Below are 57,671 nucleotides of genomic sequence, written 5' to 3' on the forward strand. Positions count from 1 at the left end.
GGTATCGCTCTTACTCTGGGCACTAAGTCTGCCGGTGAATCGGCAGCCACTATTACATTGAAACAGACTAAGTCAGCACCAGTTGCCACTAACAAAAAAGAAAATAAATACCAAACTACAGCTCGGGAAATTGTTAAGGCAGTTGGTGGCGCTGATAATGTTAAAAGTGTTATGCACTGCTTTACTCGTCTGCGCTTTACCTTAAATGATAATAGTATTCCGCAGGATGATGAGGTTAACAACATTAAAGGAGTAATAGATGTTACCCGTGCAAATAACCAATATCAGATAGTAATTGGTCAAACGGTAGAAGACGTTTATGATGAATTAATCAAACTACTTGGACCAAAATACGCTGGGCAAGGTGAGACTACAGCTGCTGCTCCTGCTCCAGAGACTAATCAATCTATTGGTGGCAAGATTAAAAATGGTTTCTTCCAGTTAATAGGTGTAATTACCGGCTCTATGATGCCTGTAATTGGCTTGCTGGCCGCCAGTGGTATGTTAAAAGGTATTCTTAACATTTTAACTAACTTTTGCCACATGTCTACGGCGTCGCCAACTTACACTATTATCAATGCGATGGGGGATGCGTCGTTTTACTTTCTGCCTTTAATTGTTGGTTTTACAGCTGCTCAAAGATTAGGTTCTAATCCGGTAGTTGTTTCTATTATTGGCGGTTTTCTGATTTACCCTGATTTAGTAAAAATTTATGCCAGCGGCAAATTCAGTTACTACTTAGCTGGCGTTGGTATTAATGCCAACTTCTTCGGTATTCCAATTCATATTCCACAATATACTTATTCAATTTTCCCAATGATTTTTGCGGCTTGGATGGCTGCCAAAATTGAACCGTGGATTAAAAAATGGATGCCAGTCACATTAAGACAAATTTTTACTCCGCTAGTAGAAATCTTTTTGGTAGGGATGACCGTCTTAATTATTGTAGGGCCTGTAATTTCGTTTATTTCTACGGGAATTGCCAAAGTATTGCAATGGCTCTTAACTGTCAACACTGCACTTTCCGGTCTAATCATCGGTGGTCTTTACCAGATACTGGTTATCTTCGGACTGCACTGGGCAGTAGTGCCAATTATTGCCAATGATATTGCTGCAACGGGACATAGTATTTTAAACGGTATTGTTTCAGTAACTATGATTGCACAAGGTGCTGGTGCTCTGGCCGTTTGGTTTAAGACCAAGCATAATCCTGATTTAAAGGGATTATCTTTAAGTGCCGCTATTTCCGCCGCTGTTGGTATTACTGAGCCGGCAATGTACGGTGTTAACTTAAAGTATGGTCGTGTATTCATGACTTCAAGTCTTGGTGCTGCCATTGGTGGTCTGGTAAACGGTCTGCTTAAAGTTGATATGTATGGCTTTACTGGCAGTTTAATCGGATTTCCATCCTTTGTGCCTAAAGCTGGGCAAGGCAATCCTAATAACCTGCTGAACTTCTGGATTGCCTCCATTGTGACAATTGTTGCTGCATTTGCTTTGACCTACTTCTTTGGTTATAAAGAGCAGGACGCTAATAGTCCTAAGGATGCTCCTAAGAAAAAGAATTTAGCTGATTTATAATTGATAACAGTTTTATAAGTACAAAATATTAAAGGGCTCCAAAAGCATGGTCGCTTTCGGAGCCCTTTTTCTATCTCATAATTATTGTACCAACTTAATTGGCACCTTGATAACCGCCTTTTTACATGGCTTTTCATTAGCGTCTAAATCTAAGCAAGCTTCATGAGCATCTTCAGGAAATAAAATAATATAATCTCCAGGATGTAAGCAAATTGAAGTTGCCGGACCAGTGAAGCGCTGATAATGCGCTACGTCATCCGGGCTTGCAAGTGCATTATCTATTTCAGTCAGGCCGTCAGGTTTGGTTACCCTTGTTATTTCTGCACCCTTAATTAAATAATGAAAATCAAGGTGCGTTTGATGATTTTCAAAGCGACCCTTTTTTTCGTCTTTCGTATTATATTCCTGAATTTTGACAAAAATGCCATCACTGATATCGTATCTGCCAACAGTTAAATTGGTCAAATCGGTTTCTTGCAGCCATTTAAAAGCCTTATCCAGATACTGATTTTGACGAATGAAAGTAGTAGTTGAATCATTAATATTAGCGTAAATCATATCATTTTCCTTTCTTATATTCTGGGTTAATTATTTAGCATTTGCTTTGAATTAAGTTGCTGGATCTTATCCACCATTTCATCAAACGAAAGACTGCTCAATTTTTTATTGGTAGTGAACTGTGTATCTTCTAGAGTGTTGAAATCACCTATTAAGTAGTATGCGGTCAGATAACTTAACAAGAATTTTTTGGCCTCAGGTATTAAGTCTTGTTGAGAATAATTCATTTGACTGGCAACTGTCGCAAAATGATATGCGAATTTTTCTGGATCAATCTGAGTATTTTCGTTAACAGTCATAAAAAACCTTCTTTCATAAAAATACTTTTAATCCTATTCTATATTGCCCAATTAAATTGTTTTAGTGTTTATTGTTTAAAAATAAGACGATAAATATTCATTTACGAGTGATTTCTTTTTATCCAGTAAATAATGTTTAAAAATAAGACGATATTCAATGTAGTTTAGTTATGATTTTTATTAGCATAAACAATGTAAGCGATTAACCGGTATGTTTTATTTGAGAGAGGTCATTAAAATGTCACAAGCGTACATTGTTTTAATTGTAATGGCTGTAATGATCGTAGCAATGGTTTCTGATAAGTTTGATTTTGGATTTGCGCCAGTTGCCGCCTGTACAATTTTGGTTTTAACTGGAACAGCCACCGTACAACAAGCATACGGTGGCTTTATTAACAATAACACTATCTTAACTGCAGGATATGTAATTATCAGTTCACTTTTTGCGCGGACACGTGCTATTCATAAATTACAGGCATTTTTGTTAAAAATTCAAAAAGGTAAAAGTGGGCTGACACTATTTGTAGTTTTGCTATTATTCACTGTTATTCTGATGACAGTAATGGAACCGGGACCTGCAACCTTATTAATCTGTTTGGTTTTGTCAACTTTACCAGCAGGTGGCGGCATACCGTCGGGACAAATGCTGTTGCCGCTGGCTTCAATGGTCGATATTAGCGCTCGTAAAATTCCTATGGGTATGACCATGGTTTATGTATTAGCGTTAAATAATTTTATTACTAACGCTGGCTTCAGCCATACAGTAAGTATGGGCACTTGGATCATTGCCGGTGCAGTGCCACTTTTAGTTGCATTTGTTTATTCCTTAATTGCGTATCGTGTTTTACCAAAAAAGGAATTAAAAATTGATGCGGGGCAGGATCAAAAAGAACAGGAAGAAGAAGCAACTGATAACTTAAAATCATGGCAGGAAAATTTGATTTACATTTCTTTTGTTGTAACTACAATTGCCATGTTTTTTACCAATCAATTAGGAAATATTGTCTACGTTATCCCACTAGTAGGAATTGGCCTGATGTATTTTTGCAATATTATCAGTTTTAAAGAAATTCGCGAGGGCATGTCCAGTCCCATTATCTATCTTTTAGGCGGAATGTTTGGTCTTGCTGATATCATGGCTGCTAAAGGCGTAACCAAAATGATTGGTTCAGCACTACAAGGAGTTCTGGGCAATAATTCCAGCATTTGGGTCATTACCTTTGTCTTTGCTTTTGCGGCAACAATCATGGCCAACTTGACCGGGTCGAACATGGGAACAACCATGATTTTAACGCCAATCGCTATTGCAGTGGCTGTTGCTTCCGGACTTGATCCCCGTGCTGCAGGTTTAGCAACCGTAATTGCATCTAATGCTGCAATTATTATGCCAATGGATACTGCCATAGGTATTGCTGTTGCCCAGGGACACTATAAAATTGGCAGAACATTTGTCTATACTATCCCGTTAACAATAATTTATATCACCGTTGTTGCTGTGATGTGCTGTGTATTATTCCCAGCATAATTTGGCAGCAGTTTGATAATAACCCAGTTTTTACCGTTTTAAATAGCGCCATAAAGTTGCGCGACTAATGTTTAATTCTTTAGCGGTTTTGGTTTTATTGCCATTATTTTCTTTGAGCGCCTGTTTAATGTCTTGGACGATAATATCATGTAAAGAAAGTCCTCGATGTGCGGGGCTGGCTGCCTTTAAAGCCGCTTGTTCTGGCTGTGATTTTTCACTCACAGCCAGCTGAGTTAAGATCAGATCAATATCTTTGCCCTTTAAAATCGGCGCGTCAGCTACTGCTAGGGCAGTAGTCAAAACGTGAATAAATTCGCGGTAGTTGTGGGGCCACGGGTAACTCGATAGATGATCCAATGCTGTGTCAGAAATTCCTGAAAAAGTTTTACCCGTCTTTAAATTAAAATCGTTGAGAATGGAGTGTACCAACTGATTAAAAACGTCATAAGACATTGCGTTTAAAGGTTTTAAAAAGAGTTCGTTAACTGTGAGGTAATCAGGAAAAGAAATGTTCAACTTTGTTCCATAAGGCTGGGTAATTAAGAAAACCAACTTGTTTCTGCCGTCCAAATTGGATTTACGGATAAATTCAAAAAAGTCATTTTGGTCAGTACTTGGCAATTTCTCTAAGCCGGTGATCTGAATAAGATGGTGATTATCAAAGAATATCGAGTCATTATCAGCAAGAGCTTTGCTTAAGCTTTCATGATCTGACAGAGAAATCTGAATTGGAGCTGCAGCGTCTGTTTCTTTAAAGATTAGGCTGCCTAAATATTCTTTTTCAAGTCCATCCGCACCGATTATGGCAACGGGGGCTTGGAGGTGAGAATAGTGTCTGAGTAATTTGAAAAACTGGTTATCATAGCAGGTCGAATAGACTGAGGAGATATAGTCCGCATCAAAGTGTGTTTGACTGTTTGATGGCGCTTTTCCTAAATAATCCAGTGTGGCAATTGAAAAGTTGGTTGTCTGCGTTACTACTACGTGCCAGGAGGAATTAGCCCAGGTTACGATCGGTGTGGCGTCGCTGAGCGCTTTACGCACCTTTTTTGCCAAAAACGCGGCTTTTTTCTTATTAGTGCTGAATAAAACGTTAAAATAATTATTTTTTTCAAAAAAGAGTGTGTAATTATGAAATGCTGCGAGGGTTTCGGAAAGCAGATTGAAGTAATTAATATTTGTTTCCTTTTCCCTAAGTAAGAGAAAACAGGTTTTAAGTGCTTGATAGACAACTTCGTCTCCCGATTCAATCAGATAAGAATTGAGGTGGTAGATATTGTTGGAAGCGACAATTATGCCTGAATCACAAATTATATTGTGATAACCGCTTGCTGCAAGCTTTGCCATTGCATTTTTAATATCCATTTTTTTCTGTACCACATATTTGGTCATTTTAATATTAAATTGAGCCAAAGTTTGGGAGATAGCTTGATCGAAGGCCTCATAGCAGATGATAGCGGACTTACTCAAGTCGGGAATGCTTTTGATCGTCCGAATAATATCGTACTGGGAAATACCAATATCTATTACAGGTACATTGGTTTGTTTTTCCAAAAAAGCGAAAGTTCCACCACGGGAAAGTAATAAGTCAAAATCATTATTCTTAACTAAATCGGCTAAATTGTTTTTATTCGCTAAATTAGCTAGTTCAATTTGAATTTGAATGTCCAGATCAGCATTCTCTGTTGTTAATTGCTTAAAAAAGTGTTGGACTTTGTTTCTCAAACCGGGATAGGGAACGATGCAGAGAATTTTAGCAGTCATAATAACCTCCGTTTCAATTTTGAACATATTTTTAGAGTTAGTATACTTCACTTTTAATTACCTGATAAGTGTTTAAAAGTGAAACAAAAAATATTACAGCTTTGTTCTTAATCATTTTAAGATTATCTATGTAAAGAATATCTGATGGCGGGTGGAAAAATGGCTAAATTTTTGATAATTGCTGATGACTTTACTGGTGCTAATGATACCGGTGTTAAGCTTACAGAAGAAGGTATGCCAGTAAATGTTTTTTTCTCAGCAATTAATATTGTTCCCCACACTTCTTGTGTAATTGATACGGAAACACGAAATGACTCAGAAAAAACGGCTTATGAAAAAACAAAAACAATCTTAAATTCAATTGATATGAACCAGTTCGATTTTGTTTATAAAAAAGTTGATTCGACTTTGAGGGGTAATATTGTTACTGAATTGAGAGCGATTAACGACCGTTTTGCACCAGATTACGTTGTTTTTGCACCAGCCTTGCCGGCGTTAGACAGGCAGGTAATTAATAAGAAAGTTTTGGTTAGTGGTAAAGAATTGCGCAAAACGGAATTTGCCTGCGATCCCGTTAAGCCGGTATTACTGGATAATGTTGAAACAATCTTGGCCCAAAGCTTTGGCGTTAATAGCGTGCAATATTATTCTTTAAAAGATCTACGATCTAACAAGGATTTGGATTTGAGCAAAAAGTGCTTTGGCTTTGATACCGAAAATGATGAGGATTTTTGCAAAATTGTTTCTCTATTTCAGGGATTAAAAGGCAAAATCCTCTGGGTTGGCTCCTCTGGTCTAATTGAAGGAATGGTCAAAAAGAGCAGCATGGCAACGCCAGCAATTGCTTTAGTTGGCAGCGTCAGCAGTAAAACTAGAAAACAGATTCTTTATGCCAAAGAAAATGGGCTGGCTATCATTGCATTGCCGATTTATGAAATTTATAAAACAGAAAATTATTCTGAGTACGTTGACCAGGCTGTACGCATTTTAAAAAAAGGCAGAAATTTGGCCTTGGTATCTTCCGCATCACTAAAAAGGGCAGATTTAATAAAAACCAAGACCAGTTTTAATGATGCTGGCATAGTTGGTACGGAAATGGAGAACACCATTCAAATGATACTGGCAGGTATTTGCCGCCGCGTGATTAAAGCATTTCCTGTTTCTGGCTTATTTGTTACTGGCGGTACAACTGCACAAAGTATTTTAAGAATTGTGAAGGCGCAGGGAACGATAATTAGAGAAGAAGTTGCTTTGGGGATGCCGCTATTAACCGTTGTTGGTGGTGAGTTTGACGGCATTAATATGATTTCTAAAGCTGGTGCTTTTGGAGATTCGAGTTTGATTATGTTTGGTTTAAATAAATTACGTTCTTTAGGAAAGAAGGCAGAAATATCATGGAATTACAAGAAAGCTTAACTGCTAAATTTGACAGAACTATGTTGTTGCCAGATTCCGGAATTCAAAGTCATGCTTCCAACTTATTGATATTACCTAATGGTGATACCTTGTGTACTTGGTTTTCAGGTACTGAAGAAGGAACAGACGACATTACCATTTTTATGGCTGAATTGAGAGCAGGAACAGATAGCTGGTCAAAGCCGGTTCCAATGTCGAACAATCCCGGTCGTTCCGATCAAAATCCGGTTTTATTTGCGGCACCTGATGGCGATATTTGGCTACTTTACACTTCCCAAGTTGGTGGAAATGAAGATACGGCAATAATTCAATATCGTGTTTCACATGATAATGGGAAAACATGGAGCATGCAAAGTAATCTATTTCCAAGTGAAAGTGGTCTGTTTATTCGTCATCCGCTAGTTGTAACTGCTAATGGAGAGTGGCTTTTACCCTTTATCATTGTGTGGTTAAAAATGACGGCAAACCGTGGGATGGCAGTTATGATTACAGTTGCGTCCGGGTTTCGCAGGATAGCGGACAAACTTGGAAAGAATACGAAGTCCCCGATAGTCAGGGCTGCGTTCAAATGAGTATTGTCAAGCTGCAAAATAACGCGGGGTATGTAGGCTTTTTTAGAAGTCGCTGGGCTGATAATATCTACCGTTCTTTTTCTAATGACGGCAGCAGTTGGACGCCACCTAAGGCAATTGACTTGCCGAATAATAACTCATCTATTCAAGCAGCACTGCTGCCTGACGGCAACATAATTTTAGCTTTTAATAAGTCCAGTGCTGAAGATGCAACAGTGAGAAGACTATCATTATTTTCCGAAAAAACCACGGCCAAGGAAACATCCAACAAAAAAGCTGCTAAAACTGCTTTTTGGGGTGCGCCCCGGGCACCATTAACCGTGGCAATTTCAGAAGATAACGGTAAAACTTGGCCCTATGTAAGAAATGTTGCCGAAGGCAGCGGTTATGCTCTCACTAATAATTCTAAAGATAAGAAGAATAGGGAATTTTCGTATCCCTCAGTTAAACCGACAATAAACGGCAAAATTGCTTTGACGTTTACCTATTTCAGACAAAATATTGCTTTTGTCGAGTTTACAGAAGACTGGGTCAAAGAAGAAAAGGAGTAAGACTGTGATGAAAGAAGCTTTTTTAAAGTTACCCCAGAGGGTATATCTGGGTGAAAATTTACTGGACAAATTAGGTGAATTTTTGCAAACCAGAAAAAATACAAATGTTTTACTTTTCACCGATCAAGGACTGTTAAAAGCGGGTTTGGTTCAACCGCTAGAAGATTACCTGCAAGCACATGGTATTGCTTATCAAATTGAATCCGAAATTAAACCTGAACCAAGCTATACCCAAGTTGATGCTCTTTTTAAGAAGGTTAGCCAGTTTAACTTCAATACGATCGTAGCTATCGGGGGCGGCTCGGTAATGGATGCTGCCAAACTGATTTCACTATTGCTTCATACCGATTTGAGCGTTAAAGATCTGATTAATGATCCGACCAAAGCACAAAAACACTGTGCCACCGTTTTTATTCCGACTACTGCGGGTACAGGCTCAGAAGCCACAATTAATGCGATAGTCAGCATTCCGGAAAAACAGGTTAAGTTTGGTATTGTAGCGGATGCAATGCTCCCGGATTTAGTTCTGCTTGATGGCAATAATGTTAAAAACCTGCCGAAGTCAATTCTTGCCTCGTCAGCAATTGACGCTCTCAGTCACTGCGTTGAATGTTATACGGCTAAGAACGCCACTGTAATGAGTGACGGTGTGGCACTTCTTGGTGCTAAATTGATTTTTAAGAATATTATTAAGGCCTATCAAGATACAAAGGATATTCAGGCACGTGAAGCGCTGCAACTGGGTGCCTTTTATGGTGGTGTAGCAATCACCGCTTCCGGAACCAACATAGTTCATGCCTTGTCGTATCCGCTTGGTGGCAAATTCCATATTGCTCATGGCGTAGCTAATGCCATTTTATTTAAAGCATGCATGGAAACTAACAAGCCGGCGATTGAAGATCGTTTAGCAGCACTTTGCACTAATATTTGGCCGGAAGAAGGCAGTAAAAGTACTAGTGCGAAAGCCGATTTTGTAATTGCTAAGATTGCAGAAATTGTTGCAAAAACCGAAATACCAACTGATCTTAAAAAATTTGGTGTACAGGAAACAGACTTGGACTTTTTAGTTGATTCAGCACTAGAGCAAAAGCGCTTGCTCAGTCACAATCTGAAAAAATTAACGCGCTCAGAAATTGCTCAAATTTATAAAGCAGTAATGTAGTTTAGAAGGAGGAGTTTTTAAAATGTGTCAGACAAAGATTGCTCAGGGTATTATTGCAGCAATGGTGACCCCGATGGATGAAAATGGCCAAATAAATTATGCAGAGTTGAAAAATCAGGTTGAGCGGCAGATTAATTCCGGCATCAGCGGAGTTTTTACGCTAGGCACAAACGGTGAAGGATATATTCTTAGCCATGATGAAAAATTAAAAGTGATGGAAACGGTAATTAAACAGGCAAATCACCGGGTTCCAGTATATGTGGGCACAGGTTGTGTTTCTACGGCAGAAACAATTCAGTTGTCGCAGCAAGCTGAGGAGCTAGGGGCAGACGCATTATCAGTTATTACTCCGTGGTTTGCGCAAGCTTCACAGGAAGATTTATTTAAGCATTATCAGGCTTTAAATGATGCTGTTCATGTTCCAATTTTGCTTTATAACATCCCTGCAAGGACGGGCAATGCTCTCGCACCTAAAACTGTGGCTCGCCTGGCCAATTTGCCACATATTGCTGGTATTAAGGATTCAAGCGGTAATTTCGACAATATTTTACAGTACATTGAATTAACCAGAAATAAGGACTTTGCAGTCATATCAGGTAACGATTCTCTCATTTTGTGGACTTTAAAAGCCGGAGGTACCGGTGGTATTGCCGCTTGTGCGAATGTATTACCGGAAATTATGGTATCAATCTACCGCTACTATCAAGCTGGTAAATGGGAAGAAGCTAGAAAAGCGCAAGACTCTATCCGTCCGTTTAGAAACTGTTTCAAGTTAGGAAATCCTAATACCATTGTTAAGAAAGCAACTAATGTCATGGGCTATCCTGTGGGGATGCCACGCGCACCATTTAATGGTTTAACTAAAGAAGCAGTGACGACTATTCAAAATACTATAGATAAGTATTACAGTGAATATAAAAAGTAGTTGAAAAGGAGATAAAACTGATGGGTAGACCAATTGTTGGTATTACAATGGGAGATCCTGCAAGTATAGGACCGGAAATTTCTTTGAAAACTTTTCAGGATCAACGACTTTATGAAAAATGCCGACCTTTATTAATAGGTGATAGCAATGTTCTCGAAAAAGTAATGGAAATATTACCCGATCGTAAACTGCAGCTTAACCCCATTACTAACGTTAAAGATGCTAAGTTCCAATACGGGACAATGGATGTTTACGATATGCACGAAGTTGAAATCTCTGAATTGCAGTTTGGCCAAGTCAGCAAAATGGCGGGTAACGCTGCTTTTCAATATGTCAAAAAAGTGATTGAACTGGCTAATGCCCATGAAGTTGATGCTACCGTAACGAATGCCCTAAACAAAGAGGCAATGAACTTAGCAGGACACCACTATGCTGGGCATACTGAAATCTATGGTAAATTTACCCATACTCCAAACTACACGATGATGCTCGCCCACGGCAATTTAAGGGTGGTTCATGTTTCTACACACGTTTCTTTGAGAAAAGCCTGTGATTTGGTGAAAAAGCCTAGGGTTGCAGAATGTATTAAACTGGCTGACGAGGTTTGCCGTAATTTGGGCCTCAAAAATCCGCGGGTAGCAGTTGCAGGGCTAAACCCACATGCAGGAGAAAATGGCTTATTTGGTGATGAAGAAATAAAGGAAATTGCACCAGCAGTTGCAGAAATGCGGGCAAAAGGTGTTAACGTGACTGGTCCCGTTCCTGCTGATACAGTTTTTGCCAAATGTCATGGTGGGATGTACGACATTGTAGTTGCAATGTATCATGACCAAGGACATATACCGGTAAAAGTAATTGGCTTTCAATATGATGAGCAAAAGAAGAAGTGGGATAGTGTTGCAGGAATCAATGTCACTTTGGGTCTGCCAATTATCAGAACGTCGGTTGATCATGGCACCGCCTTTGATCAGGTTCTTAAAGGCACAGCTAATGAAGTCAGTTTAAAAAATGCAATTGATTATGCCGTTAAACTAGCTGAAAGCAAGTAGTGCAGGATAATACTGCCGTATTGCCTCATGAACTTAGCAGATATAAATTTAATTAGACTTTTGGCTTAAAATAGGCAAAAAAGAGCTGTCAGTGCGATAGTTCTTTTTATTTACCCTTTTTTGCAATATTTGTATTTAATGAAAGGCCAGTGCCCAGCAATTTAAACACTGCTAATAATGGTATTTATTTTACTAAAAAAAATTATTTTTATTTTGCTCTTGACATAGACGTCTATGAATGTTTATATATAACTGTAAGCGATTACAGCAATTGCACAAGACAAGCTAATCAATATGAAAGGTGGTTTATTATGTTAAATTTGTCGGATAAGGAATTGGCTTCTAAGATTCAACATACTAATGTTAATCCAGAATTAACGCCAGATGATATAAGAGGTTTGTGTGATGATTGCAAGCACTTTGGCTTTAATGGTGTCATGATTCAGCCGCAATGGGTCACACTTGCAAAGGAGGAATTAAAAGGTACCAACATTCAAGTTGCCACGTGTATGAGTTTTCCAATGGGGGCACAAAAGACAGAAGTTAAAGTGTTTGAGGCTCAAAGATGCTTTGCGGACGGGGCAGATCAACTTGACTGGATGCCCAATGTCGGCTTCCTAAAGGCTGGTATGTATGATGAATACCAAAATGAAATTGCCGCTGTGGTCAAGGCAGCAGGCGGCAAGGTTGTTAAAATTATGCTCGAATTTGGTATGTTGACACGCGAAGAAAAGATTAAGGCAGCTGAACTTGCCAGGGATGCTGGTGCCACTTATCTGAAAAACTCTAGTGGTTGGGGTAAAGGTGGTCACGCTACCATTGATGACATCCAATTATTAAAGAGAATTGCACAAGACAAATGTGAAGTGAAAGCTTCTGGTGGTATCAGAACTAGACAGCAGGCTCTATCTTTGCTTGAAGCAGGAGCATCATTGCTGGGTACGAGCGCAGGGCCACAAATTATCACTGGGATAAAGGGAAATGATGATTCTATAGCTGATTAATTTATTTAGCTATATTGCTTTTAGGGCGAATAGTATAATGCTTTATAATAAAAACAAAGATTATACTATAAATAAATAACTTTTAAAGAAGGAATGAATCCCTATGAGTAATATATCAATAGATAATAATTCTCCAATATCCATTTACCAGCAAATTGCGAACCAAATAAAGACAGACATTAATAAAAAAATATTAACACCCGGCGACAAAATTCCATCTGAAAAATGGTTTGTTGACAATCTGGGAGTAGCACGAGGGACTGTTAGAAAAGCAATCTCTTTATTAGTCAAAGAAGGTACTTTGGAAAAAGTTCAGGGTAAAGGAACTTTTGTGACGAAACCGCAGATTTCTTATCCTTTTGCGCAAGAATTAGTCTCGTATGCCGAAACGATGAAAGCCAAGAATATTAATTTTTCCACGCAAGTGATAGAAAAGAAAATTGTCGAGCCTACCAAAGAAATCCAGAAAAAGTTAAAAATAGATAAAGAGCAGAAAGTATTATATTTGGTACGTCTCAGAAGTGTTGAAGACACGCCGGCTATACTTACTTTTAATTGGATTTCTCTTGATAAGTGCCCGGAAATAGCAAAAGTAGATTTTAATAATGTTGCTTTATTTGCTGCAATAGAAAAAGATGCAGGAATAAAAATTAAATATGGTATCAGGAATTTTTCAGCACGTAATCTAAACAAAAAACAGGCAAAAATAATGGAATTGGCACCAAATGATGCTGCTTTAGAATTAAACCAAGTTACTTTTGCCGCAAATGATGAGCCGATAGAATGCTCCGACGCTTTGCTTAGAACTGATCAATATAAAGTCACTTCTATTTTATATAGGTAGGTTACAAATAATGAAGATATTAATTACAACACACGGGAATATGGCAAAAGGCATTTATAGCAGTTATCAAATGCTTGCAGGTTCAAACAATCAGATTAAATATTTAGGACTAAGTCCTGATGATACTGGTCAATTTAAAAAAGAACTTGCCCACATCATAGATCAAGAAACAGATGATTTATTAATCCTTTGCGATATTAAGGGTGGTTCGCCTTATAATGAGTGCTTTGCAAAATATCTTCAAAATCCGCAAAAGATTAGAGTTGTAGCGGGTCTTAATTTGCCTATGCTTTTAGAAGTCGGCTTGTCACTAACTAGCAAGCCAAGTTTAGATGAAATCACAGATTTAGCTGAAAAATTCGGTAAGGAAGGAGTTTGTGTAGCTAAAGAAACAGCGGACACAAATCAAGATATTGAATTTTAGCTAGAGGAAGGTGTTTCTCTATGGCAATAACATTAGCTAGAGTGGATGACCGTGTGATTCATGGTCAAACCACCACGAGATGGTCGAAGGAAAGACCCATAGATGGTTTCTTAGTAGTGGGTGATAAGATCATTCACGATAAACTCAGAACAAAAGTTTTAAAAGCAGCAGCTGGAAACTTAAAAGTAGGTATATTTAGCGATGATAAAGGTCCAGAAATAATTAAAAAGGGGGTACAGTCACACAAAAACTTTTTCTTAATATCAAATTCACCCCAAACTTTTGCTAAGCTTCTGCAAAACGGTGCTGATTGGGGTAATGAACTGAATGTAGGACCAATGAATACGCGTGAAGGGGCAATAGTCGTTGAAAGAACTTTAGCCCTTGATGATAAAGATTATGAAGCATTTGACTACATGTATAACCATGGCATAAATATTTCTTTTCAACTGATTCCGGATGAAAAGAAAAAAACGTGGCCTGAGGTTAGAAAACATTACGATGAGTTGAAAGCCAAGGAGGGATAAAAATGAATATGGCTCTTTTTTGGCAAGCTGCTTTAGTTGGTATTTTCGGATACTTAGGAGCAGTTGATAGTATCGTTATGGGTGGCGTTGCCTACGGGTTCTATATTTTAGGCAGACCTTTAATTGCAGGCTTCATTTGTGGTTTGATTTTTGGAGATGTTAAGGCAGGTATACTTTGCGGGTTAGCTGTACAAGCGGTTTTCATTGCGACAATGCATACTGGCGGAACTTCAAGTACGGAAATCACTTATGCTTCTTATGGCGGCATTGGTTTAGCAATGGCTACAACCAAAGACCCTGCAATTGCAGTTACCCTTGCTATTTTTATTGGTCAAACATTTGGCTTAATTTTTTATAACTTAAGAATGGCAGGTTTTTCCTATTTTAATCATAGAGCGGATCGTGATATTGACCGTTTTAATAAACATGCCCTTATTATGGACCAAGTCGTTTGGCCGCAAATTATTACTTTCTTAGTACGTGCAGTGCCAATATGGGCGGCAATTTACTTTGGCAGGGGGGCAGTTGAGGCTTTACTCAAAGTAATTCCAACGCAAATAACCAGCATTATCACGGTGCTGGGTGGCTTACTGCCTGCTCTTGGTATTGCAATGTTAATGAATATGCTGATTAAAAATAAGCTACAATTAATCTACTTTCTATTTGGTTTTGCAATGATTGCTTTTGCCAAAATGAGTACTATTGGCTTAGTATTTATTGCCGTTTTAATTGCTTATATTGTCTACCAGATATCCGGTAAAACTGGTAGCAATAATAGTAGTAATTCATCTGGCACAGCAAAAGCGATTCAAACCGAAGATGAATACGAAGATGCAGATTTATTCTAAGGAGGCAAAATAATGGCTAATCAAGATGATAAACAAACGCCAGTAGCCCAACAGGCTAAGCCGGAGCGTTTAACTAAAAAAGAATTACGGTCAATTTTTTTAAGATATATGTTCCTGCCTGAATCTGCAATGAGCTATGAAAAGATGCACGGCGCTGCATGGGCAGTTTCATATATGCCTTTAGGTAATAAATATTATAAAAATAATGATCAAGCCTATCAGCGCCTGCTTAAGCGGCATTCGCCTTTTTACAATACGGAACCACAAACCGGACAACTAGTTAATGGTATTGTAGCGTCACTTGAAGAACAAATTGGTATGGGCAACACTAACGTCAGTGAGGAGATGCCCGTCGATGTTAAGGCTTCCTTAATGGGCCCCTTAGCTGGTATCGGTGATTCATTGATGCAAGGTATTCTAATTCCTACACTCTTATCAATTGCGATGGGACTATCTAAGGGTGGCAGTCCCTTAGGTCCGTTATTTTACATTGTAACTTATGCGGTGATTATTACTATTGTAGAGGTAATTTGCTTTAAAGGTGGCTACAAGTTGGGCGTATCTGCTGTGGATAAAATTGTTGGTGAAAGTGCTAAACGTCTGACCAACATGTTTACAGTTTTAGGTACAATTGTTATCGGTGGTCTGGCTGCTTCGACAATTGCTTTAAAAACAACCGTCAAGATTCCTTTTGGTTCACAAACCAAACCACTTGAAACTATTATTGATGGGTTCTTCCCGGGACTATTACCTCTAATTGCAGTTTTGTTTACTTTTTGGCTGATTTCATCTAAAAGGATGAGTGCTAACAAAGTAATCTTAATATTAACAGTGGTAGCTACGGTGGGCGTACTGATAAAATTTTTGTAATAGTTAATTGTAAGCAAAATAATGTAAATGATAAGCTTCAACGCTAAGCAAACGTTGGAGCTTTTTTATTTAAGATATGCGGTATAACCAAAATAGAGGGCTTGACACAAGGAGCGCAGAGCATAATCAGCAGTTATTAGGTTTTCTAGTGACTGCAAGCTAAAATTAGTTGGCAAAAAATGCTCAGTGCAGTCAATCAATTAGACAGTTGCAACTGAGCATTTTTGCTTGTATAAAACTATTTAGCTTTAATTTAAGTATTTTGCGGCCGTTTTGATACATTGGTCTATGTCTTGTGAAAACCCGAAAAAGCCGCTGCTGCCGAGAACTAAAATATCAGAACCGGCTGTTTTGAGCTCTGAATAAGTTTCGGCATTACAGGAGCCGTCAATTTGAATTTCAAAATGAAGACTATTTTGCTTACGGTAATCTTTTAGCTGGCTAATGGTTAATAATGCTTCCTTAATGAACTTTTGCCCAGCATAGCCGGGGTCTACGGTCATTACGGTAACCATATCAACCAAGTTAAGATACTGGGAAATATCTGCAATATTTTCTTCAGGATTGATAACGACGCCAACTTGCCTGTCACTTTGCTTAATGAGATCAATCAAGCGAAAGGCTTGTCCGTCGAGCTTTTCCGCATGGATATTTATTAAGTCGGTTCCAGCAGCAATTAAGTCATTGATGTAGTCTTCAGGATTGTCTACCATTAAGTGTGCATCAATAGTTTTATTAGTTAAAGGCCTGATAGCTTTGATAAAATCAACTGATAAAGCGAGATTTCTGACGTAATGTCCATCCATAATATCAATATGATAATTATCGGTAAAAGAATTAAGTTTTTTTATTTGCTCTGCGACTGTTGTCAAATTCATGCACATTAAAGATAATGATACTTTCATTGATTAAATTGGTCCTTTCTTATCCTTTATGCTTTATTACCATCATTGATTTACATGAGAAGATTTTTTTATTGTGGATATGCTCAAATAAATCAGTTACTTCATCAATTGCTACCCTCTGGGTGATTAGATCATGGACTTTTAACTCTTTGCTATCAAGTGCGTTTCGGGTGGTTGACCATTCATCTGTAGGATATCTCTTATAAACATCATTATACACTGAAATTATTTTACCTTCTTTTCTCATTAGTTGATCGTAGGTAGCACGTTTTAAAGTCATATCTGAGTGGGGATTTCCCAGCAATACCACAGTACCGAATTTTGTGATAGATTGAACGCAGTTGTTGAAGGAATGCGTGTTACCGGTTGCTTCAACCACAATGTCAGCTAGCTCTCCGCCGAAGGCTTGTTGAATATTTTCTAAATTGTTTTGACCATCATTGAAGAAGGTATTGGTAAAACCTAATTTTTGTGCAAAGTTAATGGCGTCGTTATCAATATCAAATAAAGCAATATGATTTGCGCCTGCCAGCTTTGCCCATCTGGCGACCATGATGCCAATAGGGCCAGCTCCATAAACAACCACATTATCACCCAATTTTAGACCAGATTTTTGAATTGCATGTTGAGCAACAGTTGCAGGCTCAATCATTGCCCCTTCTTCATAAGAAATATTGTCTGTTAAGGGCACCAAGTTGAATACTGGTACTGCCAAGTATTCTTCAAACCCGCCGTCATTGCGTGAACCAAAGTATCTGTAATTATCGCATTGGGCATAGTCACCCGATAAGCAGGAACGGCAATGAAAGCAAGGCAAAATCGGAAAGACTGCCACTCTTTGATTTAATAATTTTTGATCAACGTTTTCGCCTAGTTCTACTACTTTTCCGGCAAATTCATGACCTATAACGGTGGGAAAATGGTAAGTGCCATTTTGGTAAACGCGGGGTAAATCCGAGCCGCAGATGCCACAGGCTTTAATTTTAACTAAAACCTCGTCTTTTTTCGGACGTGGCTTTTCTTTTTCAACTAACTCTAATTTTCCAATTGATTTAAGTTCTATAGCCTTCATATTAAGCTCCTACTTGACAATTCCAAAGATATTTAAATAACTAAACGCGATACCAATGATAAAGATAAAGACAATTATCCAATTAACATTAATCTTTTTTCTGATTAGCCAATATACGAATAATGTTAAAGCTAGCGGAACGAGCCCAGGCATCAAAGCATCCAAAACCTGACTTTGAATGTTCATGTGGACATTACCAATGTTTAACTTTAATGGCACTCTGATTGCCACCCGTGAGGCAGTCATACATCCGACTACCATTAAGCCGATCATGCCAAAAACATCGGTTAGCTTGTTAATTGTCCCTTCACGCATTATTTGTAAAATGAAGGATTTTCCCCGACTATAACCTAACTTATACATATTCCAGCCGATAACAATAAGTAAAGTTTTGTAAACTACCTCAAAGAATAGTGGTCCTAAATAGTTGCCGGCGATTGCCAATGAACAGCCAATTCCGGCTAATATCGGATAAATTATCCCTTGGCTTAAAGTATCGCCAATTCCAGCTATTGGTCCCATTAAACCTGTTCTTAGGGAATTAATAGTTTCATCCGTTATTTCTTCCGCACCGTTGGCCCTTTGTTCTTCCATAGCTGTGGCTATTCCGGGAATAACAGTTCCTATAAAAGACGGTTCAGTATTGTAAAAGATCATGTATTTTTTAAGCTCTTGTGCCTGCTTTTTGGTATCGTTGGGATAGAGCTTTCTCATTATAGGTACCATTGCGTTGGTTTGACCGAGAGCTTGCAGCCTTTCATAGTTATAAGCTGCTTCATTAGAGTATATTAAGGCCCAGTTTTTTAGCAGGTCTTTTTTAGATAATTTAGGCATTTAATTAACCTCCTTCGGGGTTTCGTTATTCTTTTTATCTTCCAGAAATCCTGTTTGATAGAATACAACTCCCATTACTACAGCCAGTGCAGTTACGCCGATAATGTCGAGCTTTAAATAAATAGTTAATAGAAAGCCTAAGAAGTAAAAAGGCATTAACTTTTTAGTTCCCATGAAATTAAGCAGCATTGCAATACCAAGAGCAGGCATGATCGCACCTACGACCTGCATAGCTTGAACTAACGAATTAGGGATGCTGGCTAGAAGATTTCTCATAGTCCCAGCGCCAAAATAAACTAAAATAAATGCAGGAACCCCAGTTACCAGGAAATTTAAAATTCCTGAAGGGACAAAATTCATGATTCTCATTGCCCTGATATTATTTTGATCTAAGTATTTTTCGGCACGATGAACCCAAATAGAGTTCAATGACATGGTAATTTGAAAGGTTAATATCCCGAAAAGACTAAATGGTACTGCAAAAGACACCCCCAAACTGGGTTTAGCATTTGCCAAAATAGTCATAGTGGGACCGAAAACGGCTGCAACTGGAAGGTTGCCCGGCATTGTTCCGCCTGCAGTGATCCAACCTAAATATGCCAAATTAATGTACGCACCTGCCTGCATTCCCAGCATTGGTTTTCCTAAAGCCAGACCAACTAGTAATCCCGTCCATAAAGGATAAAACCAAGTCCTAGTTAATAACTGACTGGGCCACCAATTTGCGATGGTTGCAATTAAGCACACCAAAATTGCTGATACTAACATTTTTTGCCTCCTTTAAATCCCATCAATGCAGATATTTTTCAGCATCAACTTCTTTTTGATCAGGGATAATATGAATGGTTACTTTGACACCTCTGTCAATAATATTTTGCAAAGACTTTTTTTCTTCGTCGTTCATTGCAATATTGCGATAAAATGGCTGCCGGTCTTTTCTTGCACCCATTCCTCCTATAATTAACTTGCTAATATTGATGCCGCTGACAATAACTTTTTCAATTACAAGTGGTTCTTTGACTAAAATAATGATTTTATCGTCATTAAAATTGTCTAAGTCTTGCAGCTTTGTGATAGCAGTATCAGAATCAAAAACATCTACTTTAATGCCCGTAGGAGCAGACATTTTAAGTACTTCAATCATAAAATCATCTTTGGCGACTTTATCGTCAATGACAATAATGTGATTGGCGTGGGTCTTTTTGACCCAGGCGGTCATTACTTGACCATGAATTAAGCGATCATCAATTCTCGTTAAAACTATTTCTGCCATTCTTGTTACCCCTTTTTATAAAAATCAAAGTTTTGAATTTTAATGGTTTCTGCTGCCATTTGTTGCAAATGCTTGGTGAAATCATCCAGACTTTGATATTGGTTTCTGCTCAATAGTGCTTCAATCAAAATGGGCAAGTTTACGCCGCAAAAAACCTGATATTCGATATCTTTATTTAGTTGTGGGTAATTTTGCACCAAAACGTTATAAGGACTGGCTCCGAACATATCACAGAAAGCCAAGACTTTTGCTCCTTTACCAAAAGATTTTAAGCTTTGATACACTCTGTCCTTAAAACCATCAATACTATCCGTTTCCGCAAATTCAACGAAACTCACTTGAGATTGCTGACCGACAATCATTTTTGCAGCTGACAGAATGCCTTCAGCGAACTTTCCGTGAGTAGCGACTAATATCCCAATCATTAAAATCTCCTCTAAAGCAAATAGCTTATTATTTATTATTTATTAAAAATAGAAACGTTTCCATTAATTAGTATAAATTTAGTGTTGTATTTTTGTCAAGTATGCGTTTACAGGGTAAATATTAGATAAAAAACCAAAAATTAAAGGAAACGTTTCTATTGAAAAATTGCTTGAAACCCTGCAACATTAGTATTTGCCACACGTTGTGTTAAAATAAAAGTTACTGAGACAAGTAATTCTAATTCCTTAAATTTTCAATATATTGGTAAACAAAAAAGATGACGGATAAAAACATATCAATTCGAGAAATCGCCAAATTAAGCGGAGTATCAATCTCAACTGTTTCTCGTGTAATTAATAATAGTGGCAGTTATTCTCAAAAGACAGCCAAAAAAGTGATGGACGTAGTCAATGAATATGATTATCACGCTAATAGCATTGCCAAGGGTTTAAGGCAGAAAAGAACCAATTCAATTGGTATTATTGTGCCTAATTTAGGCAATTCTTTTTTTTCTAATTTAGTTGAATTGATTGAAAATCAATTAGCAAATCAAAATTATTCCACTATAATTTGTGATACTTCCAACAATCAAGTTAAAGAACGCAAAAGTATTGATATGCTAAATGCCCGTCTCGTTGATGGTATTATTGTCATATCTGGGCGTACTAAGTTCCAATCTGAAAGTCTTAATTATTCTGTTCCGCTAGTATATATAGATCGTGAAGCTCAGAATGATACGGATTACTATTTTATCGGTTCAGATCATTATAAAGGTGCAGCTTTAGCAACCAATAAATTGATTTCAGCACACACTAAACCTTTTTTATTTAAAAATGAGAAGGAATATCCTTCTATTAAAGAACGCATCAAAGGTTATGTTGATACCTACAAAAAAGAATTTAACACTTTTGATGCAGACCGAATTTTGGTTGTTCCGAAAAGGGCAAGTTTACAGGAGGAAAGGGCAATTATCCGTTCGCGTTTACGTGGGATTTTCTCCCGGTATTCTGCGCCAATTGGAATATTTGCGACCAATGATTCACTAGCTGTGAATATTATTCTAGCAGCACGTGATATTAACGTTAACGTGCCTAAGGATTTAAAAGTAATTGGTTTTGACGACGCGCCGATAGCCCAATATAGTGTCCCTGAATTAACCACTATTCATCAAGATGTGCAAACTATAGCTAAAATTGCCTGTACCAAGTTAATTGAACAAGTTACAAAGCCTAAAGCGGTAAAAAGGCCGCAGAAAATCATTGTAGATGTTTCTTTAATAGAGAGAGGGTCAGCTTAAGCTGAAACTCTAGCTTTTTGCTTAATTAAATAATTCACAAGTTCTTTTAAAACCGTATTTTTATTATGCCTGCTAATTCAGGATATTTCCTCTGCAGAAATATTCTTAGAAAATGGAGAAAAAGTTTTTTCGTTACGGGTTTTTCCTGACCAAAAGCAAAATTATATATTTGTTAATAGTTTAAATGCTAAAACTGTAATAAAATATGAAATAAATGAATTAAGAATAATGAAAGTAGAAGGTAAGAAGAATGTTTAAGTGGTTTGGCAAAAAGCAGGAGAAAAAAGAAGATTTGACGGTCACTGCACCAATTAGTGGCAAACTTGAAAAAATTGAAGAAGTAAATGACCCGGCATTCGCCCAAAAGATGTTGGGGGATGGCTTTGCTATTGTCCCTGAAGAAGATAAAGTAACAGTTTATGCACCTGTAAGTGGTAAAATTGAGGCACTTCCCAAAACGAAACATGCTATAGGTATTCAAACGGCACAGGGCGTCGAGGTACTTATTCACATTGGTATTGATACTGTAAACCTAAATGGAAAGGGCTTTGAAGTAGTGGTGAACCAAGATGATGAGGTAAAGCAGGGACAAAAACTAGAAGTGTTTGATAAGAACGTAGTAACTGAAAATAAACTAGATCCAACTGTTATTGTTGTATTCACCAGCGGCTATGAAAAAGAAGTCAAATTGAATCAGGATAATGGTGCAGCAGTTAAAGCCAACGATTTATTAATAGGATAAACATTTTTGCTATACAAAAAACAGGTTTAATTTCTAAAATAGGGAATTAAACCTGTTTTTAAGTATTGTCAACATGTGCATTATATATAATTAGGTATGACTTAAATTCAACTATGGTTTAATTTTTTGATTATTTTAATATATTATATTCTGTAGTAAACTTAAAACAAAGTTATTATTAGAATAAAAAGGAGGGGGCAATGCTAAAGGTAGAACATTTAAGTAAAAAGTTTGATACTTTCCCAGCGCTTCAAGATGTCAACTTTACAATTCACCCCGGTGAAATTATGGGTTTGATTGGTCAAAACGGCGCGGGGAAAACCACGACTTTTCATAGTATTTTAAACTTTCTACACTATGAAGGAAAAATTACTTGGGAGCAGCAACCAATTACTGAGAAAACTTTTGATACTATCGGCTATTTGCCGGAAGAACGCAGTTTATTACCCAAAATGACTATTGAACAACAAATTGTTTATTTGGCGGAGCTAAAAAGCCGTCCGGCGAAAGAGATAAAACCGCAAATCGATGATTGGTTGAAACGCTTTGATGTTCAGGGCAAGAAAAGCGACAAAATAAAAACACTTTCGAAAGGTAATCAGCAGAAAGTGCAATTAATTTGTACTTTGATTCACCAGCCAAAATTAATTATTTTGGATGAACCATTTAGTGGTTTGGATCCGGTAAATGCAGATTTGCTTAAAAACGCAGTTTTAGATGCTAAAAAGAATAATGCAGCAATTATCTTCTCCAGTCATGATATGTCAAATGTTGAAGAAATCTGCGATAGTTTGATCATGCTAAAAAAGGGACAAGTTGTTTTAAGTGGTACAGTTGACGCTGTTCGCGACTCATTTGGTAAAACGGAAATTTACTGCAAAACTACCAAGTCGCTTGCAGAATTACAGCAGCTTCCTCACGTTGAAAAAGTGGAAAAGAAGTTGCATGGTCAATATCTCTTGCGGATTGACGATGAAAGCAGCGGCCTGGGAGTCTTTGACGCTTTGACCAACGGCGAATATGTTGAGGAGTTCCGGCAACAACCACCAACACTTGACGAAATATTTAGAATGGAAGCTGGTGAACAACATGAATAAATTATGGACTGTAACGCTGCAAACTTATTGGCATCAAGTTAAGTCTTGGTCTTTTCTGCTTTTGATTCTGGGTCCATTTTTCATAATTGGTTGTGGTGCTTTAGGAGGAGCTATCGGTGCTAGTTCTGATCCAGACAGTCAGATTGCAGTTATCAGTTCCAATGAGCAAGTTCGCCAAAACTTTATTAAAAATAATGATAAATACGTTGATGCTAAAATTAAAACCGCTGAATCTGCTAAAAAAGCCGTCAAAAAAGAAAAGATTGATGGCTACTTGGTATTTGAAACGCAAAAAAATCAGGTTAAGGCGGTTTATCACGGAGCGTCACCCATTGATGATGAATTGAAACCCAAAGTAAAAAGCTATTTACAAGTCTTGCAGAGTCAACTGAATTTGCAAAAGGCGCAATTAGCACCACACCAGCTCAAAGCCTTACAGCAGCAACCGCAATATAGTGAGATACTCCAGAAAAATCATCAGGGAGATAAATTGGTTAAAATGGTGTCTTTAATTATTGTGATTATGGTCGTTTATATGGTTTTGATGTCCTACAGTAGTATTACAGCTCAAGAAATAGCCTCTGAAAAGGGCACGAAGATTATGGAAATCATTTTTTCCAGTACAACTGCGGCAAAATATTTTTTAGGCAAAATTTTGGGTATTTTCGGCGTAATTATTACGCAACTCGTAATCTATATTGTAGGCGGCTGGGCAACTTACCGCTGGGCATTGCATGCAAAAATTACGGCCTCGTTTATGCATAACAACCAGGTAGTAATAAATAAAATTCTGGGCAATTTGGTAAATGTCAATCTCGTTTTCCTGATTCTCGGTGTAATTATTTATACGATATTAGCAGCTTTTTCAGGAGCTTTAGTAGCCAAGCCTGAAGATTCTTCAAAAGCTGCTCAAGGTACTACAATGCTTTCCCTCATTGCATTTTTCCTGTCGTTTGCGCTTATTACTAACCCAGAACAAATTCTGCCGCAAATATTATCTTACGTGCCATTCTTTTCTTCATTCATGATGCCAATTCGTATAATTAATGGTCATGTGGGTAATGTAGAAGTTATTCTGTCGCTGGCGATTTTAATAGTAAGTATTATTGGCTTGACAATATACATTAGTAAAATCTATCAAGGCGTAATTTTACAAACAGAAGATACCAGCTTTTGGCAGAGATTAAAACGAGGACTGGCATATAGCAAAGCGTAAATAATATAAAAAAGACTAGGATGAAAAAATCCTAGTCTTTTTTAGCATATTGCTTTTAATGTTTAAACAGATTGTAGCTGGCATTTATAAACCTTAATTAGAATTCACAGCTACTTTTTTGAATTTTTAACTTGGTGTATAATAAAATAATATTCAAACCAAATACTGTATTTTTATGATTAGTCTTTACTGGATATCATTTGAATATATTTAAACTTTGTATGTCCAATGGCTGGATTTTAGTAACTGCACAATGTCTAGTTACTGGTAATAACTATTTCTCTGACTTTTTAATTGTGGCTGCAAAGACCAAAATATTAATAATAGTTTTAAACAAAATTTGTCATTCGGAGGAACCATGATTATCAGTAATATTTGGTTGATTATTTTTGCCACTATTTCTTCATTTTCCAGGGGAATAATATCAGTTATTGACCGTTACCAAATGGGGTATCGGAAGCAAAGCTCAATTGATGTGAACTTTTTAAACAATATTTGTAGTTCGGTTTTAGTAACTTTCTTTCTAATTTACGTCCTGCACAGTTTTCCTAGTCCTAGGATAACCAATAACTATATTATTAAAGTCCTTTTATATGCTTTTTTGGCTCAGGTCGTCGCTTATGGCTATAGTTATGTGTTCAAAAAAGTTTCAATTATGCAGTCTGTGCTTTTGAGTAAAGTGACCGATCTTTTTATTCCTTGGGCTATCTTGCTGACTATGGGTTACTTTAGCAAATCCTCATATTTAGTTTCTATTATTTCCACGGTGATCGTGGTTATTTATATTGTTTTCGAACAGCGTCACAATAATTTAAATTTGAAAAACCTGTTGACGACTTTTGCCGTAATTGCGCCCTTATTGATTATTCAAGCAGCACTTTCACCGTTATTAACCAAAGGCCTAATCAAACCGATTGATCTGGTCTTTTTTACTATCATGACAATTTATGTGCGCTGCTTAATTACCTTAATTACTTTTATTTATAAAAACAAAACTCTCAAAATCAGCGCTGAAAATCTTAAAGGCAAGGTTTACCTGATTTATGGCTCCCGGGCGGTTCTAACGCTTTTAGCGCAAGTAACTTATACTTTGGCAACATCTTCTCCCAATTCAAGCATTGCCTGGATCTTTTTAAACATGACCTCTTTATACAGCGTCATCTTTGGCGATATTTTCCTTAAAGAAAAGATGAAATTTGCAGATATCTTGGTAATTGTGGCCATTTTTATCTTGGCTTTGTTTTCAAAGTAACTGCAAGAGTTTGGAAAAATAAAAATTAAGCGCTATAATGGCGCTATGATTTGGAAACGCCGGTTCAAGGTGAGTGCTGGTTTTTATTTGGGGATGAAACCTGCACTCTGAATTAAGTATTGGGGAATAATTAATGATAATTGAAACCAAGAACCTGGCGAAACGGTATCGTAAGGTGAAAGCAGCTAAGCTGTTTCACAAAGAATATCGCATTTTTGACGCAGTAAAAAATGTTTCTCTAGAGATTTATCAAGGAGATCATGTTGGCTTAGTGGGGTTAAATGGTTCCGGCAAGTCAACCTTGATCAAAATGATTTTAGGTATTTTGCAGCCTGATGGCGGCAGTATCAAAACTTTTGACAGAGATCCGCTTAATAACAGACAAAAAAATGCGACCAAAATAGGGGTTGTGTTTGGGCAAAGAAGTCAATTACGCTGGGATTTGCCCGCAATAGACACCTTCAAACTCAACCGTGAAATATATCAAGTACCGGAGGATATTTTTACCAAACGGGTAACAAAGTTAGCGCGGATGTTGCAGGCTACCGAGTTTTTAACGCAACCGGTGCGCACCCTTAGTTTGGGTCAAAGGATGAAAGCTGAATTTATTGCAGCTCTTATTCACGATCCTGAACTGCTTATTTTAGATGAACCCACAATTGGACTTGACGTTCTGACTAAAAATAGCATCACGCAATTTTTACAACAATTAACTGATAAAACGATCATTTTCACTTCGCACGATCTCGATGAAGTAGCTAAAGTATGCTCACGCATTTTAATTTTGAATAAAGGTCAGTTGGTATTAGATCAAAGTAGTCTACAACTAGCAGAATTAGATGTGCCCACAACGGTCACTTTTACTAGTGCGGATAAATTGAGCGCCACTTTAATAAAGCAATGGCCCAACATGATGCAGCTTAAAAACGGTTCATACCAGATTGCAGGCATTAAGCAAGAAAATCTGAAAGAAGTGTTAAGTACAATTACTGCCCGCATCCCAGTTGCCAATATTGAAGTTAAGAGCAATAAATTGGCATATTTATTGGCGCACCTCAAACAGCAGGAGGTGCAGCAATGAAATATAGGCTAATGCTCATTAAAATAGGAATAAAAAAAGGTCTAGCCTCAAAATATGCTTTGATTTTCTGGCTGTTTTCATCTTTAATTTCGCTTACCGTGCAGTATTTTTTGTGGCAAGCTGTTCTAACTGGCAAGCCAAACGGTGAATTTAAACAAACAATTAGTTATTTGGTATTAATGCAGCTTTTGACCGTGCTTTTTCCTAAAACCAGCTACGATGTGAATGATAAAGTTCGTTCTGGTGATATTGCACTTGACCTGTTAAAACCAGTAGCATTTGCAACGCAGCTACTGTGGGAAAGCATCGGCTATTCAATTGTCAAATTTGCAGTGATTGGTACAGTGGATTTATTAGTTTGTTTATGGATTCTGCATTTTCAAATTGCAGTGAGCACAATTTTAATGGTCTTAGTAACAACCACTTTGGCGTATTTATTGTATTTTGAACTGGAACTGCTTTTAGGGACATTTTCTTTTTACACTTATAGTATTTGGGGCATCTCCACCTTTAAAGAGGCAATATTACTTGTTTTAGCTGGCAACATTTTCCCAACCAATTTTTATCCTGCCGTAATTAAAAAGGTGGCCGCTTATTTGCCATTTCAATATTCATTTGGTGCAGTAGGAATGCTGGCGCAAAAGCCATCGTGGAGTTTATTTATTCAAGTAGTTTTGATCCAGCTTTTCTACATTATCCTGTTCAACGTGCTTTTTAAATTCTTGTTTAAGCGCTCCGTTGTTTCAACTGTGATTCAAGGAGGGTAATAATGAGATATTTAAAATTGTTAGCCACTTATTTAAAAGTAAATTTAAAAGCGCTTGCTGTTTATGACCTGGACTTTTATTTTGCACTAGCAGGGATGATTATTCAAAATGTGCTTAATATTGTGGCCTTGAGATTTATTTTCAATATAGTGCCCCACATCAAAGGCTATAATTTTGCACAATTGCTTTTAACTTACGCCTTGGCAACTTTAGCTTTTGCTATTTTTCGCTGCTTTTTTATCAATGCACTCAACATTTCTGATTATATTCATGACGGGCGCTTAGATACAATCTTAATTAAACCCGTCAATCCTTTATTTCAGCTTGTTAATGAACGAGTCGATGAAGATGCGTGGGGCGATTTAATTGTTGCGCTTTTGTTGTTGATAATTGTGGATATGCAGTTGCATAATCCGTGGTATATCACGGTCATGTTTATTTTTATCTCACTTTTTACTTCGCTCATCTTTTTGGGATTGGCCGTATTAGGTAATATAGTTGCACTACTTTCTAATGGTTTAGCCAACTTGGCAGAAACAACATTTGACTTTTTTGACATGAGTAAATACCCGTTAGCGATCTATTCGTCGGCTTTAAGGCTAATTATGACCTTTATCTTGCCAATAGGCTGGGTTGCTTCAATTCCACAAGAAAAAATTGCAGTTAAGCATGAGTGGATATGGCTGTTACTAATACCTGGCGCCTGTGTATTCTTTTTTATCCTAATTTATCAGTTATGGCGGGTATTTTTACAAAAATACCAAAGTACTGGCAGTTAACACTAAAAAGCTCTGTAGCTTATGGCTCCCGGGCTTTTTAAGTCTCTTAAACTCTTTTTCTTTTATTGCATTAAATCCTATTACTCAAAAATTGATTCCCGCAGTAATTTTAAAAATAATTCTGCAACTGGTGATAAGTTAACTTCACGTTTCCAAACTACTTTGATAGCTTGCTGCAGCTCTGGCTGCAATTTTCTAAACGTAATGCCCGAATTTTTCGAAGTATCAGCTAATTTATCTAGAGTAAGCATTAATGCGGCATGATTCTTAACCATCAAAGTACCGTTAAAATTTAAATTATAACTGCCAATAAAATTGACTGAATCATAATAATTTCCTAGCCAGTTTTGAAAAAGGTGCATTTTTTGCGCTTGCTGAGAATTTAATAAAGAGCGTCCTTGTAAATCTCCTGGTTTGATCACTGCTTTTTGCGCTAAAGGATCATTAGCAGGCATTAAAATTCCCCAAGTATCTCTTTCGGGTAAAGTTAAAGAGGCGTAATTAGCTAAAGGAACGTTTCCGATAATGACTGCAAAGTCAACCATCCCGTTATCTAACTTGCGTTCGGCATAACTGTAGTCCCCACTTAATAAGTGAATTTTAACAGAAGGATGCTCTTTAATAATTGCGCTGACCACATTCATGACCCGCTGCATCCCGAGGCTTTCTCCCGCAGCGATGGTTAAATCGCCACTAATAAAAGAAGCTTTTGTCAAGTTTCTTTTCGTTTTAGCAGTTAAATCTAAAATTTCCTGTGCCTGTTCAAGTAAATAATGACCTGCTGGAGTTAAAGCTAAATGCCGCGACTTACGGCTAAACAATTTAACGCCAAGTTCAGCTTCCAGTTCAGCAATTTGTCTTGATAAAGCTGGCTGGGAGATAAGCAGCTTTCTGGCAGCACGGGTCATATTGCCTTCTTGGGCCACGGCTACAAAGTAATTTAAAACTCTTAGTTCCATATTATCTTCTCCTTGCTAAATTGTTTTTGCCTCTAAAAAGTCCCTTTAATGCAAACAAGTTATACTAGATCATGTTTAAAAAGTATTTTACATAAAAAAGTAGTATGACTAAAATTTTAACTAATCGGTAAAATTGAAATATAAAAAGCGCCTATAACTATTAACTATAGGTTACTTTTCAATCAATATTAGGTAAAACAAGCAAGAACAATCGCTGTGTTTAACTCAATATATTTTTTTAGCTAATGCTTAAACTTAGATTTAAGTTTAGGTCTATCAGAAAGAGGAACAATAATGAAAATATCGGAAGTGGCTGAAAAAGTAGATTTGACTCCTGTAACTCTCAGATACTATGAAAAGATGGGCTTAATACCTGCGATAAAGAAGGAACATGGTGTCAGAAACTACGAAGAAAAAGATCTTAATTGGATTAGTTTTATTAAGTGCATGCGTCAAGTGAAAATTCCGGTAAATGATTTGCTGGAATATACTCAATTGATGCAGCAGGGCAGTGATACTAAGAAACCCAGACGGCAAATTTTAGTCAAAGAATTGCATAGGCTAGAAAAGCAAGACCAAAATATTCAAGTTACCATTGCGCGGTTAAAAAACAAAATAAGCTTATACGATCAAGGTAAAATACAGTAAGCTAATTACCAGAGAAAGTTAACTAGCAAACGGTCAACTTGTGTGTTTTCATGTAATTTACTATGTTGGGCGCGAGGACCTCTGATTTCTTTTTCCTGATATGAACGGGCGCGTTTACTGACTAAGTAACGGTAAGAACGGGCAGAGTTAACGGTGACATCACCATCACTGCCAGACCCCGTGTCACCGTAAATATTTAAAACTGCAGCTTTTTGAGGAAATTTTTTTCTCAAACTTAGAAGTCCGCGGTAGCCTGCACTCATTTTTTGCGGCTTGCCTGCCCGGTTTAAGACGGTTTTATTTGGTGCCCCTTGTTCTCCAATATAACCGTTATAATGGCCGGCAATCGAAACCTGTTTATTTAGATGAGGCATGTGCGAATTAGTCGCATTATTGTGTAAGTAATAGGCAATTTGTAGATTGCCCATCGAATGCCCTACTAAGTTAATTCGCTTAAAGTGATACCTTTTTTGCAGTGCAATGATCACGTCTTTAATATAATTGCTGCTTTTGTTCATGGTAGCAATTTGATTATTTGTTCCAGCAAAAATGCTCTTATTATTTTGGAGGTTGACTTCAACTATCGGGTTCTTGGCTCGTTTTTTTATTGTCCCTATTAAGGTGACTTTACCTGTAGAGCTAACATCGGCACGAATAACAGAATTAGTAGCATGATGTTTTTGCGCATAAGCCACCATACTTTCTTCAGCGTGGTAACTGCTGCCCCAGCCATGTACAAAAAGTGTTGGCGTATCAATGCGAATGCTGGCACCATTTTCTTCCTGGTAGTTGTTTTTAAATATGTAAACGGCAAGTAGCAATAACGCTAATAGCAATGTGCCTATTATGATAGATTTTCTTTTTTTAGTCATTATTAATCAGCTCCTAAAGAATCATTAGTTGCAATTATAAAATTTGCTGCACATCTGCCACAATTTGATCAGCAGTTAAATGATTTTGGCGGTAAATTTCTGACAATGGAGTTTGATCGGTATAAACGCGGTTTTGGCCGTAATTGAGTATTTTAACTTTTGTTTTTCCAAGGTAGGATGCCACTTTTTGTCCAAAACCACCATCTAGAGAATTATCTTCAAGAGTCACAATTACTTCATGACTAGCAGCTAACTGATTAAGTGTTTGTTCATCCAAGATATTGGCAGAGAGTGGGTTGACTAAGGTAGCATCCAATTTAGTAGCTACTTCTTTTCCTAATTGATAAAAATCTCCTAGTGCCAAAATAGCTACATCTTTGCCTGGAATAATTGAATACTTGATTTCTGAGTAATTTGTATAATCTGTAATTATATTTTGTTCGTCTGAGTCTGGCACATTAGCCGGCATTTTAATAGCAACGGGGTGGCATCTTTGTCTAATTGCCCACTTGATCATTGCTTTTTCTTCTTCTAGCGTAGTAGGAGCAAGATAAATCCAGTTAGGCAAGTTAGAAATCATTACTTGATCAAAGATTCCCAAGTGAGTTTTTGATTGATTAGAAATTCTCCCTCCCGCAACTAACATTACAACTGGCAGGTCATTGGCAGCTGTATCGTGAGAGAGTTGGTCAAAAGCACGCTGTAGGAAAGTAGAATTTTCCATTAAAACTGGAATGCCACCTTCTTTAGCAAAACCAGTGGCGAAAGCAACAGATTCTTGTTCAGCAATACCAACATCAGTGTAATGATCTGGAAATTCGTTTTTAAAATCATCAAGGTCAAAGACACCCGGAATGGCGGCATCTATGGCCATTATATTCTTTCCTGCTTTAATCTCATTTTTAATCACATCAAGAGCAACTGAATTGGGAGTAGAACCCTGACTTTCTGGAGCAAGTGGCTGATCATCTTGCAAATTAAAGGGTGATACCCAGTGGTGAGCTTCTTCATCAAGAACTGCAGGCTCATAGCCTTTGCCTTTAAGCGTATTAATGTGTAATAAAATTGGGTGGTTAACATCTTTAACTGCCTTAAAAGCGGCAATCATATCAGCAAGGTTATTACCGTCTGCGACATAGCGGTAATCAAAGCCCATTGCCGTAAACGGATTTTCAGCAGTCTGGCCATTTGTGTCTCGTAATTTTTTCAAAGCAGTTACTAAGCCGCCAACATTTTCATCAATTGACCACTGATTATCATTAACTACGACTACCAAGTTATTCTTTTCAATTGCGGCATTGTTTAAACCTTCAAAGGCCAGTCCGCCAGTCATGGAACCATCACCAATTAAAGCCATAATGTTTTCATGGTTGCCCATTAAGTCTCGCGCTTTAGCCATTCCTGTTGCTAGAGCAATAGATGTTGAAGTGTGACCGATTGAGTAATAATCATAAGGACTTTCATCAGGGTTGGTATATGGGGTAACGTCTTCATAGTGATCAGGATCAAGCCAAGCCTGTGCCCGTCCTGTTAACATTTTATGTGGGTATGTTTGGTGTGAAACGTCCCAAATAATTTTATCTTGTGGAGCATTAAAGACGTAATGATAGGCAATTGTAGCCTCCACAATCCCTAAATCGGGACCAAGGTGTCCGCCTTCAGCTGCATCTTTTTCTAAGATTAATGTTCTGATTTCCTGGGCTAATTTTTTCATTTCAGGGATACTTAATTTTTTTAAATCCTTAGGTCCGGCAATTTGGTTTAGTAAAAAATCTTCATGTTTGTTCATTATCAAGTGCCCCCCTGCACTAATTTATTCAATGTTTATTAATAATTATAAAATACTTTCCTGTAAGAGTGAGCTAGCAATTGGGTAAATTACTCTCACCAGCAACATAAATTTTATAATTGTAAAAATTGTAGTACTTAAAGTTAAGGTTAAGTCAAATAGTAAACAGATTTTTTAGTTAAATATCGTTTACACTATAGTTACTAAGTAAATTTGAACATTGTGAAACCGAAAGTAAACATAATGACAATTGGAGAATTATTGAAGCAATTTCGTATTAAAAATTTAAAAACACAGAAAGAATGGGCGTCTGGCATAGTTAGTCCTTCATACTATGCCAAAGTAGAAAAAGGGCTTCACCGTATTACCGCCGAAGACTTATTAGCGATTTTAACTGCTAACCAGATTAAACCGGAAGATTTTTTTAACAAATTAAGTGCTAATCAGGAGCATGACAATGCAGCCAGCTTTATTGATCGTGAAGTAAACAGGGCATATTATCAGAATAATCCTGCTAAAATCAGAAAAATCAGGCAGTATGTAGCAGATAGTGATTTTAAAGATAAAGAAAAGATACTATTGCTGATTGATTTCGAATTGGCCGATGTGGAAAATAAGCTGGCAGATTTGAGTGAAACTAAAAAAAGCAAATTGAAAAGCTGGCTCTTTGACCAAAATGATTTTGACGAGAGAGCGTTGCGAATTTACATTAATTTAATCCCAATTTATGATTTAAAGAGCAATTTGCTAATAGGTAAAAAGATAGTTGAAAAGTTAAAGAACGTTTCAAAACCGCGCCAGCAAGAAGAATTGTTAGATGTCATCTGCAATATCTTGATCATGTGCATTGAGCAAAAGTCATATACTGAAGCACAATACTTTATTACTGCTGCTGAAAAGGTGAAGATGATTCCTGAACTCTTTTTCTGCAAAAATATGCTGGTTTTATTGGAAAACATGGTCAATTATCATTTTGTGCATAAACCTGAATATATATCTAAGTGCAAGTGGGCAATTAAGAATTTTACTTTATTAGGGATGCCGGAATATGGTGAGCAGGCAGAACTTTTTGTTAACGAAAACCTAAATAAATAAAAAATCCACTTATTAAAGATAAGTTAGTGGTATGATTAAATTATTAAGAAAACGTTTTATTTAATAGAGGAGAATTGATTATGAAAATAGGTTTTATTGGAACTGGAGTTATGGGAAATGCCATTTGCCTTAACTTGTTAAAAGCTGGTCATCAATTGTGGGTTTATAATCGCACTAAGAGTAAGACTGATAATCTGGTTGCAAAAGGTGCTACTTGGTGTGATAATCCTAAAGCTGTAGTTGAACAGACTGAGATAATTTTCACTATTGTGGGGTTTCCCGCTGACGTTGAACAAGTTTATTTCGGCGATAACGGTATTTTGCAAGCCGAAGTTAAGGGCAAAAATCTGGTAGACATGACCACTTCCAAGCCTGCTTTAGCACAAAAAATTTTTGCTGCAGGTGAAAAGCAGGGCGCTAAAGTATTGGATGCCCCTGTTTCTGGCGGTGATTTAGGTGCTAAAAACGGTACGCTGACCATTATGGTTGGCGGCGATGAATCTGCTTATCAAAACTTGGAACCTGTTTTTAAGGATTTCGGAAAGCAAGTTCACTTTTTTGGACCAGCTGGTGCAGGTCAGAATACTAAAATGGCTAATCAGATCATGATTGCAGGCACCATGACCGGTATGACAGAAATGCTGGTTTATGCAAAAAAGGCGGGGCTTGACCTTGAAGCAGTCCTTAAAACGGTCGGAGCAGGCAGTGCAGCTAACTGGAGCTTGAGTAATTATGGTCCGCGAGTCTTAAAGGGTGACTATACCCCGGGCTTTTTCAGCAAACACTTTTTGAAGGATTTGCGCATTGCTCTAGAGACTGCTAAAGAAATGAAAATTGAGCTGCCAGCAACCGAAGAAGCTAAAAAGTTATACGAAACATTAGTTGATGAAAAGCACTTGGGTGACTTGGGGACTCAAGGACTAATTAAATTGTGGTGGCAGTAAAATATTAATTTTAAACAAAATAAAAACGGGGTAGTTTCAATTACGAAACTACCTCGTTTTTTGAGCTTGCTTACTTAATTTTACTTTTGACTTCTGGCACACCGTCTAGCACATTAGCATAACGAGCTAAGGTAAAGAGGTAGTCTGACAAGCGGTTGATGTATTCCAAACAAGCGGGAGCAAGTTTTTGTTCTTCAGCGTTTAGTTTTACCATGGAACGCTCGGCTCGTCTGGCAACTGTACGGGCATAGTGTAAGTGAGTGGCAGTGATCGAACCGCCAGGTAAAATGAAATGGGTTGTTTGAGGAATTTGTTTATTAAGTTCGTCGATCTGTTTTTCAAGTTCTGCTACTTTTTCAGCCGTAATTTCTTCGTGTCTTTTGACAACAATGTCACTTTCCAGTTCATATAAGTCTCGTTGCAAATTTTGTAAAGGAGTATGCAGCTTCTGACATTTGGCAGACAAGTTGGCAATCACAACGCCTAGGTAAGAATCAAGTTCATCAATATCACCGACAGCGATAATCTGCAGGTCGTATTTGGGAACCATTTTGCCGGTTACCTGTTTGGTAAAGCCTTGATCGCCCACCTTAGTGTAGATTTTAATTGTCATAATAGCCTCCGTTTATAATGATCAAGTGCAATGTTTAACGGCTTGTATAAAATTGGGTAAAACACTAGGTTGCCGACAGCATGATAAGTATCAAAGACCAGACTGCCTGCCCAATAAGCTAGGAACGCATTGAAACCGCCAAATATAGACATGCCGAAGTCGACAAAGCAGCCATATTCCCAGCCGAGAAAAACAGCAAGAATAAGTTGCAGTGTAAAATGTTTTTTAAGTGGCGTAAATTTACTGAGCAAAGCCACAGTTAAAACACAGCCGCCATAGGCTAAGACTTGTGATACTGTCCAAATGCCAAAGCCTAAGTAAATGTTGGAAACTACCATAGTTAAAAGGGCTAAAGCAAAGCCGAAGCCAAAGCCAATATTTAAAGTTACAATCATCAAAATATCGGTTACTGGTTGAACATTGGGCACAGGAATAATTTCAAATATTCTTAGTGCCACACACATGGCTGTTAAAATTGCTAATAACGCTATTTTCTTAGTTGAACTGCGGACCATAGCAATTTTAGAAGTTAACTTTTGCTAAAGTAAATTTAATTTTATCTTTGTTAGCAAGCTTCTGTATTGCCGCACCTTTTTGTGCAAACTTGCCGTTAATGGTGTAAGTCCAATAAATCTTCTTGCTCTTATTTTGGCTCTTACCAGCTATTGAAGTAATAAGACCGTGATCACTCTTTATTTTCCAGCACTTTTTCAAACCGCGCATTACGGTTGAGTTCTTAGGCAATTTAATAGTCTTTTTCTTGTAATTCTTGTTATGTACTTTAAGGGTGTAAGTAACTTTGATTTTGCTGCTGGCGTCTACCTGTTGGACATTTTGGGTTGTTTCGTAGCCAGCAAAAGTAAAGGTAAAAATAGTGGCTATTCCGGTTAAAACTGATAATTTGCTTTTCTTCATAATATACTCCTAATCTATAGATTTTTGTGCAAGCACTAAAAACTTCGTACTTAGCTGCTTGCACGGCACTAGTTTAATTTAAAAAACTTATTTAACTGGACATGCACCAGATTCACAGTCTGTTTGGTCAACTAATTCCAAATCTTTTTGATCATCATTTTGTTCTGCAAATACTTGGGCTACATCACCGGTAATTTCAGCTTTTCTTTCCTCATATTTAACTTTATCGATTGGTTCTTTTGGCGCTTGTTTAAGTGAACCACCATAGTATGGCAATAAGGAAGTTGACTTAATTACATGCCGGTATTGTTCAAAGAGTGGGGTAATCTTGTCACCTTCATTGCTTTGGAAAGTAACGGTACAGCTAACTGCATTATCTGACCAATAAGTTTGCAAAAAGGCTTGTGTTGCAAATTGTTCTTCAATTGAAACTGTACCGGCAGAAGCAAAGTTCTTGCTGTCGGCGTGAGCAGCACGCAATGGAAATTCAACACAAGTTGTGTTTGGTGAATAAATATCAGGTTCTGAATAGTAACCACATGCGTCTAATGCTTTAAGCAATGGATCAGAAGCTTGGAACCTAATTCTTTGAATTAAGTAGCCGGCATAGTGGAAGTGCATTCCTTCAGAGGCCCCAGCCAATTTGGCAACAGTACCAGAAGGCTTAACAGTTGTGTGCTTGATTGACTCATTGCAGTTTAAAGTTTTGCTGTATTCTTTATCAGCATCAATGACAGCTTGGTAAGCTTCAGTAACCATTTTAATTCCCTGAGGGTCGTAAATTGGCTTTTTAATCTTTGCGCCGGTTTCTTCATCAGTGCTGTCTTCAAAGCCGGTGACAACCCGGTGACCCAAATCATTTAACAGCCAGTCTTGAATACCTGACATTGAAACACCGATTCTACGATTCTTGGAAATGATGTTGCGGGAAATTTCCCAGTCGTAGTCACTAAACGTTACCCGTTTGGCGTAGCGAGTGGCCAACCTGAAAACGTCCTTTAGTTTCCAACCTTGTTGTTCTGCAATGTATGGGAATACTTCAAACAGGTTGCATGGCTCACCGTTAGCCAAGGAAATCTCTCCGCAAGGATTGGTGCCTTCAACGTCGCCGTCAATATCTTTTTGATAGCCGTCAATGATACGACCATAGTTACGAGATAAGTCAAGGTTAACTATTCCTGGTTCACCGTTTTCTCTAATACCGTTAGCGATTGGTTCGTATTCATCAAAGTTAGAATCAATTGCTACACTGTTGTTTGATGCCCAACGGTGGTGGTAGAGTTTGTCTTTATCCTGTTTCATCGTGATGAAGTCTTGGTCGGTACTTGTACCTAAAGCCAGTTCAGCTGATCTTCTCACATTGCCGGCAACGACTGTTTTACCAATCAAGTTGCAAATATCCGTACAATCAACAGAAGTTAAATTGCCGCCAACCCGATTGTTAATAATGTTGTTGATATCAAAAAGCATTTCCACTAACGGCATAGGTCCAGAAGCAGTACCGCCAAAACCGTGAATTTTAGCCCCGTAAGGACGAATTCTGCTGATGTCCAGTACCAATTTGGTCTTGTTTTCAGCATTGGTTTGATTAAAATGCATGTCAACTAAACGAGCATTGGCCAAAACCCAACCTTCACGGGTATCAGGCAAGTTGTAGTATACGTAGTCAGACTTGCCGTCATTTTGCTTTGCCCATTCGTCTTTGTCCGTTGCACCCAATTTAACCGAATCCGCGTATGAGGCACTCTTTTTGTCGATCACGATTGTTAAATCGATTTTGTTATCAACTGTTGGGATCTTTTGAATGTTGTCTTGGACAACAGAAAAGCCAACGCCGCCGCCTTTCATTAGTTGGTCAAAAAGAAATGAAAATGGCATTGAAACTGCTTCTTGCGTTTGCCCTAAATAGTCTGGCACTATATGGCTGTCACCATATTTTTGGGGACGAATAGCTATAAACCAGCAATTATTCAACGAATCACCATTACGCTTTTGGTAATCTGTCCCGGAGACCCAGAGGTTACGACCAGAAGGCGTTGCGCCTAAACCGTAAACCAATTTAAATAGGCTCTTGGCCTCATCAGTTAGTTCATCAACTACTTCATTTGCAGGAGAATCTTTGAGACGAGGATCAAGATTAATATTGCCTTCGATTACGCGTTTAACCGTCTCATCCCAATTTTCGGAACGATTTTTTTCAGGAAGCCATCTGGCGTAGGTCCGTTTGTAAGTAACCCAGCCAAGCTCTCCCCAGTGGGGAGTGACAGTTTGTTTCACTTGATCAATGTAACCCTGATCTAAGGTTATGCTCGTATTTTTCATATTCAAAGTTACTCCTTCAACTAGCAAATTGTTCCACAGACACATCATCTATGGCTACAAGTAGAACTATACCACAATATCTTGTATTTACTAGAGGAAAGTTTGCTCTTAAACACAAGTAAAAGTCACAACTTGATGTGCGAGTAAGTTGTCGGGGATAATAAAAAAACATATAGAATTCGAAGATATAAAAAAAGCATAATAAGCTAAAAATAGCGTTTATTATGCTTGAATATATTTTTGTTTTTAAACTAAAAATTAGTGCCTAGCTAACGTGAAGAAAAGGAAAATTAAGCCAAGAATAACGACTATTGGCACTAATAAATGAATAAAGAAAATAAAGGCAAGTGTGCAAGTTAAAATGAAAAATAAGATTTTAAATATACCAACGCCCAGTTTTATAAATAACCAAATTAACAAGAATGCTAGTAATAGTCCAACCATGCTTAATCACCCCTTTTATCAGAATTAAGTGATATTATAGCTGATTTTTAAGAAGAGTAATAGTAATGCAAGCAAAATTTAAAAATAGTTAATTTTGTTCCCAATGTGTGAAATATTGTTATAATAGACCTCCACACTAATTTTTAGTGAATACGCATTTTATTCTGCGGAATAATTGGAGAGGAAGAAATTGCTTGCGTTATAAACAAATAATTTTTGATGTTGATGATACTTTGATTGATTTTGCTGCTACAGAAAATTTTGCTCTGCATAGTCTTTTTCAGGCACATCATTGGCAGTTAACAGACAACATGCAGCGTGATTATCATGCATATAATCAAGGACTTTGGCGTAAGCTGGAACAAGGTAAAATCGATTATAATCAACTCAGCAAGACTGTCTTTAGCGAATTTATCAAAGAAAATTTAGGCATTGATATTGACGGAATTGCAATTATGAACGAATACCGTTCTTATTTTAGTGAAGCTCATAAGTTGCTGCCCGGTGTGACTGATACTTTGCGTTTTGCTAAAAAGCACAATTACGTTTTAACTATTTTAAGTAACGGTGAAGCCTTTATGCAGAGGCACCGTTTGCAGTTAGCGGGCATTGATAAATATTTTTCGCTGATTGTGACATCAGAAGAAGCCGGCTTTGCTAAACCGGATACCCGTATCTTTGATTACTTTTTTGCTCATACTGAAATCGGCCCTGAAGAAACTGTCTTCTTTGGAGATGGGCTGCAGTCCGACATACTGGGTGCAGAAAATTACGGTTTTGACAGCATCTGGTATAACCACCGTAAACGGAAGAATAATATGAATCTGCATCCCTTATATGAGGTAGCAACATATCCGGAATTTGTGGCTTTGCTCAAGGGTGATTTGCAAAAGCAACCGCAATAATTGCTATCTTTTCCTGTAGAAGTATAGTTCAATCCTGTATAATAATTATTAGAGGTGAGAATAATGACTTTAAATATTCATTCTTTTAATGATACTTATGAATTAAATAATGGCGTTAAAATACCAGTCATTGGTTTAGGAACTTGGCAAACACCCGATGGTGAAGTAGCCAAGAACACTGTGAAGGACGCACTGGATCTGGGCTATCGCTTAATTGATACGGCTGCAGCTTACGGCAATGAGGAGAGCATCGGACAAGGAATTAAACAAAGCGGGGTCAATAGACACGACTTATTTGTAACCACTAAATTATGGAACGATCATCACGGCTATCAGGCAACTAAGGCTGCGATTGATGAAAGCTTGACTAAATTAGATTTAGATTACCTTGACTTGTATTTGATCCACTGGCCTAATCCAGCACCTGTGCGTGATCACTGGGCTGAATTAAACGCAGAAAGCTGGCAGGCAATGGAAGAAGCTGTTCAGGCAGGTAAAATTCGCGCAATCGGAGTATCGAATTTCAGACGTAAACACTTGGATGAGTTGCTGAAGACCGCCAAAATTCGTCCTGCTGTCAATCAAATTTACCTTAACCCAAGTGATATGGAAGAAGATGTGACTTCTTATAATAAAGAACTCGGTATCTTGAGCGAAGCATATTCACCACTTGGCAGGGGCGGTTTATTTGCTAATGAAACTGTCGTTTCTGTTGCGCAACACTATGACAAGTCTCCAGCGCAAGTCTTATTACGGTGGTCTTTGCAACACGGCTTTGTCCCATTACCAAAATCTGTCCACCGCGATCGGCTTGAATCTAATTTACAAGTTTTTGACTTTACAATTAGTGATGCTGATATGGCTAAACTTGATGGTTTGCATGGAGCAGCTAAATTAGCAAATGATCCAGATCACACGGACTTTTAAAAAAGGTGGTAGCTGATGAAAATTGGTTTTATTGGAACTGGTAAGATTGGTTCCGCTATCATTAAGGGCTTGTTAAATGCTAAAAATTCAAGCCAAGATATTTATGTTTATGACGGTGGTCATAAGTCCGCTCAAAAAATTGCTGCTGAATTTAATCTGCATTTAGTTAATAGCTACACTGAATTTAACGCTTGCCAGGCAGTTATAGTTGCTGTGAATGGCTCCAGTGCTGAAGCTATACTGAAGCAGCTGGGGCAAAAATATCACGGTATCATGTTATCAACGGGTGGGGGCGATTTAACTCAGATTAATAGTGGACTTGCGCAAGATACCACATTTGCCAAGATTGTTCCTAATACTCCCGTTCAAATAGGTAGCGGAATTACAGCCATCAGTTTTATTCCTGATGAAAAGCCGGAAGTGATTGCTACTGTAAAAAAGATTTTTACTCAAATGGGTGCAGTTTACGTTGTGCCTGAAAATCTGCTAGGCATTTATGGTACAGTTGCTGGGTGCACGCCTGCTTTTGTCGATCTTATGATTGCAGCGCTGAGTGATGCCGCAGTGCAAAACGGTATTAAGCGCGCAGATTCATATCAGATAATTGAACAAATGCTTTTGGGTACCAGCCAATTGGCACTTGCTAGTAAAAAATTGCCGGAAGAATTAAAAGACGAAGTTACTACACCGGGTGGTTCAACTATTAGGGGAGTAGCCAAGCTTGAAGAAACGGGCTTTAGAAATGCGCTTATTCAAGCCGTAAATGCTGCCGCAAATTAAAATAATTATTAGAAAAGACACCAGATAAATTTATCTGGTGCCTTTTATTGTTATTTAAAGTGTATTTAAGAAGGGAAATGAATTTTACAAATTAAAATTCTTTGTTCAAATCAACAGGAGTATCAGCCTGCTCGCCATTGATTAACTTCAAGTTGTTATCAAAGGCTTTAATAACCATGTTGCGGACAGCGTGAGTAGTGTAGAAAGCTGTGTGTGGCGTTACCAAAACATTTGGCCGTGCGATTAAATCAGCTAAACGCTTGTCAGGGAAATCTTTGCCACTGAAGTCGCTGTTGAAAATACCAACTTCATTTTCGTAAGTGTCCATTACGAAGCCAAAGATCTTGCCTGAGTCAAGACCACGAATAACGGCGTCTGTGTCAACTAATGGACCACGAGAAACGTTAACGATAACAACGTCGTCTTTCATCTTTTTGATTGAGTCGTCGTTGATCATGTGGACATTTTCCGGAGTATCAGGAACGTGAAGTGAAATAACGTCAGACTTAGCGTAAAGCTCATCCAAGTCATCAACGTAGTAGCCCTTCTTTTCTAATTCTGGGTTCTTGAAAATGTCATAGGCAATGACTTTAGCGCCAAAGCCTTCCATAATTCTCATGAATACTTGACCAATGTGACCAGTACCGATAACACCAACTGTTTGGTCACGTACTTCACGACCGATTGTTGGTGCCCAACGTAAATCATGCTTAGCAATTTTTTCGTCCATTGCCTTATCTTGACGTAAAACTCTGGCAGCTTGAATAGCAGCGTGTTCAGCAATTGCATCAGGTGAATATACCGGAACATTAGTTATTTTAAAACCTAATTCTTTAGCCTTTTTTAGGTCAATGTTGTCAATACCAACGTTACGGATTGACCAATTATGAATGCCTAATTTATCTAAAGCTTCAATAGTATCAGCCTTGTAATCTAGTTGCTGGTAAGTTACAACACCATCAGCACCCTTAGCTAATTCAGCTGTTTCAGGGGTGAGAAGTTGATCAGTAAAATCAACATCAACATCCTTGTGAGCTTCTTTCCATTCATGAACATATGGTTCTTCGTCTTTACGAATGGCGTAAGCATAAATTTTAGTCATAAAATCTAACCTCCAAAGATTATTATTGTTGTCTCTTGTGCTATTATACACTTGCTTAACTAGATTTAAAAACATAAACTTGTGAAAATAATATTTTTATCAAAATGGCGTTCTGTTAGTAATCGCTTACAATAATATGGCACAAGGAATCACGCTTAATCAAAAAAGTTACAAGTATTTTTTGCCAAGATAGTGAAAAAAATAACAGCAATTTCACCTCAATATGATCACCTCAAACTTGGAATTGGAAAAAATCAGGGTGACAGAAGCTTTGTGTCCCAGCTAAAAAACTATATAATGAAAATAATGAAAGAAATGAATAAAAAGGAGCAGAAAATGATCTTAATTTCGTGGAATATCGACTCATTAAATGCAGCTTTAACCGGAACTTCTTCTCGTGCAGTAGCAACACGCAAAGTTTTAGAAAAAATACATGCTGAAAATGCTGATATAGTTGCAATTCAAGAAACTAAATTACGTTCAACTGGACCAACTAAAAAACACATGGAAGTATTAACAAAAGAATTTCCAGAATATGATATTGTTTGGCGTTCATCAGAAGAACCGGCACGTAAAGGTTACGCTGGAACCATGTTTTTGTATAAAAAAGAACTCAAGCCTAAAGTGACTTATCCTGTAATTGGTGCACCGGAACCGATGGATCATGAAGGCAGAATCATCACTTTGGAATTTCCTGAGTATTTTGTCACTCAGGTATATACGCCAAATTCTGGCAACGGCCTTAAGCGTTTAAGTGAGCGTCAAGTCTGGGATGAAAAGTATATTAATTACTTGCAAAAATTAGATCAAGAAAAACCGGTTTTGGCTAGTGGCGATTATAATTGTGCTCACCACGAAATTGATCTGAAGCATCCTGACACTAATCACCATTCTGCAGGTTTTACTGATGAAGAACGAGCAGATTTTACTCAATTGCTTAAAGCCGGCTTTACAGATACATTTAGAAAACTCAACGGCAATGTTGAAGGAGTCTACTCATGGTGGGCTCAAAGGGTAAGAACTGCAAAGGCTAATAATTCCGGCTGGAGAATTGATTATTGGCTAACTAGTAATAGAATTGCAGATAAGGTTAAGCGTTCTGAAATGATGGATACGGGAGAACGTGCTGATCACTGCCCAATTTTATTGGCAATAGATTTATAAGCAGTTGTAAAAAAGGGATCCAGATGGTTGGGTTTCTTTTTCTTTTGTGTAAAATAATTTTGAGGTGATGAGTATGAATGAGCCCTTGCAAGACGCCATTCTTAATGGTCTGTATGACCCTAAATATCCTGGTCATGAATTATTAGGGCCGAAACTGCTGCAAAATAATAAACAGGAGAATATTTGGCTGACGCTGCGCCAAGAGCTGCTTAACTGTCAAAATTTTACTTGGGCTGTAGCCTTTGTTACTCAAGATATGCTCGTTCCCTTTAAAGTAGTTATGGCAGATTTAGCTAAGAAAAACATCTCGGGTACATTAATTACGGGTGACTATTTAGGATTTAACAATCCCAAAGTTTTTCGTGAGTTACTTAAAATTTCCAACTTGACAGTTAAAATTACGCCTCAAAGCGGATTTCATGCTAAAGGTTATCTCTTTGAACATGAGGAATGGCAAACTTTGGTTATCGGCAGTGCTAATTTCACCCGGTCGGCTTTACTTAGTAATTACGAATGGGCCTTAAAAATCAGCTCAAAAAATAATGCGACGTTGACAGAGCAGATTGCCAGGCAATTGCATGAGTTAAAAAATGATAGTATGCCACTATCTGAAAGCTGGATAAGAGAATATGAGCAAAATTGGGTGAAGCCACAAGTACAATCTCAGGTTCATGTTAGTGAAACAACTAAAATTGTGCCAAATAAGATGCAAGAAGAAGCACTGCAGGAATTACAAGGCTTAATTAAAGACGGACAAAAGCGGGGTCTGGTAGTTTCAGCTACTGGAACTGGCAAAACCTATTTAGGAGCATTTGCTGTCAAAGATTTTAAACCCCAGAAGTTTCTTTATGTGGTTCACCGTGAACAGATAGCTAAAAAGGCTTTAAAAAGTTTTCACCAAGTAATTGGTGGGAATTTAGCCGATTATGGTCTGTTAACCGGGCACAAGCACCAGATTGAACGCAAATATGTTTTTGCCACCGTGCAGACTTTAAGTCAGCCTGAAGTACTTGCTAGTCTAAGTGCAACAACTTTTGATTACATTTTGATTGATGAGGCCCACAGGGCAGCTGCACCAAGTTATCAGCGCATTTTTGCTAAGTTTAAACCGCAATTTTGGCTGGGAATGACTGCCACCCCGGAAAGGATGGATGACCAGGATGTATACCGTCTTTTTGACTATAATTTAGCTTACGAGATTCGTTTGCGCGAAGCACTGGAAGAAAAAATGCTGGCTCCTTTTCATTATGTAGGCGTTGCAGATTATGAGGTTGGTGGTGCTACGATTGACGAAACCACTAACTTGCGCAGACTGCTGGCGCCAGAGCGTGTTGACTATGTTTTAAAGCAGCTCGATTATTACGGTTATTGTGGTTCTCAAGCTAAAGGATTGGTTTTTTGCAGCCGCCAAGAAGAAGCGCGTGAATTAGCGCAGGCCTTTTCAGACCGTGAACATCCTGCTATTGCCTTAACTAATGAAGACAGCGAAAAAAGAAGGCTGCAGGTAGTTAAGCAGCTGGAACAAGGACAAATTGATTACATTATTACCGTTGACCTGTTTAATGAAGGAATTGATATTCCGGCTTTAAACCAGATCATTATGTTGCGTAATACGCAGTCCAGCATTGTTTTTATCCAGCAGCTAGGCCGCGGTTTGCGTAAATATCCCGGTAAAGACTATGTCACGGTCATCGACTTTATTGGTAACTATAAAAATAATTATTTAATTCCAATTGCTTTAAATCAGGATGACAGCCGCTCGCAGGATAAGGCACGCGAGGAAAGCTTGCTTCCCAGCTTTATTGATGTTTCAACGATTAACTTTAGCCAAATTGCCTCTGCTAAGATTTTGGCTTCACTTGATCAGATTAAATTGGATAGTATTAAGGAATTGCGACAGTCATACCAGGAACTGGCGGAAAAAATAGGGCGTCCACCCCTGTTATTTGATTTTTACCGTTATGGCTCAACTTCACCCATGGTATTTGCGAATAATCATAGCCTTGAGCATTATGGTGAGTTTTTAATAAAAATGGGCGAACCTGTGAAGCTAAGTCGGTATGAAAGTGCTGTTTTGTCTTTTGCCACTAAAGAGTTATTGAATGGGAAAAGACCGCATGAACTGCTACTTTTGCAACTGCTTTTAGAAAAAGAGCAGGTTAGCCAAGAAGAATTTGAACAAGCTCTGCATGATTATGGTGCTTATGTTAATGAAAGCGTGTTAACTTCAGTTGAAGATATCCTTTCTTTAAGTTTTTTTGACATCAAGCAGGGAAAGACAACTAAAAAAGAACAATATGGCGGACAGCCACTTGTGGTTAAAGCAGATTTATTAGATTATGCGTTAGCACCTAAATTGGCACAATCTCTTTTGCAAAATGAAACCTTTAAAAAACTTTTTACTGATGTTATCAAAACCGGCTTGGCATTGAATCACAAGTATGATAATCAGAAGCAATTTACTCTTTATGAGCAATATGACCGTAAAGATGCTTGCCGATTATTAAATTGGCCGTTAGATGTTTCCGCACCGATGTACGGCTATCGTGTGGATGAACATGAGACCCCCATTTTTATTACTTACCAAAAAGATTCAAAGAAAAAACGCAACGCTTTATACCATAATACTTTGGAAGATGGCCGCTGCTTGCGTTGGTATACCCGCACGCCCCGTCATATCAACTCTGCCGAGGTGCAAAAATTACTTAATACGCCCCAGATGAAGCTATTGCTGTTTGTTAAGAAAAGTGATGCAATTGGCAAGCAGTTTTACTACTTAGGTCAAGTGCACATTCAAAAGGACACAGTCAAAGAAGAATTGCTGGGGCCGAAGAAAAAAGCAGCGGTAGGGATGAATTTGCTGCTGGAAAAGCCGTTGAATACAAAAATGTATGAGTTATTATTTGATGAATAAAAAAAGTCTAAGAATTAATTTTCTTAGACTTTTTCTGTTGGCTTTAGCACTTTAAAAGAGAATATCATAGAGTTTTCTGCCAGGTAGCACAAACAATTAATTAAAAATATTAAATAAAGATTAATTAAATCATTTAATTTGGCAATATCGTGTTAAAATAATAAGAAATTTAAATAAGAAGGTTTAATAAAAAGGAGGTAATAAAAATGGCAGAACATGACCTTAAAAACGCGGATCAAAGTAAAGCAATTCATAGTATTCGTCGAGAACATCGAATTAACAGAGTCGTTTTACCCCTTGCGGTCTTTTATGTTTTCTATTTAATGTGGACAGTCTTAACAGATTTAGGCTTATTTCTTAGAATTGTTACGGTCGCATTTTTTATTACACTTGTCTATTTTACTATCTCTGGGACTATGTATTTGAGTGACAAAATAAAAAAGAAACGCGAAAAATGATTTTCAATGTTAAAAACTTTAATAGAAAAGGCTAATAAATCACATTAGTAAATGTTGACTTATTAGCCTTTTACGCTATAACTATTCAATTTTTAAAGTGACGAAACGTTGTTACAACCTTTTTGAACAAGAACCTAGCGTTTAACAAAAGTATTAGGTTTGATATGCTGTAAAATTTCGTAACCTACATCTTTTTCGTCATTTTCATTATCATCAGTTTGATTTAAAAACATGACGATACCATTTTGGTTATCGGCAGTTAATTGCATCCAGGTGCCAAAGTGTTGTCCCATAAAACTGCCATACGCATTTTTGATATTGTCTTTATTATATAAGTACAGTCCACCAGAGTAGTTAATTACCTTACTCTTTAGGTGAGTCATGTAGTAATAATCGTCTTTACTTAAAATAGAGCCGTCCGCTAATCCAACTTGGATTTTGTAATATTCTTCTGGAGTCGAAAATAGATTACCCGCACCCGGGATTTGAGAAACTAGACTTTTCTTAAGATAAGTAGCATTTTGATAATTTTTACCTCCGTTTGAATAATATGAAATGGGATCTGTCATTGTTTTAGGGATGTTTTGATAAAGGTATGTATTTTGTAAATTCAACTTATTAATAATACGAGTCTGCAGATTTTCTTCATACGACTTGCCTGTAACCTGCTTGATAATACCGGTCAGAAGAATGTAATTGCTGTTATTGTAATGATAATTGCCAATTTCATCGGATGATGAAGCATTAATATTATTGATTACCCACTTGATAGCATTATCTTCAGAATAGTTATAACCGCGATCTATTTCTGTACTAGTAGCCATAATACCTGAGGTATGAGTTAACAAGTTACCCACTGTGATGCTATCAGCGTTTTTAAGATTGGGATACCAGCGCGAGATCTTAGTGTTTTGGGTAAATTCCTTATTGGTTCCCTTAGTTTCATTAATTAGTTGGACTACCATTGCTGCAGTTACTACTTTTTGCAGAGAAGCTGTTGGGTAAACAACTTTACTGCTGCCATTACCAATTCTCTTGCCATACCAAGCATAGCCGTAACTGATTGTTTGTGGTACTCCGTCTTTTACAACCGTAACTATGCCGCGTACATGATGCTTTTTAAAAGTGTTCCTGACAAAATTGTACATTTCAGTTTGTTTATTAGTTGTCGTTGCTGCTTTAACTTGATTGGCACTAGTAACAAGGGGCGTAGTAGCCATAAATAAAGCGGTTGTCAATGTCATAATTTTATGCTTCAAGATAATTTTCTCCTTAGAAATATAGTAGTATTATAAAACTTTTAAATTAATAAAAGTATGCGAAAGGGTTAAAATTACTTAACAAACTTAATAACCTTTGTAAATTTGTAAAATAGCCAAAATAGATATTGAAAATGGATGATTAGAGGAGAAATAAGCAAAAATTTCGATAAAAAGTCTTAGATACATAAGGGCTTATTGACAGAGTGAGAAAAAATATCAAAAAAGACTTGCAAAAGGGAGAAATAATTGCTAGTATTAATAACTGTCGTCGGGCAATGAGCCGCAAGGCAAGAGGAGCCAAGGGGCGACAAAAAAATCGAGCAAAACCAGTTGACAAAAAGCAACAGGTTTAGTAAGATAATAAACGCTGTCAGGTAAGACGGCAAAAACAAGTCAGAAAAAAGTGCTTGACAAAAGCAATTGAATCTGGCAAAATGAAAAAGCTGTTTTAAAGAAGGCAGCAGGTAGTACCTTGAAAACTGAACAATGTTTTCGCAAAAATGTGCGGGTTTAAAGAACCCAAAACAAAAGAGCGAAGTCAATTTCGCAAGCAAATAAATCCGAGATGCGAATCTTGGAACGAATGAGCAAACATTCAAACAAACATTTAAAAAATGAGAGTTTGATCCTGGCTCAGGACGAACGCTGGCGGCGTGCCTAATACATGCAAGTCGAGCGAGCAATTTTGAYRGAATACTTCGGTAGGAAGTCAGAAGCGCGAGCGGCGGATGGGTGAGTAACACGTGGGCAACCTGCCCTTTAGCTTGGGATACCACTTGGAAACAGGTGCTAATACCAAATAAGCAGCACGAGCGCATGCTCRAGCTGAGAAAGGCGGCTTTCGAGCTGTCACTAAAGGATGGGCCCGCGGTGCATTAGCTAGTTGGTAAGGTAACGGCTTACCAAGGCGATGATGCATAGCCGAGTTGAGAGACTGACCGGCCACATTGGGACTGAGACACGGCCCAAACTCCTACGGGAGGCAGCAGTAGGGAATCTTCCACAATGGACGCAAGTCTGATGGAGCAACGCCGCGTGAGTGAAGAAGGTTTTCGGATCGTAAAGCTCTGTTGTTGGTGAAGAAGGACAAGGGTAGTAACTGATTCTTGTTTGACGGTAATCAACCAGAAAGTCACGGCTAACTACGTGCCAGCAGCCGCGGTAATACGTAGGTGGCAAGCGTTGTCCGGATTTATTGGGCGTAAAGCGAACGCAGGCGGGAGAATAAGTCAGCTGTGAAAGCCCCCAGCTTAACTGGGGAACTGCAACTGAAACTATTTTTCTTGAGTGCAGAAGAGGAGAGTGGAACTCCATGTGTAGCGGTGGAATGCGTAGATATATGGAAGAACACCAGTGGCGAAGGCGGCTCTCTGGTCTGTAACTGACGCTGAGGTTCGAAAGCATGGGTAGCGAACAGGATTAGATACCCTGGTAGTCCATGCCGTAAACGATGAGTGCTAAGTGTTGGGAGGYTTCCGCCTCTCAGTGCTGCAGCTAACGCATTAAGCACTCCGCCTGGGGAGTACGACCGCAAGGTTAAAACTCAAAGGAATTGACGGGGGCCCGCACAAGCGGTGGAGCATGTGGTTTAATTCGAAGCAACGCGAAGAACCTTACCAGGTCTTGACATCTAGTGCCAGTCCTAGAGATAGGATGTTTCCTTCGGGAACACTAAGACAGGTGGTGCATGGCTGTCGTCAGCTCGTGTCGTGAGATGTTGGGTTAAGTCCCGCAACGAGCGCAACCCTTATTATTAGTTGCCAGCATTAAGTTGGGCACTCTAATGAGACTGCCGGTGACAAACCGGAGGAAGGTGGGGACGACGTCAAGTCATCATGCCCCTTATGACCTGGGCTACACACGTGCTACAATGGTTAGTACAACGAGCAGCGAACCTGCAAAGGCAAGCGAATCTCTGAAAGCTAATCTCAGTTCGGATTGCACTCTGCAACTCGAGTGCATGAAGCTGGAATCGCTAGTAATCGCGGATCAGCACGCCGCGGTGAATACGTTCCCGGGCCTTGTACACACCGCCCGTCACACCATGAGAGTCTGTAATGCCCAAAGCCGGTAGGATAACCTGCAAAGGAGTCAGCCGTCTAAGGCAGGACAGATGATTAGGGTGAAGTCGTAACAAGGTAGCCGTAGGAGAACCTGCGGCTGGATCACCTCCTTTCTAAGGAAAAGCAAAGGCCGAGGCGGAGAGTAGGAATACTAAGAGAAGCCAAGGCAAGAGCAAGGAAAGCACATGAGTAGCGAAGACATTGTTTAGTTTTGAGGGTAATACCTCAAACGAGTTAGTACATTGAAAACTGAATATAATCCAAGAAAAACCGAGAAACAATCAAAAGAGAACAGATTGCTAAAGAGCGACCGAGAGAGTATCTTGAGTAAGGTCAAGTAAAGAAGGGCGCACGGTGAATGCCTGGGCACAATGAGGCGAAGAAGGACGTGACGAACCACGAAAGGCTTCGGGGAGCGGTAAGTACGCAGAGATCCGGAGATATCCGAATGGGGGAACCCAATGCATGCAGATGCATTACCAAGCGGTGAATAGATAGCCGGTTGGGGCAAGACGCAGTGAACTGAAACATCTAAGTAGCTGCAGGAAGAGAAAGAAAGATCGATTTCCCTAGTAGCGGCGAGCGAAGCGGAAAGAGCCCAAACCAGATGATTTATCATCTGGGGTTGTAGGACTGCAGGAAGGCAGCGCAAAGGATAGCAGAATTATCTGGGAAGGTAAGCCAGAGAGGGTGAGAGCCCCGTAAGCGAAATCCGGAGCGCGCTGAGCAGGATCCTGAGTAGGTCGGGACACGAGGAATCCCGATTGAAGCAGCGAGGACCATCTCGCAAGGCTAAATACTACATTGTGACCGATAGTGAACCAGTACCGTGAGGGAAAGGTGAAAAGAACCCCGGGAGGGGAGTGAAAGAGAACCTGAAACCGTGTGCCTACAAATAGTCAAAGCCCATTAAGGGGTGATGGCGTGCCTTTTGTAGAATGAACCGGCGAGTTACGTTAATTAGCGAGGTTAAGTCAGAAAAGACGGAGCCGGAGCGAAAGCGAGTCTGAAGAGGGCGCGAGAGTTAGTTGATGTAGACCCGAAACCAAGTGACCTACCCATGACCAGGTTGAAGGTGCGGTAAAGCGCACTGGAGGACCGAACCCACGTAAGTTAAAAATTGCGGGGATGAGTTGTGGGTAGCGGTGAAATTCCAAACGAACTTGGAGATAGCTGGTTCTCTCCGAAATAGCTTTAGGGCTAGCCTGGTGCGAGGATGATAATGGAGGTAGAGCTCTGTTTGGACGAAGGGCCCGTCAGGGGTTACTGAATTCAGATAAACTGCGAATTCCAGATATCAAAGCACTGGAGTCAGACTGCGAGTGATAAGATCCGTAGTCGAAAGGGAAACAGCCCAGATCACCAGTTAAGGTCCCCAAATCTATGCTAAGTGGAAAAGGATGTGGAGTTGCGTAGACAACTAGGATGTTGGCTTAGAAGCAGCCACCATTAAAAGAGTGCGTAATAGCTCACTAGTCGAGTGACGCTGCGCCGAAAATTTACCGGGGCTAAGCATAGTACCGAAACTGTGGATGTGCAGTAATGCACGTGGTAGGAGAGCGTTCTAAATGCGGCGAAGCTTAACTGAGAAGATAAGTGGAGCGTTTAGAAGTGAGAATGCCGGTATGAGTAGCGCAAGATAGGTGAGAATCCTATCCGCCGAAAGACTAAGGTTTCCTGGGGCAGGCTCGTCCGCCCAGGGTAAGTCGGGACCTAAGGCAAGGCCGAAAGGCGTAGTCGATGGAGAACAGGTAGAGATTCCTGTACTGCGCAGCTTCGTTAATAGCGAAGGAGGGACGCAGGAGGCGAAGGACGCATGGCGCTGGAAGCCATGTTTAAGCGTCAAGTGTGGATATGAGTCAAATGCTTGTATTCGAGAAGCACAAGGCGTGATGAGGAGCGAAATTAAAGTAGCGAAGGTCCAAGAGTCACACTGCCAAGAAAAGCTTCTAGTGAGAAGCTGCGTACCCGTACCGCAAACCGACACAGGTAGTCGAGTGGAGAACACTCAGGTGAGCGAGAGAACTCTCGTTAAGGAACTCGGCAAAATCGCCCCGTAACTTCGGGAGAAGGGGTGCTGGTGTAAGAGCCAGCCGCAGTGAATAGGCCCAAACAACTGTTTATCAAAAACACAGGTCTCTGCAAAGTCGTAAGACGACGTATAGGGGCTGACACCTGCCCGGTGCTGGAAGGTTAAGGAGAGCTGTTAGCGCAAGCGAAGCAGCGAACTGAAGCCCCAGTAAACGGCGGCCGTAACTATAACGGTCCTAAGGTAGCGAAATTCCTTGTCGGGTAAGTTCCGACCTGCACGAAAGGTGTAATGATTTGGGCACTGTCTCAACGAGAGACTCGGTGAAATTATAATACCCGTGAAGATGCGGGTTACCCGCGACAGGACGGAAAGACCCCATGGAGCTTCACTGCAATTTGATATTGGGCAGCTGTTAAACATGTACAGGATAGGTAGGAGCCGGAGAAGATAGCACGCCAGTGTTATCAGAGGCAATGTTGGGATACTACCCTTGTTTGATGGCTGCTCTAACCAGGGCCTCTAAGCGAGGCATGGGACAGTGTCAGACGGGCAGTTTGACTGGGGCGGTCGCCTCCTAAAGYGTAACGGAGGCGCCCAAAGGTTCCCTCAGAATGGTTGGAAATCATTCACAGAGTGCAAAGGKATAAGGGAGCTTGACTGCGAGAGCGACAACTCGAGCAGGGACGAAAGTCGGGCTTAGTGATCTGGTGGTACCGYATGGAAGGGCCATCACTCAACGGATAAAAGCTACCCTGGGGATAACAGGCTTATCTCCCCCAAGAGTTCACATCGACGGGGAGGTTTGGCACCTCGATGTCGGCTCGTCGCATCCTGGGGCTGAAGTCGGTCCCAAGGGTTGGGCTGTTCGCCCATTAAAGCGGCACGCGAGCTGGGTTCAGAACGTCGTGAGACAGTTCGGTCCCTATCCGTCGTGGGCGTAGGAAATTTGCGAGGAGCTGTCCTTAGTACGAGAGGACCGGGATGGACATACCGCTGGTGTACCAGTTGTCTTGCCAAAGGCATCGCTGGGTAGCTAAGTATGGYCGGGATAAGCGCTGAAAGCATCTAAGTGCGAAGCCCCCCTCAAGATGAGATTTCCCATACGAAAGTAGTAAGACACCTCAAAGACTAAGAGGTAGATAGGCTGGGAGTGGAAGAGCCGTGAGGCTTGGAGCGGACCAGTACTAATCAGTCGAGGACTTGACCAGAGCTTAGCAGCAGTCAAGGTTTTTCAAGCGGATTATATTTAGTTTTGAGTGTAAAAGCTCAAAGGAAAAAAGTACGGTGGCAAGAGCAAGAAGGAAACACCTGTAACCATGCCGAACACAGCAGTTAAGCTTCTTCACGCCGAGAGTAGTTGGTGGGAGACTGCCTGCGAGGGTAGGACGCTGCCGTGCTTTTTAGTATTCCGGCTTAGCTCAGTTGGTAGAGCGCTTGACTGTTAATCAAGATGTCGTCAGTTCGAGTCTGACAGCCGGAGCGAGCAGCAAAAAGAGGACCTAACGGTCCTCTTTTTTGTTTATCATTTTATCTGATGTTGGGGTTAATTTTTAATTTCATAAAGGTTCTAATTAAATTGCTTAATCCTGGCTTGAGTGCTTGACCATGTTTAACAGCAATGAAGTATTTAATCTGGATTAAGTTTTGATCGACTGGAAGCAGATTAATTGGAGTTTGCGCCATTCTTTTAATTATACTAGCAGCTGAAATAGTTAATCCTGCGCCTTTTATTGCTAAGTTGGTGGCAGTGATAATACTGCTGCTTTCTAAAATAATATTTGGCTTGATATGAAACTTTTGAAACGCGCCATTAACTTGATGACGGATAGCTGAATTAGTTGAACTAACTACAAAGGGTTCACGTAAGATTTCTTTGATGTCATATTCTTGTGGCTTTAAAATAAAATGACCCTTTTTAAAGAATTTTGATGTCGGGGGAATAATAACAAAATAACTTTCACCACCGTTAACGTAAAAGTCCAATCCCCGGTTAAGTGATTCTGGGGTCTGACCTAGATAACAATCTATTTGTTCATGCAAGAGATGGGCTTCGCTTACTCTCGGAAAATTCTCGGATAATTGAATTTTGATATTAGGATTTTCCAAAAGAAACTGCGGTAGTAGTTCTGGTAATAAAAAAGTACCCAGACTTTCTAAAACACCTATTCTAATTACTTCCTGATGAGGTGATACATATTGGGTCAATTGTTCCGTTAATTTTTGTTTATTTGTAATTTTTGTTTCTAGATAATTATAATAAATTACCCCGGCCTGAGTTAATGTAAAAGGTATTGTCTCACGCTCTATTATCTTAGTTCCGAGCTTTTTTTCTATTCGCTTGATTAGCTGGGTTAAATATGGCTGCGAAATATACAATTCAGAGGCTGCTCTGGTAAAATTACTTTCTTTTAGCAGCACATCAATAAAATGTAGTACAGTTTCAGAATCATTCATAATTTACCTCCGATAACAATTTTATTATAGCGTTTTTGCTATAAAACTATTTCATTTTGAAAAGAAAAGTTAGTAAAATTTAATTGCTGAGTATTAAAAGAAAGGAAGTATATTAATAATGATGAAACCAGGTACTTATGAAGTTAAAGCTAAAGGTCATGGTTCTAGCTTTATGCCAATGAAAGTGATGCTTTCTGAAGATAAAATCAAAGAAATAGGTATTGACTCTAGTGGCGAAACTGCGGGAGTAGCAGATGAAGTCTTTAAACGTCTGCCCAAGCAAATTATTGCTAACCAAACTTTAAACGTTGATGCCGTAAGCGGCGCTACAATTTCTAGTCACGGCGTAATTGACGGTGTGGCCCAAGCAATTACAAAAGCTGGCGGAGATGCACAGGAGTGGCTTAATAGACCAAAGCCTAAGACGGCTAATGCAACTGATTCTGAATACCAAACTGATGTTGTAGTCATTGGCGCTGGTGGGGCAGGACTTGCGGCAGCTGCCAGAACAATTCAAAATGGTAAAAAGGTAATCGTGCTGGAAAAATTCCCTCAAATTGGTGGTAATACAACAAGAGCAGGTGGACCTTTAAATGCTGCTGAGCCAGAATGGCAGAATAAGTTTAAGGCTTTACCTGGTGAAAAAGAAAGTTTGGCAAAATTAGCTGCAACTCCAATTGCTGAGATTGATCCAGAATACCGTGATGATTTTAAAGAATTGCAAAAACAAATTAAAGCTTATTTAGATTCTGGTAAAAACTACTTGTTTGATTCAGTTTTATTGCATGAGATACAGACTTATTTAGGTGGTAAAAGAACTGATTTAAACGGTAATGAAATTCATGGCAATTATGCCCTAGTTACTGAACTGGTTAATAATGTGCTTGATTCAGTTAAATGGTTGACTGATTTAGGGGTTAAATTTGACCGCTCTGATGTCACTATGCCGGTTGGTGCTTTATGGCGTCGCGGTCACAAACCAGTTGAACCAATGGGGTACGCCTTTATTCACGTTTTGGGTGATTGGGTAAAAGATCATGGTGCCACGGTTTTAACTGAAACCCGCGCGCAACATTTAATAATTGAAGATGGTGAAGTCACGGGTGTTGTAGCTCAAAATAGTGATGGCAGTAAGGTTACCATTCACGCGCAAAAAGTAATTTTAACTTCTGGCGGCTTTGGTGCCAACACCAAAATGGTGCAAAAGTATAACACGTATTGGAAACACATTGATGATGATATTGCTACTACCAATTCACCAGCGATTACTGGTGATGGTATAGCTCTAGGTCAAGAAGCCGGTGCTGATTTAGTTGGTATGGGATTTATTCAATTAATGCCAGTTTCTGATCCTAAGACTGGTGAATTATTTACCGGTATTCAAACTCCACCTGAAAACTTTATTATGGTTAATCAAAAAGGAGAACGCTTTGTTAACGAATTTGCAGAGCGTGATACCTTGGCTAAGGCAGCAATTGCCAATGGGACTCTATTCTACTTAATCGCTGATGAGAAAATAAAAGCTACAGCCTATAATACAACCGAAGAATCACTTGCAGCACAGGTAAAAACGGGTACTCTGTTAAAGGCGGACACTCTTGAAGAATTGGCTGAAAAAGCCGGCATGGATCCAGCTACTTTAGTAGATACTATTAAAAAATATAATTCTTATGTTGATGCTGGTAATGATCCAGAATTTGGTAAGAGTGCATTTAACCTTAAATGTGAAGTTGCACCATTTTATGCTACGCCACGTAAACCAGCTATTCATCATACAATGGGTGGCTTAAGAATTAATCCAAAAGCACAAGTAATAAACAAAGATGGACAAGTAATTGACGGCCTATATGCAGCTGGAGAAGTTGCTGGTGGGTTACATGCTGGTAATCGCCTTGGCGGTAATTCATTAGCAGACATTTTTACCTTTGGCCGGATTGCTGCCGACACCGCATGTAGTGAGATTAAGACAAGTGATGCGTTAAGTGGCGCATCACAGCAATAAATACTATTCTGCTTATAAAATAATAGTTAACCTAACTGGCTAACTATTATTTTTTTATTGCAAGTAAATATTAATATACATATAAATTACTATATTTTAAAACATAGTTTGTAAATAAAGATACCAACCAGCGCGCCTAAAATAGGAGCAATAACCGGTACCCAACTGTAGTCCCAGTTTGAAGATCCCTTATTAGGAATAGGCAAAATAGCATGAACTATTCTAGGTCCCAAATCTCTAGCGGGATTTAACGCTGGGCCAGTAGGACCACCATCAGCGATTACTAATGCCATGATGATGAACCCGACACCCACATTGGCAATATCAACAGATTGTTTGAAGAATAC

At 38.7% G+C, this 57,671-nt stretch carries 51 protein-coding genes, 1 tRNA gene, 3 rRNA genes and 1 pseudogene (2 of these 56 cut by a window edge); 36 read left to right on the forward strand and 20 right to left on the reverse strand.

The window, feature by feature from the left end:
• Positions 1 to 1,581: the 3' portion of a PTS glucose transporter subunit IIABC gene (locus tag LACWKB8_RS00240; protein WP_038520542.1), read on the forward strand. 399 nt of this gene lie to the left of the window's left edge; 1,581 of the gene's 1,980 nt are visible here — the last part of the coding sequence; its start codon lies beyond the left edge, outside the window; its stop codon occupies positions 1,579 to 1,581.
• A gap of 81 nt (positions 1,582 to 1,662) precedes the next feature.
• On the opposite strand, the gene LACWKB8_RS00245 is transcribed toward LACWKB8_RS00240, so the two are convergent.
• The gene (locus tag LACWKB8_RS00245) at positions 1,663 to 2,139 is read right to left on the reverse strand and encodes a YhcH/YjgK/YiaL family protein (protein WP_038520545.1); all 477 of its coding nucleotides are present in this window, start codon (positions 2,137 to 2,139) and stop codon (positions 1,663 to 1,665) included.
• Between the two features lie 26 nt (positions 2,140 to 2,165).
• Positions 2,166 to 2,438, reverse strand: a complete 273-nt coding sequence (locus LACWKB8_RS00250) for a hypothetical protein (protein WP_038520548.1) — start codon at positions 2,436 to 2,438, stop codon at positions 2,166 to 2,168.
• A 238-nt stretch (positions 2,439 to 2,676) separates the two neighbouring features.
• On the opposite strand from LACWKB8_RS00250, the gene LACWKB8_RS00255 reads away from it, so the two are divergent.
• Positions 2,677 to 3,963, forward strand: a complete 1,287-nt coding sequence (locus LACWKB8_RS00255; protein ID WP_038520551.1) for an SLC13 family permease — start codon at positions 2,677 to 2,679, stop codon at positions 3,961 to 3,963.
• Between the two features lie 30 nt (positions 3,964 to 3,993).
• Here the strand turns inward: LACWKB8_RS00255 and LACWKB8_RS00260 are convergent, their stop codons facing one another.
• Positions 3,994 to 5,727: a PrpR N-terminal domain-containing protein gene (locus tag LACWKB8_RS00260; RefSeq protein ID WP_038520554.1), complete on the reverse strand. Its 1,734-nt coding sequence runs from the start codon at positions 5,725 to 5,727 to the stop codon at positions 3,994 to 3,996.
• 159 nt (positions 5,728 to 5,886) lie between these two features.
• On the opposite strand from LACWKB8_RS00260, the gene LACWKB8_RS08945 reads away from it, so the two are divergent.
• The 12 genes and pseudogenes from LACWKB8_RS08945 (at position 5,887) to LACWKB8_RS00315 (ending at position 15,919) form a co-directional block, all read left to right on the forward strand.
• Positions 5,887 to 7,143, forward strand: coding sequence for a four-carbon acid sugar kinase family protein (locus LACWKB8_RS08945; protein ID WP_166484931.1), 1,257 nt, complete (start codon positions 5,887 to 5,889; stop codon positions 7,141 to 7,143).
• 143 nt (positions 7,144 to 7,286) lie between these two features.
• Positions 7,287 to 7,529 (forward strand): annotated as a pseudogene (locus LACWKB8_RS09315) (exo-alpha-sialidase); the annotation flags it as partial.
• A gap of 59 nt (positions 7,530 to 7,588) precedes the next feature.
• Positions 7,589 to 8,266 (forward strand): exo-alpha-sialidase, encoded by a 678-nt coding sequence (locus tag LACWKB8_RS09205; RefSeq protein WP_166484932.1) that lies wholly within the window; start codon positions 7,589 to 7,591, stop codon positions 8,264 to 8,266.
• 7 nt (positions 8,267 to 8,273) lie between these two features.
• Positions 8,274 to 9,428 carry an iron-containing alcohol dehydrogenase gene (locus LACWKB8_RS00275; protein WP_038520557.1) on the forward strand — a complete coding sequence of 385 codons (1,155 nt, stop codon included), beginning with the start codon at positions 8,274 to 8,276 and terminating at the stop codon, positions 9,426 to 9,428.
• 22 nt (positions 9,429 to 9,450) lie between these two features.
• A complete protein-coding gene (gene dapA / locus LACWKB8_RS00280; RefSeq protein WP_038520561.1) occupies positions 9,451 to 10,353 on the forward strand; it encodes a 4-hydroxy-tetrahydrodipicolinate synthase in 903 nt (300 codons plus the stop codon).
• Positions 10,354 to 10,373: 20 nt separating this feature from the next.
• Positions 10,374 to 11,402, forward strand: coding sequence for a 4-hydroxythreonine-4-phosphate dehydrogenase PdxA (gene pdxA / locus LACWKB8_RS00285; RefSeq protein WP_038520564.1), 1,029 nt, complete (start codon positions 10,374 to 10,376; stop codon positions 11,400 to 11,402).
• Positions 11,403 to 11,713: 311 nt separating this feature from the next.
• Entirely contained in the window at positions 11,714 to 12,406 is a 693-nt protein-coding gene (gene deoC / locus LACWKB8_RS00290; protein WP_038520567.1) for a deoxyribose-phosphate aldolase, read from the forward strand.
• A 103-nt stretch (positions 12,407 to 12,509) separates the two neighbouring features.
• Complete coding sequence (locus LACWKB8_RS00295) at positions 12,510 to 13,250, forward strand: GntR family transcriptional regulator (protein WP_038520570.1); 741 nt, start codon at positions 12,510 to 12,512, stop codon at positions 13,248 to 13,250.
• A gap of 10 nt (positions 13,251 to 13,260) precedes the next feature.
• Positions 13,261 to 13,674, forward strand: coding sequence for a PTS sugar transporter subunit IIA (locus tag LACWKB8_RS00300; protein WP_038520572.1), 414 nt, complete (start codon positions 13,261 to 13,263; stop codon positions 13,672 to 13,674).
• A gap of 20 nt (positions 13,675 to 13,694) precedes the next feature.
• On the forward strand, positions 13,695 to 14,201 hold the full coding sequence (locus LACWKB8_RS00305) for a PTS sugar transporter subunit IIB (RefSeq protein ID WP_038520575.1): 507 nt from the start codon (positions 13,695 to 13,697) through the stop codon (positions 14,199 to 14,201).
• 2 nt (positions 14,202 to 14,203) lie between these two features.
• Positions 14,204 to 15,049 (forward strand): PTS sugar transporter subunit IIC, encoded by an 846-nt coding sequence (locus tag LACWKB8_RS00310; RefSeq protein ID WP_038520578.1) that lies wholly within the window; start codon positions 14,204 to 14,206, stop codon positions 15,047 to 15,049.
• 12 nt (positions 15,050 to 15,061) lie between these two features.
• On the forward strand, positions 15,062 to 15,919 hold the full coding sequence (locus tag LACWKB8_RS00315) for a PTS system mannose/fructose/sorbose family transporter subunit IID (RefSeq protein ID WP_038520582.1): 858 nt from the start codon (positions 15,062 to 15,064) through the stop codon (positions 15,917 to 15,919).
• Positions 15,920 to 16,167: 248 nt separating this feature from the next.
• Here LACWKB8_RS00315 and alsE read toward each other — a convergent pair whose 3' ends face one another.
• From alsE to LACWKB8_RS00345, 6 genes are read right to left on the reverse strand one after another with little or no spacing between them, the layout of a single operon-like run.
• On the reverse strand, positions 16,168 to 16,824 hold the full coding sequence (alsE, locus tag LACWKB8_RS00320; protein ID WP_038520585.1) for a D-allulose 6-phosphate 3-epimerase: 657 nt from the start codon (positions 16,822 to 16,824) through the stop codon (positions 16,168 to 16,170).
• Between the two features lie 19 nt (positions 16,825 to 16,843).
• A complete protein-coding gene (locus tag LACWKB8_RS00325; RefSeq protein ID WP_038520588.1) occupies positions 16,844 to 17,896 on the reverse strand; it encodes a galactitol-1-phosphate 5-dehydrogenase in 1,053 nt (350 codons plus the stop codon).
• A gap of 9 nt (positions 17,897 to 17,905) precedes the next feature.
• Entirely contained in the window at positions 17,906 to 18,730 is an 825-nt protein-coding gene (locus LACWKB8_RS09350; protein ID WP_038520591.1) for a PTS system mannose/fructose/sorbose family transporter subunit IID, read from the reverse strand.
• Positions 18,731 to 19,498, reverse strand: coding sequence for a PTS sugar transporter subunit IIC (locus tag LACWKB8_RS09355; protein WP_038520594.1), 768 nt, complete (start codon positions 19,496 to 19,498; stop codon positions 18,731 to 18,733). It lies immediately after the preceding gene.
• Positions 19,499 to 19,520: 22 nt separating this feature from the next.
• The gene (locus LACWKB8_RS00340) at positions 19,521 to 20,003 is read right to left on the reverse strand and encodes a PTS sugar transporter subunit IIB (protein ID WP_038520597.1); all 483 of its coding nucleotides are present in this window, start codon (positions 20,001 to 20,003) and stop codon (positions 19,521 to 19,523) included.
• Between the two features lie 5 nt (positions 20,004 to 20,008).
• Positions 20,009 to 20,428, reverse strand: coding sequence for a PTS sugar transporter subunit IIA (locus tag LACWKB8_RS00345; RefSeq protein WP_038520599.1), 420 nt, complete (start codon positions 20,426 to 20,428; stop codon positions 20,009 to 20,011).
• Between the two features lie 278 nt (positions 20,429 to 20,706).
• Here LACWKB8_RS00345 and LACWKB8_RS00350 point away from each other — a divergent pair, with 278 nt between their 5' ends.
• The 8 genes from LACWKB8_RS00350 to LACWKB8_RS00385 all read left to right on the forward strand — a co-directional run bounded on the left by LACWKB8_RS00350 (position 20,707) and on the right by LACWKB8_RS00385 (position 28,660).
• Entirely contained in the window at positions 20,707 to 21,726 is a 1,020-nt protein-coding gene (locus LACWKB8_RS00350) for a LacI family DNA-binding transcriptional regulator (protein ID WP_038520602.1), read from the forward strand.
• A gap of 250 nt (positions 21,727 to 21,976) precedes the next feature.
• A complete protein-coding gene (locus LACWKB8_RS00355; protein WP_052059610.1) occupies positions 21,977 to 22,468 on the forward strand; it encodes a PTS glucose transporter subunit IIA in 492 nt (163 codons plus the stop codon).
• 200 nt (positions 22,469 to 22,668) lie between these two features.
• A complete protein-coding gene (locus LACWKB8_RS00360; RefSeq protein ID WP_038520605.1) occupies positions 22,669 to 23,565 on the forward strand; it encodes an ABC transporter ATP-binding protein in 897 nt (298 codons plus the stop codon).
• Positions 23,558 to 24,781: an ABC transporter permease gene (locus LACWKB8_RS00365; protein ID WP_038520608.1), complete on the forward strand. Its 1,224-nt coding sequence runs from the start codon at positions 23,558 to 23,560 to the stop codon at positions 24,779 to 24,781. Before LACWKB8_RS00360 ends, LACWKB8_RS00365 begins: the two co-directional genes overlap by 8 nt.
• 358 nt (positions 24,782 to 25,139) lie before the next feature.
• Positions 25,140 to 26,033: an EamA family transporter gene (locus tag LACWKB8_RS00370; protein WP_038520611.1), complete on the forward strand. Its 894-nt coding sequence runs from the start codon at positions 25,140 to 25,142 to the stop codon at positions 26,031 to 26,033.
• A gap of 133 nt (positions 26,034 to 26,166) precedes the next feature.
• Positions 26,167 to 27,114: an ATP-binding cassette domain-containing protein gene (locus tag LACWKB8_RS00375; protein WP_038520613.1), complete on the forward strand. Its 948-nt coding sequence runs from the start codon at positions 26,167 to 26,169 to the stop codon at positions 27,112 to 27,114.
• On the forward strand, positions 27,111 to 27,881 hold the full coding sequence (locus tag LACWKB8_RS00380) for an ABC-2 family transporter protein (protein WP_038520616.1): 771 nt from the start codon (positions 27,111 to 27,113) through the stop codon (positions 27,879 to 27,881). The genes LACWKB8_RS00375 and LACWKB8_RS00380 overlap by 4 nt, the downstream gene beginning before the upstream one ends.
• Entirely contained in the window at positions 27,881 to 28,660 is a 780-nt protein-coding gene (locus tag LACWKB8_RS00385; protein WP_038520619.1) for an ABC-2 family transporter protein, read from the forward strand. Before LACWKB8_RS00380 ends, LACWKB8_RS00385 begins: the two co-directional genes overlap by 1 nt.
• Before the next feature lie 80 nt (positions 28,661 to 28,740).
• Here the strand turns inward: LACWKB8_RS00385 and LACWKB8_RS00390 are convergent, their stop codons facing one another.
• On the reverse strand, positions 28,741 to 29,619 hold the full coding sequence (locus LACWKB8_RS00390) for a LysR family transcriptional regulator (RefSeq protein ID WP_038520622.1): 879 nt from the start codon (positions 29,617 to 29,619) through the stop codon (positions 28,741 to 28,743).
• Between the two features lie 294 nt (positions 29,620 to 29,913).
• On the opposite strand from LACWKB8_RS00390, the gene LACWKB8_RS00395 reads away from it, so the two are divergent.
• Positions 29,914 to 30,267, forward strand: a complete 354-nt coding sequence (locus tag LACWKB8_RS00395) for a MerR family transcriptional regulator (protein WP_038520624.1) — start codon at positions 29,914 to 29,916, stop codon at positions 30,265 to 30,267.
• A gap of 5 nt (positions 30,268 to 30,272) precedes the next feature.
• On the opposite strand, the gene LACWKB8_RS00400 is transcribed toward LACWKB8_RS00395, so the two are convergent.
• Both LACWKB8_RS00400 and LACWKB8_RS00405 read right to left on the reverse strand, forming a co-directional pair.
• Entirely contained in the window at positions 30,273 to 31,139 is an 867-nt protein-coding gene (locus LACWKB8_RS00400; RefSeq protein ID WP_038520627.1) for an alpha/beta hydrolase, read from the reverse strand.
• A gap of 34 nt (positions 31,140 to 31,173) precedes the next feature.
• Entirely contained in the window at positions 31,174 to 32,928 is a 1,755-nt protein-coding gene (locus LACWKB8_RS00405) for a 1-deoxy-D-xylulose-5-phosphate synthase (protein ID WP_038520630.1), read from the reverse strand.
• 261 nt (positions 32,929 to 33,189) lie between these two features.
• Here LACWKB8_RS00405 and LACWKB8_RS00410 point away from each other — a divergent pair, with 261 nt between their 5' ends.
• The gene (locus LACWKB8_RS00410) at positions 33,190 to 34,023 is read left to right on the forward strand and encodes a helix-turn-helix domain-containing protein (protein WP_038520633.1); all 834 of its coding nucleotides are present in this window, start codon (positions 33,190 to 33,192) and stop codon (positions 34,021 to 34,023) included.
• Positions 34,024 to 34,103: 80 nt separating this feature from the next.
• Entirely contained in the window at positions 34,104 to 34,967 is an 864-nt protein-coding gene (locus tag LACWKB8_RS00415) for an NAD(P)-dependent oxidoreductase (RefSeq protein ID WP_038520636.1), read from the forward strand.
• A 70-nt stretch (positions 34,968 to 35,037) separates the two neighbouring features.
• On the opposite strand, the gene LACWKB8_RS00420 is transcribed toward LACWKB8_RS00415, so the two are convergent.
• The 4 genes from LACWKB8_RS00420 to nrdJ form a co-directional block, all read right to left on the reverse strand.
• Positions 35,038 to 35,580, reverse strand: coding sequence for a cob(I)yrinic acid a,c-diamide adenosyltransferase (locus LACWKB8_RS00420; RefSeq protein WP_038520638.1), 543 nt, complete (start codon positions 35,578 to 35,580; stop codon positions 35,038 to 35,040).
• The gene (locus tag LACWKB8_RS00425) at positions 35,577 to 36,095 is read right to left on the reverse strand and encodes an ECF transporter S component (protein ID WP_038520641.1); all 519 of its coding nucleotides are present in this window, start codon (positions 36,093 to 36,095) and stop codon (positions 35,577 to 35,579) included. Before LACWKB8_RS00425 ends, LACWKB8_RS00420 begins: the two co-directional genes overlap by 4 nt.
• A gap of 7 nt (positions 36,096 to 36,102) precedes the next feature.
• Complete coding sequence (locus LACWKB8_RS00430) at positions 36,103 to 36,495, reverse strand: DUF4430 domain-containing protein (RefSeq protein ID WP_038520643.1); 393 nt, start codon at positions 36,493 to 36,495, stop codon at positions 36,103 to 36,105.
• A gap of 87 nt (positions 36,496 to 36,582) precedes the next feature.
• Positions 36,583 to 38,817: a ribonucleoside-triphosphate reductase, adenosylcobalamin-dependent gene (nrdJ, locus tag LACWKB8_RS00435; RefSeq protein ID WP_038520645.1), complete on the reverse strand. Its 2,235-nt coding sequence runs from the start codon at positions 38,815 to 38,817 to the stop codon at positions 36,583 to 36,585.
• 638 nt (positions 38,818 to 39,455) lie between these two features.
• Here nrdJ and LACWKB8_RS00440 point away from each other — a divergent pair.
• The 3 genes from LACWKB8_RS00440 to proC all read left to right on the forward strand — a co-directional run bounded on the left by LACWKB8_RS00440 (position 39,456) and on the right by proC (position 41,873).
• Positions 39,456 to 40,166, forward strand: coding sequence for a YjjG family noncanonical pyrimidine nucleotidase (locus LACWKB8_RS00440; RefSeq protein WP_038520647.1), 711 nt, complete (start codon positions 39,456 to 39,458; stop codon positions 40,164 to 40,166).
• 63 nt (positions 40,167 to 40,229) lie between these two features.
• Positions 40,230 to 41,093, forward strand: a complete 864-nt coding sequence (locus tag LACWKB8_RS00445) for an aldo/keto reductase (RefSeq protein ID WP_038520650.1) — start codon at positions 40,230 to 40,232, stop codon at positions 41,091 to 41,093.
• Between the two features lie 15 nt (positions 41,094 to 41,108).
• The gene (gene proC / locus LACWKB8_RS00450) at positions 41,109 to 41,873 is read left to right on the forward strand and encodes a pyrroline-5-carboxylate reductase (protein WP_038520661.1); all 765 of its coding nucleotides are present in this window, start codon (positions 41,109 to 41,111) and stop codon (positions 41,871 to 41,873) included.
• Between the two features lie 91 nt (positions 41,874 to 41,964).
• On the opposite strand, the gene LACWKB8_RS00455 is transcribed toward proC, so the two are convergent.
• Positions 41,965 to 42,975, reverse strand: a complete 1,011-nt coding sequence (locus tag LACWKB8_RS00455; RefSeq protein ID WP_038520664.1) for a D-2-hydroxyacid dehydrogenase — start codon at positions 42,973 to 42,975, stop codon at positions 41,965 to 41,967.
• A gap of 336 nt (positions 42,976 to 43,311) precedes the next feature.
• Here LACWKB8_RS00455 and LACWKB8_RS00460 point away from each other — a divergent pair, with 336 nt between their 5' ends.
• From LACWKB8_RS00460 to LACWKB8_RS00470, 3 genes are all read left to right on the forward strand, one after another.
• Entirely contained in the window at positions 43,312 to 44,139 is an 828-nt protein-coding gene (locus LACWKB8_RS00460; protein WP_038520667.1) for an exodeoxyribonuclease III, read from the forward strand.
• Positions 44,140 to 44,212: 73 nt separating this feature from the next.
• Complete coding sequence (locus tag LACWKB8_RS00465; RefSeq protein ID WP_038520671.1) at positions 44,213 to 47,053, forward strand: DUF3427 domain-containing protein; 2,841 nt, start codon at positions 44,213 to 44,215, stop codon at positions 47,051 to 47,053.
• 206 nt (positions 47,054 to 47,259) lie between these two features.
• Positions 47,260 to 47,511: a hypothetical protein gene (locus tag LACWKB8_RS00470; protein WP_038520674.1), complete on the forward strand. Its 252-nt coding sequence runs from the start codon at positions 47,260 to 47,262 to the stop codon at positions 47,509 to 47,511.
• Positions 47,512 to 47,645: 134 nt separating this feature from the next.
• Here the strand turns inward: LACWKB8_RS00470 and LACWKB8_RS00475 are convergent, their stop codons facing one another.
• Entirely contained in the window at positions 47,646 to 48,770 is a 1,125-nt protein-coding gene (locus LACWKB8_RS00475) for a serine hydrolase (RefSeq protein ID WP_038520677.1), read from the reverse strand.
• A 613-nt stretch (positions 48,771 to 49,383) separates the two neighbouring features.
• Between LACWKB8_RS00475 and LACWKB8_RS00480 the strand changes: the two genes are divergently transcribed.
• From LACWKB8_RS00480 to LACWKB8_RS00495, 4 genes are all read left to right on the forward strand, one after another.
• Positions 49,384 to 50,949, forward strand: a 16S ribosomal RNA gene (locus LACWKB8_RS00480).
• A 218-nt stretch (positions 50,950 to 51,167) separates the two neighbouring features.
• A 23S ribosomal RNA gene (locus tag LACWKB8_RS00485) occupies positions 51,168 to 54,076 on the forward strand.
• Between the two features lie 72 nt (positions 54,077 to 54,148).
• Positions 54,149 to 54,265: ribosomal RNA gene (gene rrf / locus LACWKB8_RS00490) — 5S ribosomal RNA — on the forward strand.
• Together the 16S, 23S and 5S rRNA genes with 1 tRNA gene alongside form the textbook arrangement of a ribosomal RNA operon.
• A gap of 10 nt (positions 54,266 to 54,275) precedes the next feature.
• A tRNA-Asn gene (locus LACWKB8_RS00495) sits at positions 54,276 to 54,348 on the forward strand.
• 47 nt (positions 54,349 to 54,395) lie between these two features.
• Here the strand turns inward: LACWKB8_RS00495 and LACWKB8_RS00500 are convergent.
• Positions 54,396 to 55,322: a LysR family transcriptional regulator gene (locus LACWKB8_RS00500; RefSeq protein WP_038520680.1), complete on the reverse strand. Its 927-nt coding sequence runs from the start codon at positions 55,320 to 55,322 to the stop codon at positions 54,396 to 54,398.
• Positions 55,323 to 55,443: 121 nt separating this feature from the next.
• On the opposite strand from LACWKB8_RS00500, the gene LACWKB8_RS00505 reads away from it, so the two are divergent.
• Positions 55,444 to 57,324, forward strand: coding sequence for a flavocytochrome c (locus tag LACWKB8_RS00505; protein ID WP_038524847.1), 1,881 nt, complete (start codon positions 55,444 to 55,446; stop codon positions 57,322 to 57,324).
• 89 nt (positions 57,325 to 57,413) lie between these two features.
• On the opposite strand, the gene LACWKB8_RS00510 is transcribed toward LACWKB8_RS00505, so the two are convergent.
• A protein-coding gene (locus LACWKB8_RS00510; RefSeq protein ID WP_038520683.1) for an MIP/aquaporin family protein crosses the window boundary here: on the reverse strand, positions 57,414 to 57,671 show its 3' end. The gene runs 498 nt beyond the window's last position; the window shows 258 of its 756 coding nt (coding positions 499-756); the start codon falls outside the window, past its right edge — the gene reads right to left on this strand; the stop codon is at positions 57,414 to 57,416.

Origin of the sequence: Lactobacillus sp. wkB8, assembly GCF_000761135.1 — a bacterium.
GTDB lineage: Bacteria > Bacillota > Bacilli > Lactobacillales > Lactobacillaceae > Lactobacillus > Lactobacillus helsingborgensis.

What these genes read in the sequence shown, in the direction of transcription:
- LACWKB8_RS00245 (WP_038520545.1), bottom strand. Translation starts at nt 2,139, where the DNA reads ATGATTTACGCTAATATTAATGATTCAACTACTACTTTCATTCGTCAA.
- LACWKB8_RS00250 (WP_038520548.1), bottom strand. Translation starts at nt 2,438, where the DNA reads ATGACTGTTAACGAAAATACTCAGATTGATCCAGAAAAATTCGCATAT.
- LACWKB8_RS00255 (WP_038520551.1), top strand. Translation starts at nt 2,677, where the DNA reads ATGTCACAAGCGTACATTGTTTTAATTGTAATGGCTGTAATGATCGTA.
- LACWKB8_RS00260 (WP_038520554.1), bottom strand. Translation starts at nt 5,727, where the DNA reads ATGACTGCTAAAATTCTCTGCATCGTTCCCTATCCCGGTTTGAGAAAC.
- LACWKB8_RS08945 (WP_166484931.1), top strand. Translation starts at nt 5,887, where the DNA reads ATGGCTAAATTTTTGATAATTGCTGATGACTTTACTGGTGCTAATGAT.
- LACWKB8_RS00275 (WP_038520557.1), top strand. Translation starts at nt 8,274, where the DNA reads ATGAAAGAAGCTTTTTTAAAGTTACCCCAGAGGGTATATCTGGGTGAA.
- dapA (WP_038520561.1), top strand. Translation starts at nt 9,451, where the DNA reads ATGTGTCAGACAAAGATTGCTCAGGGTATTATTGCAGCAATGGTGACC.
- pdxA (WP_038520564.1), top strand. Translation starts at nt 10,374, where the DNA reads ATGGGTAGACCAATTGTTGGTATTACAATGGGAGATCCTGCAAGTATA.
- deoC (WP_038520567.1), top strand. Translation starts at nt 11,714, where the DNA reads ATGTTAAATTTGTCGGATAAGGAATTGGCTTCTAAGATTCAACATACT.
- LACWKB8_RS00295 (WP_038520570.1), top strand. Translation starts at nt 12,510, where the DNA reads ATGAGTAATATATCAATAGATAATAATTCTCCAATATCCATTTACCAG.
- LACWKB8_RS00300 (WP_038520572.1), top strand. Translation starts at nt 13,261, where the DNA reads ATGAAGATATTAATTACAACACACGGGAATATGGCAAAAGGCATTTAT.
- LACWKB8_RS00305 (WP_038520575.1), top strand. Translation starts at nt 13,695, where the DNA reads ATGGCAATAACATTAGCTAGAGTGGATGACCGTGTGATTCATGGTCAA.
- LACWKB8_RS00310 (WP_038520578.1), top strand. Translation starts at nt 14,204, where the DNA reads ATGAATATGGCTCTTTTTTGGCAAGCTGCTTTAGTTGGTATTTTCGGA.
- LACWKB8_RS00315 (WP_038520582.1), top strand. Translation starts at nt 15,062, where the DNA reads ATGGCTAATCAAGATGATAAACAAACGCCAGTAGCCCAACAGGCTAAG.
- alsE (WP_038520585.1), bottom strand. Translation starts at nt 16,824, where the DNA reads ATGAAAGTATCATTATCTTTAATGTGCATGAATTTGACAACAGTCGCA.
- LACWKB8_RS00325 (WP_038520588.1), bottom strand. Translation starts at nt 17,896, where the DNA reads ATGAAGGCTATAGAACTTAAATCAATTGGAAAATTAGAGTTAGTTGAA.
- LACWKB8_RS09350 (WP_038520591.1), bottom strand. Translation starts at nt 18,730, where the DNA reads ATGCCTAAATTATCTAAAAAAGACCTGCTAAAAAACTGGGCCTTAATA.
- LACWKB8_RS09355 (WP_038520594.1), bottom strand. Translation starts at nt 19,498, where the DNA reads ATGTTAGTATCAGCAATTTTGGTGTGCTTAATTGCAACCATCGCAAAT.
- LACWKB8_RS00340 (WP_038520597.1), bottom strand. Translation starts at nt 20,003, where the DNA reads ATGGCAGAAATAGTTTTAACGAGAATTGATGATCGCTTAATTCATGGT.
- LACWKB8_RS00345 (WP_038520599.1), bottom strand. Translation starts at nt 20,428, where the DNA reads ATGATTGGGATATTAGTCGCTACTCACGGAAAGTTCGCTGAAGGCATT.
- LACWKB8_RS00350 (WP_038520602.1), top strand. Translation starts at nt 20,707, where the DNA reads ATGACGGATAAAAACATATCAATTCGAGAAATCGCCAAATTAAGCGGA.
- LACWKB8_RS00355 (WP_052059610.1), top strand. Translation starts at nt 21,977, where the DNA reads ATGTTTAAGTGGTTTGGCAAAAAGCAGGAGAAAAAAGAAGATTTGACG.
- LACWKB8_RS00360 (WP_038520605.1), top strand. Translation starts at nt 22,669, where the DNA reads ATGCTAAAGGTAGAACATTTAAGTAAAAAGTTTGATACTTTCCCAGCG.
- LACWKB8_RS00365 (WP_038520608.1), top strand. Translation starts at nt 23,558, where the DNA reads ATGAATAAATTATGGACTGTAACGCTGCAAACTTATTGGCATCAAGTT.
- LACWKB8_RS00370 (WP_038520611.1), top strand. Translation starts at nt 25,140, where the DNA reads ATGATTATCAGTAATATTTGGTTGATTATTTTTGCCACTATTTCTTCA.
- LACWKB8_RS00375 (WP_038520613.1), top strand. Translation starts at nt 26,167, where the DNA reads ATGATAATTGAAACCAAGAACCTGGCGAAACGGTATCGTAAGGTGAAA.
- LACWKB8_RS00380 (WP_038520616.1), top strand. Translation starts at nt 27,111, where the DNA reads ATGAAATATAGGCTAATGCTCATTAAAATAGGAATAAAAAAAGGTCTA.
- LACWKB8_RS00390 (WP_038520622.1), bottom strand. Translation starts at nt 29,619, where the DNA reads ATGGAACTAAGAGTTTTAAATTACTTTGTAGCCGTGGCCCAAGAAGGC.
- LACWKB8_RS00395 (WP_038520624.1), top strand. Translation starts at nt 29,914, where the DNA reads ATGAAAATATCGGAAGTGGCTGAAAAAGTAGATTTGACTCCTGTAACT.
- LACWKB8_RS00400 (WP_038520627.1), bottom strand. Translation starts at nt 31,139, where the DNA reads ATGACTAAAAAAAGAAAATCTATCATAATAGGCACATTGCTATTAGCG.
- LACWKB8_RS00405 (WP_038520630.1), bottom strand. Translation starts at nt 32,928, where the DNA reads ATGAACAAACATGAAGATTTTTTACTAAACCAAATTGCCGGACCTAAG.
- LACWKB8_RS00415 (WP_038520636.1), top strand. Translation starts at nt 34,104, where the DNA reads ATGAAAATAGGTTTTATTGGAACTGGAGTTATGGGAAATGCCATTTGC.
- LACWKB8_RS00420 (WP_038520638.1), bottom strand. Translation starts at nt 35,580, where the DNA reads ATGACAATTAAAATCTACACTAAGGTGGGCGATCAAGGCTTTACCAAA.
- LACWKB8_RS00425 (WP_038520641.1), bottom strand. Translation starts at nt 36,095, where the DNA reads ATGGTCCGCAGTTCAACTAAGAAAATAGCGTTATTAGCAATTTTAACA.
- LACWKB8_RS00430 (WP_038520643.1), bottom strand. Translation starts at nt 36,495, where the DNA reads ATGAAGAAAAGCAAATTATCAGTTTTAACCGGAATAGCCACTATTTTT.
- nrdJ (WP_038520645.1), bottom strand. Translation starts at nt 38,817, where the DNA reads ATGAAAAATACGAGCATAACCTTAGATCAGGGTTACATTGATCAAGTG.
- LACWKB8_RS00445 (WP_038520650.1), top strand. Translation starts at nt 40,230, where the DNA reads ATGACTTTAAATATTCATTCTTTTAATGATACTTATGAATTAAATAAT.
- proC (WP_038520661.1), top strand. Translation starts at nt 41,109, where the DNA reads ATGAAAATTGGTTTTATTGGAACTGGTAAGATTGGTTCCGCTATCATT.
- LACWKB8_RS00455 (WP_038520664.1), bottom strand. Translation starts at nt 42,975, where the DNA reads ATGACTAAAATTTATGCTTACGCCATTCGTAAAGACGAAGAACCATAT.
- LACWKB8_RS00460 (WP_038520667.1), top strand. Translation starts at nt 43,312, where the DNA reads ATGATCTTAATTTCGTGGAATATCGACTCATTAAATGCAGCTTTAACC.
- LACWKB8_RS00465 (WP_038520671.1), top strand. Translation starts at nt 44,213, where the DNA reads ATGAATGAGCCCTTGCAAGACGCCATTCTTAATGGTCTGTATGACCCT.
- LACWKB8_RS00470 (WP_038520674.1), top strand. Translation starts at nt 47,260, where the DNA reads ATGGCAGAACATGACCTTAAAAACGCGGATCAAAGTAAAGCAATTCAT.
- LACWKB8_RS00500 (WP_038520680.1), bottom strand. Translation starts at nt 55,322, where the DNA reads ATGAATGATTCTGAAACTGTACTACATTTTATTGATGTGCTGCTAAAA.
- LACWKB8_RS00505 (WP_038524847.1), top strand. Translation starts at nt 55,444, where the DNA reads ATGAAACCAGGTACTTATGAAGTTAAAGCTAAAGGTCATGGTTCTAGC.